The sequence below is a fragment of the Parvimonas sp. D2 genome (genome assembly GCF_035282635.1).
GTDB lineage: Bacteria > Bacillota > Clostridia > Tissierellales > Peptoniphilaceae > Parvimonas.
The window spans coordinates 288,357-346,027 of the sequence record NZ_JAYKBO010000001.1 but is presented as its reverse complement, the minus strand read 5'-3'; the positions used below and the strand labels follow the sequence as shown (position 1 = coordinate 346,027).

At 27.3% G+C, this 57,671-nt stretch carries 47 protein-coding genes and 1 other annotated feature (2 of these 48 cut by a window edge); of the genes, 41 read left to right on the top strand and 6 right to left on the bottom strand.

Features of this window, described 5'->3' with window-relative positions:
* The 5 genes from VJI77_RS01585 to VJI77_RS01565 all read left to right on the top strand — a co-directional run.
* Positions 1-779, top strand: the final stretch of a protein-coding gene (locus tag VJI77_RS01585) for a DUF262 domain-containing protein (protein WP_323987987.1). It extends 961 nt beyond the left edge of the window; only the last 779 of its 1,740 coding nucleotides appear in the window; its start codon lies off the left edge, out of view; it ends in the stop codon at positions 777-779.
* Between the two features lie 204 nt (positions 780-983).
* Positions 984-1,457, top strand: coding sequence for a GNAT family N-acetyltransferase (locus VJI77_RS01580; RefSeq protein WP_323987986.1), 474 nt, complete (start codon positions 984-986; stop codon positions 1,455-1,457).
* 232 nt (positions 1,458-1,689) lie between these two features.
* A complete protein-coding gene (locus tag VJI77_RS01575) occupies positions 1,690-4,065 on the top strand; it encodes a DNA internalization-related competence protein ComEC/Rec2 (RefSeq protein ID WP_323987985.1) in 2,376 nt (791 codons plus the stop codon).
* Positions 4,062-5,108: a DNA polymerase III subunit delta gene (gene holA, locus VJI77_RS01570; protein ID WP_323987984.1), complete on the top strand. Its 1,047-nt coding sequence runs from the start codon at positions 4,062-4,064 to the stop codon at positions 5,106-5,108. The genes VJI77_RS01575 and holA overlap by 4 nt, the downstream gene beginning before the upstream one ends.
* Entirely contained in the window at positions 5,098-7,425 is a 2,328-nt protein-coding gene (locus VJI77_RS01565; RefSeq protein WP_323987983.1) for a heavy metal translocating P-type ATPase, read from the top strand. Before holA ends, VJI77_RS01565 begins: the two co-directional genes overlap by 11 nt.
* Before the next feature lie 43 nt (positions 7,426-7,468).
* On the opposite strand, the gene VJI77_RS01560 is transcribed toward VJI77_RS01565, so the two are convergent.
* Entirely contained in the window at positions 7,469-8,911 is a 1,443-nt protein-coding gene (locus VJI77_RS01560) for a leucyl aminopeptidase (RefSeq protein WP_323987982.1), read from the bottom strand.
* A 100-nt stretch (positions 8,912-9,011) separates the two neighbouring features.
* Positions 9,012-9,467, bottom strand: a complete 456-nt coding sequence (locus VJI77_RS01555) for a COG2426 family protein (protein WP_323987981.1) — start codon at positions 9,465-9,467, stop codon at positions 9,012-9,014.
* Between the two features lie 118 nt (positions 9,468-9,585).
* Positions 9,586-9,702: a sequence feature (ribosomal protein L10 leader region), on the top strand.
* A gap of 21 nt (positions 9,703-9,723) precedes the next feature.
* Here VJI77_RS01555 and rplJ point away from each other — a divergent pair.
* The 8 genes from rplJ to VJI77_RS01515 all read left to right on the top strand — a co-directional run bounded on the left by rplJ (position 9,724) and on the right by VJI77_RS01515 (position 18,394).
* Positions 9,724-10,227: a 50S ribosomal protein L10 gene (gene rplJ / locus VJI77_RS01550; RefSeq protein WP_313960885.1), complete on the top strand. Its 504-nt coding sequence runs from the start codon at positions 9,724-9,726 to the stop codon at positions 10,225-10,227.
* A 29-nt stretch (positions 10,228-10,256) separates the two neighbouring features.
* Positions 10,257-10,634 carry a 50S ribosomal protein L7/L12 gene (rplL, locus tag VJI77_RS01545; protein WP_009732800.1) on the top strand — a complete coding sequence of 126 codons (378 nt, stop codon included), beginning with the start codon at positions 10,257-10,259 and terminating at the stop codon, positions 10,632-10,634.
* Between the two features lie 174 nt (positions 10,635-10,808).
* The gene (locus VJI77_RS01540) at positions 10,809-11,147 is read left to right on the top strand and encodes a type II toxin-antitoxin system PemK/MazF family toxin (protein WP_009372758.1); all 339 of its coding nucleotides are present in this window, start codon (positions 10,809-10,811) and stop codon (positions 11,145-11,147) included.
* Positions 11,148-11,163: 16 nt separating this feature from the next.
* A complete protein-coding gene (locus VJI77_RS01535; RefSeq protein WP_293438782.1) occupies positions 11,164-12,036 on the top strand; it encodes a hypothetical protein in 873 nt (290 codons plus the stop codon).
* A gap of 16 nt (positions 12,037-12,052) precedes the next feature.
* A complete protein-coding gene (locus tag VJI77_RS01530) occupies positions 12,053-13,162 on the top strand; it encodes an FAD:protein FMN transferase (RefSeq protein ID WP_323987980.1) in 1,110 nt (369 codons plus the stop codon).
* 231 nt (positions 13,163-13,393) lie between these two features.
* On the top strand, positions 13,394-13,993 hold the full coding sequence (locus VJI77_RS01525; RefSeq protein ID WP_323987979.1) for a TetR/AcrR family transcriptional regulator: 600 nt from the start codon (positions 13,394-13,396) through the stop codon (positions 13,991-13,993).
* 1 nt (position 13,994) lies between these two features.
* Positions 13,995-16,049, top strand: coding sequence for an efflux RND transporter permease subunit (locus tag VJI77_RS01520; protein ID WP_323987978.1), 2,055 nt, complete (start codon positions 13,995-13,997; stop codon positions 16,047-16,049).
* Between the two features lie 14 nt (positions 16,050-16,063).
* Positions 16,064-18,394 (top strand): hypothetical protein, encoded by a 2,331-nt coding sequence (locus VJI77_RS01515; protein ID WP_323987977.1) that lies wholly within the window; start codon positions 16,064-16,066, stop codon positions 18,392-18,394.
* A 76-nt stretch (positions 18,395-18,470) separates the two neighbouring features.
* On the opposite strand, the gene VJI77_RS01510 is transcribed toward VJI77_RS01515, so the two are convergent.
* On the bottom strand, positions 18,471-18,860 hold the full coding sequence (locus tag VJI77_RS01510; RefSeq protein ID WP_323987976.1) for a zinc ribbon domain-containing protein: 390 nt from the start codon (positions 18,858-18,860) through the stop codon (positions 18,471-18,473).
* 131 nt (positions 18,861-18,991) lie between these two features.
* Between VJI77_RS01510 and VJI77_RS01505 the strand changes: the two genes are divergently transcribed.
* The 6 genes from VJI77_RS01505 (at position 18,992) to VJI77_RS01480 (ending at position 25,706) form a co-directional block, all read left to right on the top strand.
* The gene (locus VJI77_RS01505; RefSeq protein ID WP_323987975.1) at positions 18,992-20,209 is read left to right on the top strand and encodes a hypothetical protein; all 1,218 of its coding nucleotides are present in this window, start codon (positions 18,992-18,994) and stop codon (positions 20,207-20,209) included.
* A gap of 9 nt (positions 20,210-20,218) precedes the next feature.
* Positions 20,219-20,860 (top strand): GntR family transcriptional regulator, encoded by a 642-nt coding sequence (locus VJI77_RS01500; protein WP_323987974.1) that lies wholly within the window; start codon positions 20,219-20,221, stop codon positions 20,858-20,860.
* A 429-nt stretch (positions 20,861-21,289) separates the two neighbouring features.
* Entirely contained in the window at positions 21,290-21,667 is a 378-nt protein-coding gene (locus VJI77_RS01495; protein WP_323987973.1) for a GrdX family protein, read from the top strand.
* A 14-nt stretch (positions 21,668-21,681) separates the two neighbouring features.
* Complete coding sequence (locus VJI77_RS01490; RefSeq protein ID WP_293438796.1) at positions 21,682-22,968, top strand: glycine/sarcosine/betaine reductase component B subunit; 1,287 nt, start codon at positions 21,682-21,684, stop codon at positions 22,966-22,968.
* Between the two features lie 14 nt (positions 22,969-22,982).
* Positions 22,983-24,278 (top strand): glycine/betaine/sarcosine/D-proline family reductase selenoprotein B, encoded by a 1,296-nt coding sequence (locus VJI77_RS01485; protein WP_323987972.1) that lies wholly within the window; start codon positions 22,983-22,985, stop codon positions 24,276-24,278.
* 84 nt (positions 24,279-24,362) lie between these two features.
* Positions 24,363-25,706 carry a sodium-dependent transporter gene (locus VJI77_RS01480; protein WP_293438800.1) on the top strand — a complete coding sequence of 448 codons (1,344 nt, stop codon included), beginning with the start codon at positions 24,363-24,365 and terminating at the stop codon, positions 25,704-25,706.
* A gap of 106 nt (positions 25,707-25,812) precedes the next feature.
* On the opposite strand, the gene VJI77_RS01475 is transcribed toward VJI77_RS01480, so the two are convergent.
* Both VJI77_RS01475 and VJI77_RS01470 read right to left on the bottom strand, forming a co-directional pair.
* Positions 25,813-26,814 (bottom strand): asparaginase, encoded by a 1,002-nt coding sequence (locus VJI77_RS01475; RefSeq protein WP_323987971.1) that lies wholly within the window; start codon positions 26,812-26,814, stop codon positions 25,813-25,815.
* An 80-nt stretch (positions 26,815-26,894) separates the two neighbouring features.
* On the bottom strand, positions 26,895-28,337 hold the full coding sequence (locus VJI77_RS01470) for an ABC transporter substrate-binding protein (protein ID WP_323987970.1): 1,443 nt from the start codon (positions 28,335-28,337) through the stop codon (positions 26,895-26,897).
* Positions 28,338-28,570: 233 nt separating this feature from the next.
* Here VJI77_RS01470 and VJI77_RS01465 point away from each other — a divergent pair, with 233 nt between their 5' ends.
* The 15 genes from VJI77_RS01465 (at position 28,571) to VJI77_RS01395 (ending at position 46,406) form a co-directional block, all read left to right on the top strand.
* Entirely contained in the window at positions 28,571-29,545 is a 975-nt protein-coding gene (locus tag VJI77_RS01465) for a thiamine pyrophosphate-dependent dehydrogenase E1 component subunit alpha (RefSeq protein WP_323987969.1), read from the top strand.
* A gap of 22 nt (positions 29,546-29,567) precedes the next feature.
* Positions 29,568-30,557 (top strand): alpha-ketoacid dehydrogenase subunit beta, encoded by a 990-nt coding sequence (locus VJI77_RS01460; RefSeq protein ID WP_323987968.1) that lies wholly within the window; start codon positions 29,568-29,570, stop codon positions 30,555-30,557.
* Positions 30,558-30,566: 9 nt separating this feature from the next.
* A complete protein-coding gene (locus tag VJI77_RS01455) occupies positions 30,567-31,604 on the top strand; it encodes a dihydrolipoamide acetyltransferase (protein WP_323987967.1) in 1,038 nt (345 codons plus the stop codon).
* Between the two features lie 15 nt (positions 31,605-31,619).
* Positions 31,620-33,335: a dihydrolipoyl dehydrogenase gene (lpdA, locus tag VJI77_RS01450; RefSeq protein WP_323987966.1), complete on the top strand. Its 1,716-nt coding sequence runs from the start codon at positions 31,620-31,622 to the stop codon at positions 33,333-33,335.
* A 97-nt stretch (positions 33,336-33,432) separates the two neighbouring features.
* Positions 33,433-34,359, top strand: a complete 927-nt coding sequence (locus VJI77_RS01445) for a lipoate--protein ligase family protein (RefSeq protein ID WP_323987965.1) — start codon at positions 33,433-33,435, stop codon at positions 34,357-34,359.
* A 9-nt stretch (positions 34,360-34,368) separates the two neighbouring features.
* Positions 34,369-34,872, top strand: coding sequence for a GNAT family N-acetyltransferase (locus tag VJI77_RS01440; RefSeq protein ID WP_323987964.1), 504 nt, complete (start codon positions 34,369-34,371; stop codon positions 34,870-34,872).
* A gap of 146 nt (positions 34,873-35,018) precedes the next feature.
* On the top strand, positions 35,019-36,848 hold the full coding sequence (gene typA, locus VJI77_RS01435; protein WP_314719879.1) for a translational GTPase TypA: 1,830 nt from the start codon (positions 35,019-35,021) through the stop codon (positions 36,846-36,848).
* Positions 36,849-36,989: 141 nt separating this feature from the next.
* On the top strand, positions 36,990-38,252 hold the full coding sequence (murA, locus tag VJI77_RS01430; protein WP_009372451.1) for a UDP-N-acetylglucosamine 1-carboxyvinyltransferase: 1,263 nt from the start codon (positions 36,990-36,992) through the stop codon (positions 38,250-38,252).
* Between the two features lie 50 nt (positions 38,253-38,302).
* The gene (gene recD2 / locus VJI77_RS01425; protein ID WP_323987963.1) at positions 38,303-40,522 is read left to right on the top strand and encodes an SF1B family DNA helicase RecD2; all 2,220 of its coding nucleotides are present in this window, start codon (positions 38,303-38,305) and stop codon (positions 40,520-40,522) included.
* A complete protein-coding gene (locus VJI77_RS01420; RefSeq protein WP_323987962.1) occupies positions 40,522-41,163 on the top strand; it encodes a ComF family protein in 642 nt (213 codons plus the stop codon). The genes recD2 and VJI77_RS01420 overlap by 1 nt, the downstream gene beginning before the upstream one ends.
* Before the next feature lie 211 nt (positions 41,164-41,374).
* Positions 41,375-42,427: a phosphate/phosphite/phosphonate ABC transporter substrate-binding protein gene (locus tag VJI77_RS01415; protein WP_323987961.1), complete on the top strand. Its 1,053-nt coding sequence runs from the start codon at positions 41,375-41,377 to the stop codon at positions 42,425-42,427.
* A gap of 77 nt (positions 42,428-42,504) precedes the next feature.
* Positions 42,505-43,260, top strand: coding sequence for a phosphonate ABC transporter ATP-binding protein (gene phnC, locus VJI77_RS01410; RefSeq protein ID WP_009372456.1), 756 nt, complete (start codon positions 42,505-42,507; stop codon positions 43,258-43,260).
* A gap of 1 nt (position 43,261) precedes the next feature.
* Complete coding sequence (gene phnE / locus VJI77_RS01405; RefSeq protein ID WP_009372583.1) at positions 43,262-44,083, top strand: phosphonate ABC transporter, permease protein PhnE; 822 nt, start codon at positions 43,262-43,264, stop codon at positions 44,081-44,083.
* The gene (gene phnE, locus VJI77_RS01400) at positions 44,083-44,904 is read left to right on the top strand and encodes a phosphonate ABC transporter, permease protein PhnE (protein ID WP_323987960.1); all 822 of its coding nucleotides are present in this window, start codon (positions 44,083-44,085) and stop codon (positions 44,902-44,904) included. Before phnE (VJI77_RS01405) ends, phnE (VJI77_RS01400) begins: the two co-directional genes overlap by 1 nt.
* A complete protein-coding gene (locus VJI77_RS01395; protein WP_323987959.1) occupies positions 44,904-46,406 on the top strand; it encodes a bifunctional metallophosphatase/5'-nucleotidase in 1,503 nt (500 codons plus the stop codon). The genes phnE (VJI77_RS01400) and VJI77_RS01395 overlap by 1 nt, the downstream gene beginning before the upstream one ends.
* Before the next feature lie 109 nt (positions 46,407-46,515).
* Here the strand turns inward: VJI77_RS01395 and VJI77_RS01390 are convergent, their stop codons facing one another.
* Positions 46,516-47,910 (bottom strand): MATE family efflux transporter, encoded by a 1,395-nt coding sequence (locus tag VJI77_RS01390; RefSeq protein ID WP_323987958.1) that lies wholly within the window; start codon positions 47,908-47,910, stop codon positions 46,516-46,518.
* Positions 47,911-48,298: 388 nt separating this feature from the next.
* Between VJI77_RS01390 and VJI77_RS01385 the strand changes: the two genes are divergently transcribed.
* From VJI77_RS01385 to ligA, 7 genes are all read left to right on the top strand, one after another.
* A complete protein-coding gene (locus tag VJI77_RS01385) occupies positions 48,299-49,345 on the top strand; it encodes an ABC transporter substrate-binding protein (RefSeq protein ID WP_009354268.1) in 1,047 nt (348 codons plus the stop codon).
* Positions 49,346-49,443: 98 nt separating this feature from the next.
* On the top strand, positions 49,444-51,090 hold the full coding sequence (locus tag VJI77_RS01380; protein ID WP_323987957.1) for an ABC transporter permease: 1,647 nt from the start codon (positions 49,444-49,446) through the stop codon (positions 51,088-51,090).
* Positions 51,062-52,009 carry an ABC transporter ATP-binding protein gene (locus VJI77_RS01375; RefSeq protein WP_323987956.1) on the top strand — a complete coding sequence of 316 codons (948 nt, stop codon included), beginning with the start codon at positions 51,062-51,064 and terminating at the stop codon, positions 52,007-52,009. Before VJI77_RS01380 ends, VJI77_RS01375 begins: the two co-directional genes overlap by 29 nt.
* Positions 52,010-52,105: 96 nt before the next feature.
* Positions 52,106-53,068: a diadenylate cyclase CdaA gene (cdaA, locus tag VJI77_RS01370; protein ID WP_323987955.1), complete on the top strand. Its 963-nt coding sequence runs from the start codon at positions 52,106-52,108 to the stop codon at positions 53,066-53,068.
* Complete coding sequence (locus tag VJI77_RS01365; RefSeq protein WP_323988145.1) at positions 53,043-54,287, top strand: CdaR family protein; 1,245 nt, start codon at positions 53,043-53,045, stop codon at positions 54,285-54,287. The genes cdaA and VJI77_RS01365 overlap by 26 nt, the downstream gene beginning before the upstream one ends.
* A 59-nt stretch (positions 54,288-54,346) precedes the next feature.
* Positions 54,347-56,599 (top strand): ATP-dependent helicase, encoded by a 2,253-nt coding sequence (locus tag VJI77_RS01360; RefSeq protein WP_323987954.1) that lies wholly within the window; start codon positions 54,347-54,349, stop codon positions 56,597-56,599.
* A gap of 2 nt (positions 56,600-56,601) precedes the next feature.
* Positions 56,602-57,671, top strand: the 5' portion of a protein-coding gene (gene ligA, locus VJI77_RS01355) for an NAD-dependent DNA ligase LigA (RefSeq protein WP_323987953.1). 913 nt of this gene lie beyond the right edge of the window; only the first 1,070 of its 1,983 coding nucleotides appear in the window; it begins with the start codon at positions 56,602-56,604; its stop codon lies off the right edge, out of view.

The window sequence follows — 57,671 nt, the reverse complement described above, 5'->3', positions numbered from 1 at the left end:
CAAACTTTTGGAATAATATTGAAAACCAAGATTCTGATAAATTTTCTGAGGATGTACTAAGAAAATTATTTGTTCTATACTATGCTCCTAATAGTATGTGGACATACTTTACTTCTGTATATTTTATGGAAAATAAAGATAATGATGGACTACTTAATCAGGAAGCATTTAATGATTTTCTAGGTAAATCTATTGGATTCATTTGGACATATGCAATTATGAATCCAGGAGTAAATGCCTTAAGAGGACCTATTTATAATGAAATGATTAACATAGTTAATGATAATTCAATAACTTTTGAGAACTACAAATTTGATAGAGTAAAATTAAAAGAGGTATTCGATTATTACAAATTTAATAATCAAAGACCAATTACAAAGTCTATGCTTGCTTGGTGGGCTTTTATGAATCCACAACAAAAGCTATTAAATACCGAAATAAAATTTGATATTGAGCATATTTTCCCTAAAAATAGACAAAATAAAGGTGAAGAGAATAAACTAGTTAATTTAGAAAACTTAGAAAGTCTTGGCAATAAATCATTATTAGAAAAAAAGATTAACATTAGAGCTTCTGATTATCGTTTTAAAGATAAAATAAAATACTACATAGGATATTCTAATAATCGTAATCAGAAGAAAGAAGGGACTGACATTGAGGACCTTTTAAAACTCTCACATAATTCAGATGATTTTGTTGAAGCTGATATTGAAGAAAGAAAGGAAACTATAATCAATAAGTTTCTCGATTATTTGGAAGCATATAAATTGCTTAAATAAATTTTACTTATACTAAATTGATACTAGTATTTGAAAAATTAGTGAATAAAAATAAATATTAAAAAAAAGAACTTTTAAAAAGCTATTTTTAACTTCTACTAAGAGAATGATAATCTTAACAATTCTAAATGATAGTTATGAAAAATCTGCAAGTGGAAATATAAAATACATTGATTAAAGAGTAAATTTAAAGGAGTTAGTAATTTGAAAGAATTGATTATTAAAGAAATTGTTGATATTAAAGAAAAGGAAAAAATATCGAGAGAAATATTAAATGATCTTCCTGAATGGTTTGGTATGCCAGAAAGTACGGAAGAATATATAACAGATTCACAAGACAAACCGTTTATTGCCTGTTTTATGGATAATGAGGCAGTAGGTTTTGTGGTATTGAATGCTACAAGTGAGGATTGTGCAGATATTTTTGTTATGGGAATTAAGAAAAACTATCATAGAATGGGAATAGGAACAAAGCTAAATGATGCTTATGAAAAATTGGTAAAAAAACTTGGTTACACTTATACTCAAGTTAAAACTGTTCAGACTGGACATTATAAAGAATATGATATAACAAATAATTTCTACAAATCTGTAGGATATAAGAAATTGGAAGTTTTTCCAACTCTATGGGATGAATGGAATCCATGTCAAATATATATTAAATATATTGGTGATTAGTTTTTTTGATTTTTAAATTAAATAATTGAATTTAAAATGAAAGGCAGTATATCAAAAATTATACTGCTTTTTTATTGCTCAAATTATGATATAATAATTATAGATTTATGTCAAATGATAAAGCTGTAATTATTTCATCATAATAACCTTAATTTAATTATTAAAAAGTGATTATTATATAATAATTATGGGTTTATGAAATACATTTTATGATTTTGTATTTGGAGGAAGTATGAAAAGAAATATTATTTTTTATCTGATTTCCTTAATATGTGGAATTTTATTTTGTTATTTTTTGAAAATTGAACATTTTACAAAACTCTATATTTTTTTAATTTTTACATTTGCTTGTATATTTTCATATATTTTTAGATTCAATAAATTAAAATTATTTCTTTTGATTTTCTCATTAGGCTTTTTAGTTAGCTTCTTTTCAGAGAAAGAAAGTAATTTAAAACAATTCTTTGATCAAGAAGTTTCTTTTACAGGAGAAGTTTTAAATTCAACTGCTCGTTCTGATGGAGAGGGATTCAAATATGAAGTCAGATTAAAAAATATTGAAAATATAGAAAAATCAGAGAAAATTTTACTTTTTACAAATCATAAAAAGTTTGAAATTGGAGATATTGTAAGTGTAACGGGAAAACTTCGAGAAATAAGGTCAAATGGTAATCCAAGACTTTTTAATTATAAGAGATTTAATTTAAAAAAGAATATATATTCAAATATTTATTCTGATGATGTGAAAAAAATTGAAGAGAATAAAAATTTAAAGAGAACTTTTCATAATTTTGTCGAAAATGTCTTTGATACTTCTCTTTCATCTGAAAATTCGGATATTATGAAGAGGATATTTCTTGCAAATAATTATGATACGGCTTTTGAAAATGATATTAGAGAAATTGGACTTTCACATATTTTAGCCGTTAGTGGTCTACATATTGGAATAATATATTTAATTTTAAGTAAAATTTTAATCATTTTACCAATAAAAAGAATTTTTAGAGAAGTTATAATTTTATTTTTTATATTTTTATATGCATATTTGATTGGCAATCCAGCAAGTGTTTTAAGGGCAGAAATATTTTTGTTTATTTCTATATTTTCGTCGCTTTATGGAAAAGTTAAAGATAGATTAAATGACCTTTTGTTGACTATTTTTGTCATTTTATTGATAAATCCATATATGATTTTTGATGTAGGATTGTATTTAAGTGCGTTTTCAGTACTTGGAATTACAAAGATTTTACCATATTTTTCAAATAAGAGAGATGGTTTTGTACTTAAATCTTTAAAACTTACTTTTTCGGTTATGTTTATAATTTTACCTATTATTTTATATACTTTTGGGAAGTTTTCAGTTATTACCTTCTTTAGTAATTTAGTATTAACACCAATTTTTGTAATTTGCATAGTTATTTCGTTTTTTATTTTGTTATTTGGTTTATTTAGTTTAAAAGTTTGTGTATTTTTGGGATTATTAGTTAATAATTTATTAAATCTTATAAGATTAAATGTTGATTTTTTAAAGGATATAAATATAAACGTTACTTTTTATGAATATAACATAGTACTTTTAATTTTTACATATTTTTTACTTTTAATTTATTTTAAGAGGAGAGATTTTAAGTATTTTACATTTGATAACTTTAAATTTTTTATACTTTCTGTTATGATTCTATTTGTTTCTACAAATATTTATAACATTTATAATAATGAAGTAAATATCAATTTCATAGATATAGGACAGGGAGATGCCTGTTTAATTAGAGGAAAACAGAATAATATTCTAATAGATACAGGTGGAATTACTTTTGGTAAAGGAGATAACGGAAAATCTGTTTTAATTCCATATTTACAGAAAAATGGGGTTAAAAAACTAGATTTTGTATTTATTTCACATTTGGATGCAGACCATTGTAAAAATTTGGGATCTTTATCTAAGGAAGTGGAAATTAAAAATTTATTTTTTAGAAAAGATGGGTATAGAGATTTTGTAAAAAAATATGGAGAAGTTAAGGCTGAAAATATTTATAATATTGAAAATAATTTAAAAATAAATTTAGAAGATGTGGATTTAGAAGTTTTAAAAGCAAAAGATTCTACAGAAGAAAATGAAAGATCCATAATAGTTAGAGTTACAGTAAATGGAAAGAAAATACTTTTTACCGGAGATATTGGAGCTTTTACAGAAAATCAGCTTATAAAAAACGATATAGACTGTGATTATCTGAAAGTTGCTCATCATGGGAGTAAGAATTCTAGTTCACCTGAATTTTTATCAGCTTCAAGTCCAAAAACTTCTATAATTTCCTGTGGTTATAAAAATAGATATAACCATCCACATAAAGATGCACTAGATAGAATAAAATCTACAGGAAGTGATGTTTTTAGGACTGATTTACAAGGAAATATAATGCTTAGAATTAATAAATTTGAAGAAAAAATTATAGGTTTTAGAGAAATTGATGGTAATTTATTAGGTTTATTAAATTTTTATTTTATGGATATTTTAAATATTATAATGTATTTATTAGGATTCTTTGTTTTAGTTAAAATTAGAAAAGATTCAGTTATAGATTTAGACTTTATTGAGGAGGAACTATGAATTATATACAAGCTATGAAGTTGCTATACAATGGGGAACTTAATGGTATATATGTTTTAAGTGGGGAAGAAATTTTTTTGATAGATAGATTTGTTGAGCTATTTAAAGAGAATATTGTTTCAAAAGATTTTTTTGATATGAATTATATCGAATATGATTTTTCAAAAATTGACTTGCAAAAGTTAAAGATTGATTGTGAAACAGCTCCATTTTTTAGTAATAAAAGGCTTATTATTGTAAATGATGTAAATCTTTCAAAAAATGGAATTTCTATATATAAAAATTTTTTTGAGGAAATGTATGATTATATAGATAAGATTCCAAATACAACAGTTCTTCTTTTTGTTATGAAAGGAAGTCTTGCTTTTCGTGGTAAATTTTATAAACAAATTTCGATTTTAGGACATAATATTGAACTTGTAAGGTTTAATGAAATTGAACTTTTTAAATTTATTAAGAAAAGATTTGTTTCAAAAAATATCGAAGTTAAAGATATTGTTTTAAAATATATTATCGATAGAATTGGGTATTTAGATAGTAGCAGAGAAAAAAATCTTTATGATGTAGAAAATGAAGTAAATAAACTTCTTAACTCATTTTCTAAAGATGTTTTAGATTTTAAAGATGTTGATGAAATTTTAATTGATAAATTTGAAAATAGTATTTTTAAATTACTTGATATGATTTCTAAAAAAGATTATAAAAATTCTATTAAGATTTTAGTTGAGCTTAAAAAATCGGGAGAGGACTCTTTTTCTACATTTTATATGATTGTAAGATATATTAGAAATCTTTTAGGAGTAAAAGTTTTGAAACTAAAACAAAAACACATAGACTATATTTCAAAAGAGTTAAAAATTTCAAACTACGAATGTAAAAAATTGTATTCAGTTTGTGATAGTTTTTCTATAAAAACTCTATGTGATTATATTGATTTAACATATTCTGTAGAATCAGATATTAAGACAAAAAATAGAGATATAGATTTATTGTTGGAGCTTTTGATTTCAAAAATGTCATTAGGAGGTGCTTTTGTTGAGTAAAAAGGTTAATATTTTTGTTGACGGAATGACTTGTCAAGCTTGTTCTATGAAAGTTGAAAAGGGACTATCAAAGCTTAAAATAGTTGAAGACGTCTCTGTAAATCTTATGAGCAAAACTGTCACAGTATCCGTTGAAGATGGAGCGAAAGTTGAAGGTCTTATTGGAGTTATAAAGAGACTTGGATATAAACCGAAAAGAGATGAATTAAAAATTGAAAAGAGCAGTATCAAAGTTGAAGATATTGAAAAAATAATTTCTGAGTTAAAAGAAAAAGATACTGTTTTAGTAAAAGATGAAGATGACATTTTAAAAGTAAAATACTTAAAAGATGTTGTTTCTTTAGATGAAATAAATTCAATTTTAGAAAAATATAAAATTTCGGTTAAAAAAGAAAAAAAGGAAAGACAAAATATATATGAAGATGAAATTAAGGACTTAAAGAAAGACTTAATCATTTCAATAGTATTTAGTGTACCACTTATGGTTTCAATGTTCTTCCATATGTTCAATTTGCACAAGTTTATGTTAAATGGTTATATTCAATGGGCATTGGCAAGTGTTGTTCAATTTTATGTAGGTAAAAGATATTATATAAATGCCTATAAAAACTTAAAAAATAAAAGTACAAATATGGATGTTTTAATAGCTTTTGGAACTTCTATGGCGTATTTTTATTCAGTTTATAAAGTTTTAATAGGAAGCGTTGATGTTTATTTTGACAGTTCTGCGATGATTATAACACTAATTTTACTTGGTAAATTTTTTGAAGCAAATGCAAAGTCAAATACTTTCGGGGCAATTATGAAATTGATGGATTTGAAAGCGGACTATGCAATTGTAATTGACGGTGATAAAGAAGTTAAAAAGAATATTGAAGATGTAAAAATTGGAGATATTGTTTTAGTTAAACCTTATGAAAAAATTCCAGTTGATGGAGTTATTATTTCAGGTAGCAGTTCTGTAAATCAAGCTATGATTACTGGAGAATCCGTTCCTGTCGAAAAGAATATTGGGGATACAGTAATTGGAGCAACTAATAATATAGAGGGAATTTTAAAAATTGAGGTAAAGAGTACAGTAGAAAATTCTGTATTATCTAAAATACTTGATTTAGTTCAAAATGCTCAGACAAAAAAAGCCCCTGTTCAAAGACTTGCAGATAAAATTTCAAGTTATTTTGTACCAGGTGTAATTTTGTCGTCTTTAGCTACTTTAGTAATTACTTATATTGTTACAAAAGATTTTACAACAAGCTTATTAAATAGCTGTGCAGTAATGGTTATAGCTTGTCCTTGTTCACTTGGTTTGGCAACACCAACAGCGATTATGTCAGGAACAGGAGTCGCTGCACAAAATGGAATTTTGATAAAGAGTGGAGAAGTCTTAGAAAAAATTCATAAAATGGATAGTATTATTTTTGATAAAACCGGAACTCTTACAACAGGAGAATTAAAAGTTGTTGAAATAAAGAATAATACTGATTTATCAGAAGGAGATTTCTTAAGTATAATTTATTCCTTAGAAAAAAATACAGATCATCCTATCGCAAAATCTATTGTAAATTTTTGTAAAGAAAAAAATGTAAAAGAATTGGACATTTTGGACTTGAAAGTAATTGCTGGAATGGGAGTTCAAGCTAATTACGATGGCAAAGAAATTTTGATTGGAAAGAGAAAATTTATTGAAGAAAAACTTGGAAAATTAGAACTAAATATAGAAAATGAATTATTGACAATCTTTATTTCTATAGGAAGTGAATTTGCAGGTTTTGTAGTTTTAGAAGATGAAATTTCAAAAAATGCTTTTGAAATAATTAAGAAATTAAAAGAAAAAAATATTGATGTTTATATGATAACTGGAGATAGTGAAGTAGTTGCTAGAAAAGTTGCAAATAAACTTGGAATAGATAATGTACTTTATGAAGTTATGCCAGATGAAAAATCTCAAAAAGTTATAGAATTGCAAAAACAAGGAAAAATTGTTGCAATGGTAGGGGATGGAATAAATGATGCTCCTGCTCTTGCAAGTGCAGATATAAGTTTTGCAATGGGAACTGGAACAGATATTGCAATGGAAACTTCAGATATTACTCTGATGAATGGTAATTTAAACACACTTTTAAATTCAATCAATATAAGTGAACAAACTCTTAAAATAATTAAACAAAATTTATTCTGGGCTTTTTTCTATAATATTATTGCAATTCCTTTTGCTGCATTCGGATACTTAAATCCTATGCTTGCAGGATTTACAATGAGTTTTAGTTCAGTAAGTGTTGTTTTAAACAGTTTAAGATTAAAAAGATATAAATTTTAAAAAATGGTATGCTTTTAAAAGCATACCATTTTTAAATTCTTAATTATTTTTTATTATATTTTTTTACAAAATTGTAAAGTGTTTTTACTGGAGTACCGCTTGCTCCTTCAGGATTTGTACCCCAAGCTGAACTTGAGTATGAAGGACCTGCAATGTCTAAATGAACCCAAGGAGTGTTTTCAACGAAGTGTTCTAAGAAAACTCCTGCAGTAATTGCTCCGCCGGTTCCGGGAGCAGTTACATTTAATAAATCTCCAACTTTTCCTTTTACACTTTCTCTATGTTCTTCATAAACAGGAAATCTCCATAAGTATTCACCCATAAAGTCTGCTGATTCTTTAATTTTTGCAAAGACTTCATCATTATTACTTACAGCTCCAATAACTCTTGAACCCAAGGCTTGAATACAAGCACCTGTTAAAGTTGCTACATCAATTATACATTCAGGGTTTAATTTTGATGCTCCATAGTAAATAGCATCTGCTAAAGTCAATCTTCCTTCAGCATCAGTATTAATTACTTCAATAGTTGAACCTTTCATTGAAGAAATTATATCTCCATTTCTGTAAGCATGTCCATTAATCATATTTTCACAAGATGCAACAAGTGCAATTACATTTCTTTGCACTTTCATTTTTCCTACTGCATGCATTGTTGAAATAACAGAGGCACTTCCACCCATATCAGTTTTCATAGTAACCATTCCTGTAGCTGGTTTGATTGCATATCCACCTGAATCATAAGTTAAACCTTTACCAACTAAAACAATAGGTTTTTCATCTTTGTTTGGTAAATGTTTCATAATTATAAATTTAGGGGGTAGGTCACTACCTTGTGCTACTGATAGAAAAGCATCCATTTTTAAAGATTCAATTTGTTTCTTTTCCAAAACTTCAACTTCTACACCAACTTTTTCAAGTTCTTCTTTTGCAAATTTCGCTAAAGTTTCAGGATAAATATCATTAGCAGGTCTATTTACAAGATCTCTACACATAAACACTGCTTCCATAATTGCTTCAATTTCTTTTATTCCACTTTCAACATGTTCTATTTTATTTTCTAAAACAGTAAAGAATACTTCACATTCATATTTTTCTTTCTTTTCTTTTAAGAAGTTGTCAAAATTGTAGTTAACATTTATAATTCCTTCAATCATAGCTTGAGCAGTTAATTTATAACAAATACCATCAAACTTTTTAATTTCTATATTGCAAGATTTTACTTTATTAGCTTTTAAGTGCTTTCCAAGAGAAAGAAAAGCTCTTCTAATATTTTCAAGAGAATTTTCTTCTTCTTTACCTAAACCTAATAAAATTACATTTTCAGAATTTGGGCCTAGATTTGAAAAAATTTCGCCTCTTTTTCCACTAAAAAGTTTATTTTCTTTTACATAAGCTTTTAATTCTTCACTTATTCCGCAAATATCTTTGCTATCAAATAAAGTAATAACTTTAACTATTCCGGAATTACCAATTTTAAATTTCATACACTACCTCCAAAATTAAATTAGATAAAAATTATCTTACTTATATAATAACTAAAAATTTAGTTTTTTGCAATAGAAAAGGACAACTGAGTTGTCCAATTTAAAAAATATTAAGACTAATTGTAGCCATAATTATTCCTGATAGAATTAATCCCATAATAGCTGCTAAAAAACTTGTTTTAAAATCTATATCTAAAATACTCGCAGCAAGTATTCCCGTATAGGCTCCAGTACCTGGAAATGGAATACCTATGAAAATCGCAAGAGCAAGTAAAATTCCACTTTTTCCTGATTTTTTTAAAATTTTTTCTCCTGCTTTGTGACCTTTTAATAAAAGCTTTTTACAAAACTTTCCAATGTACCTTTTATGTTCACCCCAAAGTAAAATCTTTTTAGCAAGAAAGTAGACAAATGGAACTGGAATTAAATTTCCTATTAGTGCAATTATATACGAACTTAAAATTGGAAGTCCCATTGCTTGCGAATAGGGAATAGCACCTCTTAGTTCTATAATAGGTACCATTGAAATTAATAAAACTAAAAAATATTTTATCATTATCTCTCCTTGAATTTTTCCTAATAATATATATTCTACCATAAAAACAAAATAAAAGAAATATAAAAAAATTTTTAAAAAAGTATTGCATTTATTTTAAATTATGGTATAATATATATGTTAATTTTACAGGCTACCCAAGACCGTAGGGACATTAGTTTAAAAATCCTACATAGGTGGAAATACTTATTTTGTATTTTATCTCTACTCTTGGTAGAGATTTTTTAATATGTAGCCTTTTGTGGAGGTGAAAAAGATGAAAGATTTTGTTTTAGAACAAAAGCAAGCTGTTATATCAGAAATTAGAGAAAAAATCGAAAATTCAGGTTCTTTAGTTTTAGTAGATTATAGAGGCTTAACTGTTGAACAAGTAACTGACTTAAGAAATAAGTACAGAGCAGCTGGTGTTCAATATAAAGTATATAAAAATACTATGATGAAATTAGCCTTCAAAGAATTAGGATATGAAGAATTCAATCAATACCTAGAAGGACCAAGTGCTGTTGCATTTGCTGGAGAAGATTTAACAGCGGCAGCAAGAATCACTAATGAATTTGCAAAGTCAAATGAAAAATTAGTTATTAAAGCAGGTATATTAGAAGGAAAAATTTTAGACACTAATGGTGTTAAAGCTGTAGCAAGCATCCCTTCAAGAGAAGTACTTGTTGCAAAGTTACTAGGAAGCTTAAAGGCTCCAGTATCAAATTTAGTTTATATGTTAGAAGCAGTAAGAAAAAAGAAAGAAGAAGAAGCAGCTTAATGGTTGCATAAAATTTTAGGAGGTATATTATGGATTTCGAACAAATATTAGAAGCAATTGAAAAATTATCAGTTCTTGAATTAAATGAATTAGTTAAAGCAGCAGAAGAAAAATTTGGAGTTTCTGCAGCAGCACCTGTAGTAGTAGGTGGAGGAGCTGTAGCTGGTGGAGAAGGCGCTGGAGCAGCTGAAGAAAAATCTGAATTTGATGTAATTTTAGCATCAGTTGGAGCAGAAAAAATGAAAGTTGTTAAAGCTGTTAAAGATTTAAGCGGATTAGGATTAAAAGAAGCTAAAGAAATAGTTGACAACGCTCCAAAAGCTATTAAAGAAGGAGTAGCTAAAGAAGAAGCTGAACAAATGAAAGCTAAATTAGAAGAAGTAGGAGCTACTGTAGAGTTAAAGTAAGAAATTACTTCTATTATAATTTGAAAATTAAAGGTGGATTTTATATCCACTTTTTTTGTAATATTTTTTAATAATGATTATTAAGTATTGATTTATTTTCTTTAAAAATATATAATAAATAGGTAATACTATTTAAGAGGGAGTACTTTTAGTTTTTACTAGAAGAAAATACATATGAAGGTAAAAAGAGGAGATATTTTTTATGCTGATTTAAGCCCTGTTGTAGGTTCTGAACAAGGAGGAGTAAGACCTGTACTTGTTGTTCAAAACGATGTTGGAAATAAATACAGCCCGACCGTCATTATTGCAGCTATAACTTCTCAGATGAATAAAGTGAAACTTCCAACTCATGTTGAAGTTTCAGCGGAATTTGGACTTCCAAAAAATTCTGTTGTATTGTTGGAGCAAATAAGAACTATAGATAAAAAAAGACTTAGAGAAAAAGTTGGCTTTACAGATGAGTTCTTTATGAAAAAGGTTAATGAGGCGCTTTTAAAATCTGTTGGAGTTTAGTACATAGAGGGAAAATATGCTTGAATTAGTAAAAAACATAGATTTTGTAAAAAAAAATAAATTAAAAGTAAATAAAATAAGTGAAAAAGAATTTATTTTGGAAAATAAAAAAGAAAAGTATATTTTAAATCTGTTTCCTTTTGGCAAGTTTTCTAAAATAAGTAAAATTTTCGATTGTTTAAATAAATTATCTGAAGAATTTTCTAATATTTCTTATGAAGATATTGGAATTTTAAATGATAAGTTCTGTTATAGAATTATTCCTTTTGTTATTGATGAAAAAAATAATTTAACTGATGAAGAAGCTTATAATATAGGCTTTAAAGTTGGTAGATTTATTTTTGAATATCACAAAAGCTTTCAAGGTTGTGATTGTGGTAGATGGAATAAGCATTACAATTATAGGATAAATAAATTCTTACATAAGTATGGACTAGGAAAGTATAGAGGGAATCTTGATTATGTTCTTTTTGATTTTTTAGAAAGAAATAGATATTGTTTAAATGATAGAACTTGCACTACTATAATTGGAATTAACGGACTTAATGATATTAAGATATTAAAAAATGGAAAGTTTCAAATAATAGAGGAGTATAAAATTTTAAGGTCTGACGCTTACTTTGAGTTTAGAAATTTGAATCTATATTATGATAATAATGCAAACTTACTGACAGGAATTGTAGATGGTTATTTTAATAATAGTGTTCCAAGGGCTTTTTTTAAATTACTAGGAGTATATACTATTATTGAAAATTTGTATGATATTTTTGTTGAAAGTAATGATGTGGAAGATGAAATAATAAATGAAAATATAAAAAAGATTAACGATATTTATGATGGATTTTCAAGTATATATCCTATTTGGTATTTAAGACAGAAAAAATTTTAGTTAAAGTTGGAGAAATATGAAGAAATTTAATAGAAGAATTATAGGATTATTGTTATGTTGTCTAGTTTTTGGAGCTTGTTCAAAGAAAGAAGAAAATGTTGAAACAAAAAAAGAGAATAAAAATAATGAAAGTGCAAGCTTTAAGAAATTTTCAAAATCTTTTTTTGGCGTTTTTGATACAGATATAGCTTTTAGTGCATATTGTGCAAATGAAGAGGAATTTAATAAATACTATAAAGTATTGGAAGAAGATATGAAAAGATATCACAATCTTTACAATTCTTTTGAAAATGCTAATGAAAATAATATAAAAACTATAAATGATAATGCGGGAAAAGAACCTGTTAAGGTTGATAAAGAAATTATAGAGCTTTTGGAATTTTCTATTGAGAGTTATAAAAAACTCTCTGATAAAAATAATATTGCAATAGGAAGCGTAACTTCTCTTTGGAAGGCTGAAAAGGATGCAGCTGTTGATCTTAAGGGAAAACTTCCAGATGATAATAAAATAAAAGAGGGATTAAAACATACTAATATTGACAATATTGTAATTGATAAGAAAAATAGTACGGTTTTTCTAAAGGATAAGGATATGAAACTTGATGTTGGAGCTATTGCAAAAGGCTATTCAGTAGAAAAAGTTATGAATAAGTTAAAGTCAATAGGTTTAAAATCTGCAATAATTTCAGCAGGTGGAAATGTAAAAGCTATAGGAAGTCCTTTAGAAAAAGATAAAAACAAATGGGGAATAGGAATTCAAGATCCTAAGTTTGATTCAGAAAAAGTTGATATAAAAGAAGTCATTTATACAGATGAAACTTGTGCTGTAACTAGTGGAGATTATCAAAGATTTTATTATGTAGGAGATAAAGTTTATAATCATATCATTGACCCTAAAACTGGTTATCCTAAAGATAAAATAAAAAGTGTAACAGTTTTATGTAATGACTCTGGTCTTGCAGACTTTCTTTCAACAAGTTTATTTTTAATGGATGTTGAAGAAGGTAAAAAACTTTTAGAAAAAATCGAAGGTGCAGAAGCTTATTGGATTCTTTCTGACGGAAGTGTACATTTTACAGAAAAAATGGAAAAAATGTTGAAAAGTAAGGGAGCTACAAATAAATAATAGATATTTAAAGCTAGGATATTATCCTAGCTTTTTGTGTATTTATAAGTATTTGTTAAGTATTTTTACAAAATAATAATTTTATTATTTAATAATTTTTTTGCATAAGAATAATGAATGTAAAAAAATTTTTTTATTTTTATTAAAAAAGGGTTGAACAACGTTCATAAAAGTGTTATAATATTCAATGTAAAAAATGAACATTGTTCAATTTATAAAAAGGAGAGAATTATGACTAATATTAAAGATAAAAAAATAAGTAAAGAATATAAAATTATTCAATCTGCACTTGATTTATTTCAGGAAAAAGGATATGAGAAAACTACGATTAGAGATATTATGTTAAAAACTGAGTTTGGATTGGGAACTTTTTATTTATATTTTAAAAGTAAGCAAGATTTAAAAGAAAAAATAATTTTGGATAAAGCTATTAATTTAGTTGTTCAAGCTGAAAATAAATGTACACAAACTGATACTATTGAAAGATATACTTGTTTTGTAAATTATATTATAGACTATTTTATACAGAATCCTTTTGATTTAGAGTTAATATCGCATAATATGAGTTGGACTCTATATGCAAAGATTGAGAATGACGAAAGATTTATAGAAGCTGATACAACGTTAAAATTTATACTTAGTAAATATGAAAAGTTATTTTCACATGAATATACTGATTCACAGAAGTTATATATTCTTTCATTGACTATTGAAATTGTAATTTCAACTTGTAAAAGTGCAATGATGAAAGATTCTATTTTATCTATTGATGAAATGAAAGCAGTTTTATTTGAAGTAATTAAAAAAATATTGTTAAATAATGGAGATTAATATGAGAAAATTTGCAAAATTTATTTCACATCATCCAAGACTTGTATTACTTGTTATGACTTTGTTATTGATTCCTTCAATAATTAGTTATAAAAATACTGGTGTAAATTATGATATACTTTCATATTTGCCAGCAGATTTAAATTCAACACAAGGTCAAGATATTCTAGACAAAGATTTTAAAAACGCTGCAACAGGAATGGTAATTTTGGATGGTAGTGATAAAGAAGCCGAAGATTTAAAAAAGGAAATATTGAAAATAGATGGTGTTGAAGATGTTATTTCTAGAACGTCAATAATAGGTGATTCTGTTCCCAGTGATTTTTTACCAGATAAAATTAAAAATATTTTTTATTCAAAAGATAGTACATTGATGATGGTAAAATTTAATGAATCATCATCTTCATTTAAAACCATGAATGCTATTGAAAGTATAAGAAATATTAAATCCAATAAAAAATATCTAAGTGGGGTAAGTTCAATAGTTAAAGATACAAAAGATTTGATAGACAAGGAAACTATAATATATGTAGGATTAGCAATTGTTTTAGGCTTAATTATATTGAGTATTACTAATGAATCTACAGTTATTCCTTTTGTATTTATGTTAACAATAGGATATGCTGTAATTTATAATTTTGGAACTAATATATTCTTAGGCCAGATTTCGTACCTAACTAAAGCAATAGCTGCTGTTCTTCAATTGGCTGTAACTATGGACTATTCTATTTTCCTATATCATAGATATGTTGAAGAAAAGAAAAGAAGAAATAGTAGAAATGAAGCTATGGAAAGAGCGATAGAAAACACATTTACTTCTTTGTGCTCGTCATCTCTTACTACTATTGCAGGATTTTTAGTTTTGATTTTAATGAGATTAACACTGGGAAAAGATATTGGTCTTGTAATGGCTAAGGGTGTTCTAATTGGATTGTTATGTACTGTGATTGTCCTTCCACCAATGCTATTAATTGCTGAAAAAGCAGTAAATAGATATAATCACAAAGTTTTATTGCCGTCATTTAATAAGTTGGCAGATTTTGATATTAACAAAAGAAAAATATTAGCAATAGTTTTTCTTTTACTTTTTATTCCAGCGATTATCGGATCAAATAATACTAAACTATATTATAATTTGGATAGATCTTTGCCAAAAGATTTAGATTCTATTGTTTCATTAAATAAAATGAAAAAAGACTATAATATGGCAAGTACTCATTTTATAATTGTTAAGGAAGATTTATCAAATTCTAGTTTAACTTCTATGATTGATGAATTAGAAAAAGTAGATGGAATTAATAGTGTATTGAGTACACATTCTGTAACGGGAGTTACTTTACCTGCTGAGTTTTTGCCTGATAAATTAAGAGATAATTTTGTGAAGAATGGCTATCAAATGATAATGATAAACTCAGAATATCAAACTGCATCACCTGAAGTTAATGAGCAAATTAAAGAAATTAGAAATATTATATCTAAATATGATGATAAGGGATACTTAACAGGAGAAGCTGTATTGACAGATGATTTAACAGAAGTTTCTGAAAAAGACTTTAAAATGGTTAATATTGCTTCAATAGTAATTGTTTTTATTATTATAGCTATTGCATTTAAGTCTATAGGAATACCAATTATTTTAATATTAGCAATTGAATTAGCTATTCAAATTAATATGGCAATCCCTTACTTTATAGGACAAACAATACCATTTATTACTTCAATAATAATTGGAGTAATTCAATTGGGATCAACTATAGATTATTCTATTTTAATGACTGATAGATTTTTACATGAGTATAGTAAGACAAAAGATATAAATAATTCATTAAGAATTTCTGTAAAAGAAACATCTAAATCAATAGTAACAAGTGCATTATCATTTATGGCAGCTACTATTGGAGTTGGAATTTATTCTAAAATGGAAATAGTGTCTACAATATGTATGTTTTTAGCAAGGGGAGCGATTATAAGTATGTTAGTAATTATAATTTTGTTACCTGCTTTGTTGAGTGTAACTTTTCCATTTATTAAGAAAACAACAAAAAATTTGGCGTAAAGGAGTGTAAGATTATGAATAAAAAATTTCAAAAAGCTATAGCATTAGGTATAGTTTTTTCAATGATTATTGTAAATATTTCATTTGCAGAAGAAAAAAATACTATAAAAAAAAGTGAAACAGTTTATGTAACAATAGACGGAAATGAAGTCAAAGATAAGACAGTATCAGTTTGGTTAAATTCTGATAAAAATATTAATGTTAAAGATAAATCTGATTTAAAAGAAGTTAAGAATTTAAAAAATGATAAAACAGTAACCGAAGAAAACGGGTATTTAAATTGGAATGAATCTGAAAAAGACATATATTATCAAGGAAAAACTGATAAAAATTTACCTGTAGAGTTGACAGTAAAGTATTATTTAGATGATAAAGAAGTAACAAATTCAGAATTGGACGGAAAAAGTGGACATTTAAAAATAGTTTTAAGCTCTAAAAATAATAGACATGAAACTAAAAGTGTAAATGGGAAAACTCAAGAAGTTTATTCACCTTATATTGTTGCTACTGCTATGGTTTTTGATGATGAAAAAGTGAGTGATATAAAATCTGATGACGTTAAGATTATTAAAGATGGCAAAAACCAAATTGTTACCTCAATTTTAACTCCTGGATTAAAGCAAAATTTTGATAGCATTAATAAAGATAAAGATTTAAAAATATTTAAAGATTCAATATCTTTAGAAATGGAAATAAAGGATTATAAGCCTATTGAAATTTATTCAGTTATAACAAATGAATTCTTTCAAGAAAAGAAAAATTTAGATTCTATTGATAATTTAAAAGATGGAATACAACAATTAGAAGATAATTCTCAAAAATTATTTGATGCTTCAGTAAAATTATCTGAAGGACAAGAAAAATTAAATAATGGTATAGGTCAATTGCAAGGAGGAGTAAAGCAAATATATTCAGGAACAGAAAAATTATCTAGCTCAATGGAAAAAATTAAAGGAAAATTTGATTCTTTAGCACCAAAAGTTGGAGTGATTCAAAATTATATTTCTGAAATGTATAATGGTAGTTTACAACTTTTTTATGGCGTTAACAATTATACGGGTGCAGTTAGTAAAATAAGTGAAAATGTTGAAAAAATTCAAAATGGAGCAACCTTAATTGACAAAGGTTCAAACGATTTGGATAATGGAGTAAAAAAATTAAAAAATGCTACCGGAAAAATGAAGGAAGGTAGTAAAAAAATTGACAATTTAATCTCTCAAAAAGATGAATTATTAAATAAATCAACTCAGTTATCTCAAGGAATGAGTAATTTAGGAGCTAGCTATGGAAAGATTGTTTCTGCTATAGAAGAAATGTCTAAAAAGTCTATACAATTAAAGAATTCAACTAAAGAATTTAATACAAAAATACATCAAGTTGAAAATTCAACTAAGAGTTTAAATTCTAATATTTCTTTAGAAAATGATATTAAAAATTTAGAAGTAAAAGCAAATAATATTCAAAAAGTCATTGATGATTTATCAAACAAAAATAAAGATGGAAGTTTGACATCTGAGATATCTATCCTAAATAAAACAAAAAATGACTTGTTAAATGAATCAAAAACTTTGAAAGCAAAACAAACTGGTTTATCTAAACTAAATACTTTAGCACAAGCTATGTCAGAACTTGCAAGTAATTCTGATAAACTTTTAAAAGCAAATTCTGATTTATCTGATGGTTTATCAACTGTTTATACTAAGATGAATGAATCAAAAGCTCAACTTGAAAAATCAACAACAGATTTAAATGCAGGTCTTTCTAAAATTGGAGAAAGTATGAAAGGTGATGATTTAAAAGTTCTGAAATCTTCAATAGAACAACTAGATGGGGCAACAGGAAAAATAAAAACAGGAACTGAAAGTTTAAAATCAGCTACTAATCAAAATAAAGTTGCAATGGGAATGTTACAATCAGCGATGAGTAAATTAGATGAAAATTCTAATTCTTTAAAGAATGGTTCTGGGCAATTAGCTAATGGGTTAGGTGAATTTAAAACACAATCTCAAATTTTAAACTCATTATCTCAAGTCAAAGAACAAGCTATTATTCCATTCTCAAATGCTATTAATTCACTTAATGATGGACTTAAAAAAATGGATTCAAGTACCGATCAATTAAAAGAAGGTAGTGATAAACTGACTTCATCACAAAAAGAATTTAGTTCAAAATTAGGAGAATTTAAACAAAAGGGAATTGATGAATTAGAAAATAAAACAAAAGAAGTAAATGAATTTAAAGATATTTTAGATATAATGCTTTCTATGTCAAAACAAGATGCTTCATTCAGTGGAACAGATGATAACTTTGACACAAAATCTAGAATTATAGAAAAAATAAAATAAAAGTTATAATAAAAAGATAAAAACCCCTAAATCCATTTTATATGAATTTAGGGGTTTTTTGTGTATCAAATTTACTCTAGCTTTTTTTTATTTCTTCATATTTACAATTTGGACAAATAACTTTAATCTTTCCTTTTCCTTTTGGAATTCTGAGTTCTTGTCCACAATTTTTACATTTAAAATATTTGTAATTTTTTCTATCCTTAGATGAAAATTTTAAAAGTCTGGAGTATATGGGAGAAATTAGATTAAAAAATTTTAGTTGCTCCATTGCTCTTTTCCTTTTATTTTTTGAGAACATTCTAAAAATAGCAACAGAAAGAAAAACTAATGAAGTTATTGCTAAAATATTACTTTTTTTAAAAAGACTTATAATGGAAAATCCTAGTGAAAAGTAAATTATAATATTATTTAAAATATCCCAACCATATCTATCTTTCATAAAATTTAAAAATCTCTGTTTCATAACAACATCTCCTTAAAAATTATTAAACTAATTTGGTTATACCACAAAAAATACTTATATTAACAGTTTGATATTGTTTGTAATTTATGATAAAATAAAAAAGATGATTTGATTGTTGATAGAGGTGTTTTATGGAAAATTTTGGATTAAGTGTTAAATTTCAATACGATATTGATGTTTTTTTAGAAAAAATCGACGAATTTGCCGAAAATGATAATTATGGTTTTTCACTAGAAGAAGTTGATGGTGAAATGATTTTAAATTTTGAAATTCTTCCTTATCTGTCTTTGAATTTTAAAATTGATGATTTTATTGAAATGAAAACAGAAACTTGTTACTATGGAGCAGGCTATCATACCCTAGTTGTAAATTTTGTTAATGAATTATTTACATTCTTAGGATGTAAATTTGAAATAAAAGATGATACAGGTTTCTATAAATATAATAATTTTGAAAAACTTAATGAACTATATAATAGGTGGTTTAAAAATAGAGTAGAATTAATTTTAAATAATAGAGATAGTATTAGAATTAGATCTGTATTTATGGATAATCAAAAAGCTTTTCCTATAACTACTGAAGATTATGTTTGTACATATATGGGAGTAATGACTTTGTCCGAGTTTGAAAACTTGTATATAAATGATATTGAAGGACTTAAAAAAAGAGTTTTACTTTTTAACGAACAATTAATAGACCCTTATTCTGATGAAAATTACCTACTTTATCATGTTTGGAATAATTTAAAAGATTTAACATTAGTAGATGATTTTGATGAAAGATTGTCTATGGCAATGTTTATGTTTGAAAACTTAATCGAAAAAAATGTACTGATCCATTTACCGCAAAAATATTCCAGAGAAATATATAAATACTTAGGGGTTAATAAATTTTCAACATCAAATTTTGCATACAGAAAAGTTAGATATGAAGTTGGATATCATTTTTATGATAAATTTTTAAAGGATTTGGATTTTTCATTAAGGATACCAAGCTGGTTTGAATATAACAATAAAATTAAGGGTTATTTAACAACAGATAATGCTATATTTTTGAGTGAATATAGCAGTTCAGATGGCTTTGTTTTAGATGAAAAGTATCTATCTGAAAAAAGTACAGAAGATTTTAAAATTTTAATTTCTGATACAATTAACGAAAAAAAATTCTTTTTAGGATTTGACGATTTAGATGATGAATATGGCTATGTTTCACGACAAAATCAAAATGATATGAATTGTGAGGAAACAACTTGTCAGATTGTTGATGTAAGAAGAAATAAAATGTATGAAATATGTGTTTTAGGAACTGAATCATTAGATGTAATTAATCAAATGATTGGGTTAATGTAGGAGTTTTTTATGGATAAAGTAGGGAGAACAAAAGAGGATATTTTTAATGTTTTAAAAGATAGAATTGTAACTTTAGAATATGAACCTGGAAAAATACTAAATGAAATTGAATTATCTGAAGAGTTTGGAGTAAGTAGAACACCAATAAGAGCTGTATTTCAACAATTAGAGGCTATAAAATTAGTTGATATTGTTCCAAGATATGGTGTTCAGGTTGCAACACTAAACTTTTTAAATATTAAATCTCTATTTGAAGTTACAAAAGTTTTAGATCCACTTGCTACGAAGCTTGCAGTTTCAAAATTAACTGATAAAGATAAAAAAAGACTTAGAGAAATAGTTTCAACTTTAGAAACATATGATACAACAAAAGATTACCAAGAAGCAATTTTGCTAGATGAAGAATTTCACAAAATTGTTACAAAATCGTGTGCGAATCCTTGGCTTATAGATATATTATCAGATTTACATTGTCAAACGGAAAGATTATGGCATTATTGTGATATATATTTTAGTGATATGGAGATTTTTACTAGAACATTTAAAAAGATTGTGGAAGCATTTGAAAAAAAAGATGAAGAAATGGCTGAAAAATATGCAAGAGAGCATATTGAGGATTTTGTAGAAAAAATAAAATCAGCGTTATTATAATAATTTGAAGTGATTAGATTTACTAATCACTTTTTTTATTGTGAAACAACAAGGTTCTCGGGGACCATTTGATGTGAGGTGTTGTGGAAGAGTAGAATTCTTGATTTAATTTATAGAATAATTTTAAAAATATTTAGGAGTTAATCAATTTTTAGTAAATTTAATTTTAAATAAATTTAATTGTTAAAAAATTAAATAAAAAATTTACCATTATATAAATTTTGTTATTTATTACATTTTTGCAATTTTTTTCTATAAAAAAGTAAACTTTCATAAATTTTTTTTATAGTAACAATAATAGCTAAAAATCAATATATAATGAATAAATATTAACTATTTAACATTTTCATTCATAAAAAAACATATAAAATACTTTTGAAATACTTAAAATAATATATTATAATACATCTAACAAAGGAAGTGATTTATTTGAGTTTAAAAATTGTATCAAATAATTCTTTAGTAAAAGAAAAGTTTGATTGTGTTGAATTTGTTGATGGAAATTATATTGATGTTTTAATTGCTACAAGAGATTTAATACATAAAGGATGCTCCTTGGTAAGTCATCCTTTGCCAGCTAGTATCAGAATGGTCTTTTCTTCAATTAGAAGTATTGTGATTGAAGACGGTAACGGTTTTGATGAAAATAGCATTTTAATCATTGAAGAAGCAATTGACAAATATAATTTAACAATGAAGAATAGAAATGTTGATTTCAAAAATGTTAAAGATTATGAAATTGTCGATTTAACACTAGTTGAGAGTGCATTGGAAGAATATAAAGCACTTAGCAAACTGGAAAAATAAGTGGAGGTGGTATTTTGAAACTTCAAATGAACAGAATCTTCATTAAGGATTTGGCATTTGGTGAAGAAACTAAAGTAGAAAATCATACTTTATTTATTAACAAAGAAGAAATAGTTAATGAATTAAAGAAAGAACCAGGAGTTAAAGATATTGATATTGACTTTGCAAAACCTGGCGAAAAGGCAAGAATTATCCCTGTAAAGGACGTTATTGAACCTAGAGTAAAAATTGAAGGGGCAAAAGGATTTGCAGGAGTTACAACAGATGTTGCTCAATTAGGAGAAGGTGTTGTAAATGTTCTTTATGGAGCAGCAGTTGTTACAATTGGAGACATTGTAGGTTTCCAAGAAGGTGTTATTGATATGTGGGGAGAAGGAGCAAAATGGACTCCATTTTCTAAGACATATAATATCGTTGTAGATATTAAAGTTGTTGATGGATTACATCCACATGAACATGAAGAAGTTGTTAGACTTGTTGGACTTAAAGCAAGTGAATTAATCGGTGAAGCAGGAAGAAATGCTAAGATTGATGAAACTGTTGAGTATGGCATAGGTGACAATGATGAAGAAACCAAAAAATATCCTAATTTACCAAAGGTAGTTTATGTTGAAATGTTAATTTCACAAGGATTACTTCATGATGGATATATTTATGGAACATGTACAAGACAAACTTTACCTACATTAATTCATCCAAATGAAGAATTAGATGGAGCTGTAATAAGCGGAAACTGTGTTGCTGCATGTGATAAGATTACTACTTACCAACATCAAAATAATGCTTGTATTTTAGATTTATACAATAGACATGGAAAAGATATTAATTTCGTTGGTGTTGTATTAACTCCAGAACTTACAACTTTAGCTGGAAAATTCAGATGTTGTGATTACACTGCAAAACTTTGTAAACTACTTGGAGCTAATGGTGTAATAGTAAGTGAAGAAGGTTACGGAAATCCTGATTCAGACTTAGTAATGATTTGTACAAGACTTGAAAAACAAGGTATTAAAACTGTTCTTGTTACAGACGAATGTTCAGGCTGGGATGGAATGAGCCAACCATTAACAGATACATCAAAAGAATCAGTTGCTGTTATTTCAACAGGTAATGTAAGTCATGTTGTTCATTTAGAAAAAGCTGATAAAGTATTAGGAGATTCAGAAGCTATTGCTAATTTAGCTGGTGGCTGGGATGGAGCTTATAATCCTGAAACTGGAACTCTTGAATGTGAATTGAATGCCGTTATAGGAGCTACTTCCGAAATAGGTTATCACAATGCAACTGTTGAATTATACTAAGAGGGGTGAGAGTTTTGAGTAAAAAAGTATTATATTATATCAACCAATTTTTTGGACAAATTGGTGGAGAAGAAATGGCTCATGTAGCTCCAACTTTTGATGAAAAAGCAGTTGGACCTGCAATGGGTTTTGAAAGAAGTTTAGGACAAGACACAAAAGTTGTTGGAACAATTATTTGTGGTGATAACTTCTTTAATGAAAATTTAGACGAATCTTTAAAATTTATAAAAGAAGTAATGGATAAAGTTAATCCTGACATTGTTGTAGCAGGACCTGCATTTAATGCTGGTAGATATGGTATGGCTTGTGCTGGAGTTGCAAAATTTGTAACAGAAAATTACAATATCCCAGTTGTTACAGGAATGTATGAAGAAAACCCAGGACTTGACGCTTGTAAGTCAATCGCTTATGTAGTTCCAACAGGAAATGTTGCTAGTTCAATGGGTAAAGCACTTCCAGTAATGGGAAAATTAACTTTAAAATTATTAAATGGTGAAGTTGTTAAACCTTTAGTAGATGGATATTTTGCTCAAGGTAAGAGACTAACTGTTTTATCTGAAAAAATTGGTGCTGCAAGAGCAACTGATATGTTGATGAAGAGATTAAGAGGAGAAGAATTTGAAACAGAACTTCCAATGCCAGTATTTGACAAAGTAGAACCTGCAAAAGCCATTGCAGACTTATCAAAAGCTGTTATTGCAGTTGTTACAAGTGGTGGTATTGTTCCATTAGGAAATCCTGACAAAATTCAATCAGCATCTGCACAAAAGTGGGGTAAATATGATATTTCTGCTTTAAACGAATTGGGAAAAGATTATTGTACAATACATGGTGGTTATGACCCTGTTTATGCAAATGAAAAGCCTGATAGAGTAGCTCCAGTTGATATTCTTAAAGAGATGGAAAAAGAAGGAAAAATTGGAGAAGTTTATAAATATTTCTATACTACTACTGGAACAGGCACAGCAGTTGGAAATTCTATTAAATTTGGTGTAGAAATTGGTAAAGAATTGAAAGAAGCCGGAGTTGACGGTGTTATACTAACTTCTACTTGAGGTACTTGTACACGTTGCGGTGCAACGATAGTAAAAGAAATCGAAAGATATGGTATTCCAATTGTTCATATGGCTACAATTGTTACTATTTCAAAATCTGTAGGAGCAAATAGAATCGTGCCTACAGTTGCAATTCCTTATCCTGTAGGGGATGCAAGTTTAGAAAAAGATAAAGAATATGCAGTTAGAAGAGATTTAGTTGAAAGAGCGGTTGACTCTTTAGCAACAACTATAGAAGAAGCAACATTTTTCTAAAGAAAAATTTGTTATAAAATACATTCCACTTACAGACTATTCTGTAAGTGGAGTGTTACTCTAAAATTATAGGAGGATAAATTTATGGAAGAAAACAGAAGTAATTGGAATAGTAGGTTTGGTTACATTATGGCTGCCGCCGGATTTTCAATAGGCCTTGGAAACGTTTGGAGATTTCCTTACTTAGTAGGAACAAATGGTGGTGGAGCATTCGTATTAATTTACTTAGCTATTTGTGTATTAATAGGTGTTCCTCTATTTTATATGGAAGTTGCCTTAGGTAGAAAAGCAATGTCAAGTCCGATCGTTGGTATGAGAAAACTAACTAAAAAAGGTAGCCCTTGGGTAAGTTTTGGTTGGCTTGGAGTTTTAAGTGCATTTTTCATTTTAACTTACTATATTAACATCATGGGTTGGATAATGGCTTATATTGTTAAGATGATTACAGGATCTATGAAAGGATTTACTGCAGAACAATTTACAGCTAACTTCAATGATTTGATGGCTAGCCCAACTCAGTTATTATTCTGGACATTTGTTTGTACAGTAATAATAGGAGTCATAGCTGCTAAAAACTTAAATTCAGGTCTTGAAAAAGCTTGTAAGTTTATGATGCCAGCATTATTTATTATGTTAATTATAGTAGTTATAAGATCCGTAACATTACCAGGAGCTGGAGAAGGTATTAAATGGTATTTAAATGTTGACTTCTCAAAAGTAACTCCTCAAACATTTCTTACTGCATTAGGACAATGTTTCTTCTCAGTTGGTATAGCTAGTGGTGGAGCTTTCGTATATGGTTCTTACCTAAAGAAAGATTCTAATATTCCTGAAGACGGATTAATGGTAGTTGGATTTGATACATTAGCAGCTTTAATTGCTGGTTTTGCAACATTCCCTGCAGTATTCGCATTAGGATTAAAACCAGATTCTGGTTCTAACTTATTATTCGTAACAATGTCAAATGTATTTATGAATATGCCATTTGGACAAGTATTTGGATTTATGTTCTTCTTATTAATGTTCTTTGCGGCATTATCAAGTGCTTTAGGATACTTAGAACCAATAAGTTCTTCATTCTCAGATATGTTAAAATTATCAAGAGCTAAAGGAACAATTTACGCTTTAGTATCAATATTTATAGTTGGACTTTTTACAATATTTGGATTAAATATAATGAGTGGAGTTAAAGTTCTAGGAAAGAATTTATTTGACTTTGCAGATTATCTATCTGGAAATATAATGATGCCACTTGGTGCGATAGCATTAATACTTTATGTATTATTCGTTTGGAAATTTGATAACTTCAAAGAAGAAGTTAACGTAGGAGCTAAAGGACTTAGAGTTCCATCTTTCTTCAAACCAATAGCTTATTTATTACCAATAGCATTAATAATTATATTTGTTGCAGGTTTAGGTATATTTTAAATAAGAACTGGAGATATGTTAATTTAATACACAACTCACCTATAAAATTTATTAAAAAACTCAGGCATGTTGATTGCCTGAGTTTTTTGTGTAATATTATAATTTTTTAATTTTCATTAAATATCATATCATTATTAATTTTTGTATAGAATAATTTTTTTACTGTTTCAAAATCATTATTGAAATTTCCTAGAATCCACATTATTTTTGTAACTGTTGCTTCTGTAGTCATATTGTGAGATTCTAAATAAGATATTGAGCTTATTCTCTTTCCAACTTCGTAAACTCCAACATCAGAACCTTCTTGTGGTACTTGAGTTGTCATTATTATTGTCTTTTGATTATTGTATTCTAAAATTAGTTTCTTTAGTTCTGTTTCTATTGTTTTTGGAATTCCGCCAACACCAAAACTTTCTATTATTATTGCATCGTAGTTTTTGAAAATTTCAGGTAGAATTTTAGCAGTCATTGAAGGAATTAGTTTTAATACAAAAACATTAGTATTTAATGAGTCATAAAACTTAACTTCTTTATTTTCATCTTCATTGTTTATATATCTATAAATTTTTTCATCTTGCATAATTGCTAGGAATGGAAAGTTTACAGATGAGAAAGCGTCAAAGCTTTTAGTTCTTTCTTTTCTTGCTCTTGTTCCAGCAATTACTTTTCCGTCAAAGACAATACTTACACCCTTTGAACTACTTTTTGACGCATATAAAAGGCTATTTAACAAATTATTTTTTGCGTCCGTTATATGCATATCTATTGACTTTTGAGAACCAGTTAAAACAATAGGTTTTTGACTATTTTGTATTAAATATGATAAGGCTGAAGCAGTATATGCCATGGTATCTGTTCCATGAGTTATAACAAAACCGTCATATTTTTTATAATTATTTTTTATTTCATCTTTTATTCTTAACCAGTGTTCAGGTTGCATATCTGTCGAATCTACATTTAAAAGATTTATTGTATCTATTTCGAAATCTAGTTTTGTAAAATTTAAATATTCAAGTAATTTTTTTGAATTGATTTTTGGTGTCAAACCTTCATCAGTTGGCATTGATGCTATTGTTCCGCCTGTTGAAATTAATAAAATTTTTTTCATAACCTAAAACCCCTAAATAATAATTTTTTTAATCAGATATATTATATCACAAAATATAAATATTAAAATATAAATTACGATTATTGTTTTAATAAATTTTTTATCAACAATAGACCATTTGGACTTACATGTAATCCTTGAATATTGTTGTGTACAAGTACTGAAAATGAACGTTTATATAACGGGAAAATAAGATTATCTTTTTTAATATCTTCAATTGAAGTATACATTTTCGAAAAGTCATCATTTTGTAAATAATGATTTATATAGTATTTAATATCCATTTCATCAGTTGTACCTATATTAAATGTTGAATGTGTAATTGATGCATTGCTATCACCTGTAATACTTACTTTTATTCTGTATTTATCAATCCATTCCTTAGACAATGAAGCCAAAATTCTTTCTGATAACTTTGTTCCATTATGTTTTAAAGTGAGAATTTCATTTTGTAAATTTGAAGATTTTAAAATTTCATCAAATTCATTTTTCAACTTAGAAATTTGATCTGAAACTAAATTTTCTTTTTTAAATATAGGTTCAGAATTGTTGTACAAAATGAATTCTGCTAAAAATTTAGAATCTATTAGAGATTCCAAATTTTTTCTCAAAGTGTTATTTTGTAACATTTTATTTTCTGTATCTAGTTTTAGAAATTCAAAAATATTAGTTTTGAAATTTAAAAGTTCAGGTTTTTTACTTGAGTCAAGACGTCTTTCATAAGGGATTTCATAAAATGGAAGGCCGAAAAAGTCAATTTGTTTTAAGTCGAAAAGTTGATAAGCTAATATCTCATTTTCTACTAATTTCAAAGTTACTTTTTTAATCTTTGTATTTACATTATCCCAATAATTTTCATTTTGTTCTAAAATTATTTCTTCATCTGTGTAGCTTTTTAATTTAAAAGCACTATTAGTAATAAGATTTTCTTTGTCAATCTTACTATCTTTTTTAGTAGGGAACATAAATACATTTGAAAGAATTTCATCAAAGTTTTTAACAGGATATTCCATATTGACTTCTATGGTATTTTTATCTGTAATCGTAATTCCTTTAAATTCATTTGATTTTATTTTTCCATCATATAATTTTTTTGCATCTTTAATAAAAAATAGTTTAAAAGCATTAGGATTATTATTTTCTTTATTTAGAATACTAATCCAAGATTGTACATAATCTTCAGCTGTAATATTTGATCCGTCTGACCATTTTAAATTTTCTCTAAGAGTAATTGTCCATTTTTTAAAATCTTGACTTTTTTCAATACTCTCAGCTTGATTTAAAGCAACTTTTCCATGTGATGAATATTCAGTAAGTCCTTCAAAAAGTTGAGATACGACTGAGTCATTATTTAAACTATTTGATAATTTGGGATTAAAATTATAATCTTGTTTTTTAATAGCAGTTACTATTTCTGTATTTGAAGTTTTAGAATTATCATTTTGTTTTTCTTTTTTGTTATTTGAGCAGGACACTAGAATAAATGCTATTAATATTAAAAATATTTTTGAAAATTTCTTCATAATATTCTCCTTAAAATTTTTCTAATAGATATATTTTATCATAATTATATAAAAAATAAAATAATTACAAAAAAGTAATAAAAAAATAAAAGTTATAGTGATTTAAATCACAATTATTAAATTTCTAAAAATTTATTGTTAAAAAATTAAATAAGTTTTGATATATCTTATTAATATGAGGTAAATACATAATACAAAATAATAATTTTGATATTTAATTTTGGAGGTTTATTGTGAGTAGTTCAAAAAAATTAACAAAAAAAGAACTTTTGGAAATGTATGACAAAATGTTACTTATAAGACATTTTGATATGGAACTTAGTAAATTATATTCAAGAGGTTTTATTCATGGAATGACACATTATTCTGTTGGAGAAGAAGCTGCGAATGTAGGTGCTATTTATCCCATGAGAAAAGAAGATTTAATGTATTCAAATCATAGAGGACATGGTCAAACAATTACAAAAGGTATTGATATAAATAAAATGATGGCAGAAATTTTGGGGAAATCTACTGGTCAATGTAAAGGTCGTGGGGGCAGTATGCATCTTTACAATTTGGAAGTAAACAATATGGGATGTAATGGTATTGTTGGCGGTGGACATGGTTTAAGTACAGGTGCTGCTCTTGCTCAAAAGATGAAAAAGACAGGAAATGTTGTTGTTTGTTGTATGGGTGAAAGTGCTACAAATGAAGGAAGTTTTCATGAATGTTTAAATATGGCATCAATATGGAAATTACCTTTAATATTTTATGTAATAAATAATAAATATGGTATTTCAATGTCTCAACAAAGATCAATGACTGTTGAAAGAGTTGTTGATAGAGCAGAGGCTTATAAAGTGAAATCAATTTATGTTGAAGATGGTAATAATGTTTTAGATGTTTATGATGCTATGAGTGAAGCACTTGATTACGCTAGGAAAGGTAATGGACCTGTTTTGGTTGAAGCGAAAAGCTATAGATGGTTTGGTCACTCTGCTTCAGATGCAGGAAAATATAGAGATAAAAAAGAAGTTGACGAATGGAAAGAAAAAGATCCTAATGTTGCATTTAAAAAATATTTGGTTGAAAATAAAATTGCGACTGAAAGTGAACTTGATGAAATGGAAGAAAGTGTAAAGAAAGTAATCGCTGATGCAATAACTTTTGCTAAGGAGTCACCTTTAGCAGATGAAAAAGATGCTTGTACTGACAATTATGCTTAATATTATTTAATAGGAGAAGATTATGACTAGTGAAATAAAGATTATGACTTTGCGTGAAGCAATAAAAGAAGCAATGTCCGAAGAAATGCGTAGAGATGAAAATGTATTTTTAATGGGAGAAGATGTTGGTATTTTCGGAGGAGATTTCGGAACTACTGTCGGAATGCTTGAAGAATTTGGAGAAGAAAGAGTTAGAGATTGTCCTATAAGTGAAGCTGCTATAGCAGGAGCTGCCGCAGGTGCAGCGTCTGTTGGAATGCGCCCTATCGTTGATTTAACTTTTATGGATTTTGTTACAATAGCAATGGATGCTATAGTAAATGAAGCTGCTCCAATGAGATATATGTTAGGTGGAGAAGTAAGTGTTCCAGTTGTTTATCGTTGTGCATCTGGATCTGGTACTGGAGCCGCTGCTCAACACTGCAAGGCTCTTGAATCATGGTTCTGTCATATTCCGGGATTAAAAGTTGTTGCTCCTGGAACAGTGAACGATGCTTATGGAATATTAAAAGCATCAATAAGAGATAATAATCCAGTAATTTTCATTGAATCTAAAGCCCTTTTTGGAAGAAAAGGCGAAGTAAAGGTTGGAGAAATCGTTGAAATTGGAAAAGGAGAAGTTAAAGTTGAAGGCAAAGATGTAACTTTAGTTTCTTGGGGAAGAATGTTAGAAAGAGCATTACAAGCTGCCGAAGAATTGAAAGCTGAAGGAATCAGTGTAGAGGTTGTTGACCCAATAACATTAGTACCTTTAGATGAAGACTTGATAGTTGAATCTGTTAAGAAAACAGGAAGACTTGTTCTTTGCCATGATTCATTTAAAACAGGTGGATTTGGTGGAGAAATTTCAGCTAGAATTGCTGAAAGCGATGCTTTTGATTATTTAGATGCACCAATTTATAGACTTGCTGGAGCCGACACAAATATACCTTCTGCTAAAAACTTAGAAGCAGTAATTGTACCAAGTGTTGAAGATATCAAAAATACAATTAGAAAAGCAGTTAATAGATAGGAGGAAATTATGTCTGATATAAAATTAAGAGCAACACCTGCTGCAAGATTTTTATCTAAGCAAAGTAATATCGACTTATCATTGCTAAAAGGAACAGGTCCAAAGGGAAGAATTCAAAAAGAAGATGTTTTAAATTTTAAAAATTTTGGAATTATTAAAGTTTCTTCTCTTGCGAAAAAAATTGCAGAAGTTGAAGGTATTGATTTAAATAATGTAATTGGAACAGGAGTTAATGGTAAGATTTTAAAGGAAGATGTTTTAGAATTTCTAACAAATAAAGATGTAATTTCCACAGAAAAAGCAGTTGAAGAACAACAAGTTGAAACTCAAGAAGTTAAAAAATCATATGGTGAAGTTGAAGAAGTTCCAATGTCAATGATGAGAAGAACTGTTGCCAAGAGAATGAGTGAAAGTTATTTCACAGCACCAGTTTTTGTAGCAAATATAGAAGTTGATATGACTGAAGTTAAAAACTTAAGAGCTAATATTATGCAACAATTAATTGATGAAACAGGATATAAACTTACTATTACAGATATAATTTCTTTAGCAACTGTTAAGAGTTTAATGAAACATCCATATGTAAATTGTAGTTTATCAGCAGATGGAACTAAAATTTTACTTCATAAATATGTAAATCTTGCTATGGCTGTGGGTCTTGAAAGTGGACTTTTAACTCCTGTTGTTAAAAATGCTGAGAAAATGAATTTAAGAGAACTTATGATTTCATTAAAAGATTTAACTAAAAAAGCTGTTGAAATGAAATTAGAGTCAGAAGAATTAGAAGACAGTACATTTACAATTAGTAATTTAGGAATGTTTGGAATTGATTCTTTTGCTCCTATTATAAATCAACCTAATAGTGCTATTTTAGGTGTAAGTGCAACTGTTGATAAGCCAGTTGTTGTAAATGGAGAAATAACTGTAAAACCTATTATGAAATTATCAATTACTGTTGATCATAGGGTTGTTGATGGAATGGAAGCAGCGAAGTTTTTAAATACTTTGAAAAATTATTTAGAAAATCCTATTTCGATTTTAGTTTAATGTGAGGAGAAAATTATGTTAACAGAAGTAATAATGCCAAAAGCTGGTAGTGAAATGGAAGAAGGCCAAATTGTAAAATGGCTTAAAAAAGAAGGCGACAAAGTTGAAGCTGGAGAAATAATTTTAGAAATTATGACTGATAAGGTTAATATGGAAATTGAAGCCGAGGCTTCAGGAACCTTGCTTAAAATATTAAAACATGATGGAGAAATTGTTCCAGTAATAACAACTATTGCTTATATTGGAGATGAAGGAGATGTTATTCCTGAAACTGCTTCAGCACCTGTTAAAGAAGAAGTTAAGGAAGAAGTAAAAGAAAAGACTGAAGAAAAAGTAGTTGAAGTTAAAGCTGAAACTAAAAAAGATTTAAAAGACGGCGAATATGATGTTGTTGTAATTGGTGCTGGTCCTGCAGGTTATTATTCAGCAATTAAAGCTGCTCAAAAAGGAGCAAAAGTTGCAATAGCTGAAAATAATAAATTTGGTGGTACTTGCTTGAATAGAGGATGTATTCCAACAAAAACATATTTACAAAATGTTGAAGATATAGAAAGAATTAAAGCATCAAGCAAGAGAGGAATCATTTTAGAAAATGATAATGCTACTGTTGATGTTGCAAAGGCTTTAAAATTCAAAAATTCAATAGTAAAGAAACTTACAGCTGGAGTAGAATTCTTATTAAAGAGCAATTCAGTAGAAATATTTAAAGAAACAGCTTATATTAATTCAAATGGAAATGTTACTTTAGAAAGCGGAAAAGAGCTTGTATGTGGTTCTGTAATTTTTGCTGGTGGATCTAAATGTGTTAAAAATATTAAAGGTTCAGATAATTCAAATGTTATAGATACTGATGAAGCTTTGGATTTAAAAGAAGCACCTGAATCATTAGTAATAATCGGAGCAGATTATATTGGAGTTGAAATGGCTCAAATATTCAGTTCTTTCGGAAGTAAAGTAACTGTTGTTGAAAGAAAAGAAACAGCAATTGAAGTTGTAGATTCAGAAGTTTCTTCAATTTTAATCAAGTCTTTAGAAAAATCAGGAATTAAATTTATCTTTGGTAAAGAAATTACTGAAATTTCTGGAGAAAAAGTATTAGCAGGTTCAGAAGAAGTTGCTAGTGCAAAAGTAATTTTACTTACAACTAGAGAAGCTGATTTAACCGCATTAAAAGATGTGAAACTTGAAGTTTCAAATGGAAATGTAGTTGCTAATGAAAAAATGCAATCAAGTTTAAAGAATATTTATGTTCCTGGAGATGTTAATGGTAAAAATCTTCTTGCACATGCTGCATTTAAAATGGGATATGTTGCTGCTTCAGAAATAATTGAAGGCAAATCAGACAAATACAATAACAATGTTATTCCAAGAGCAATTTACACATATCCTGAAATAGGAAGTGTAGGGATAACTGAAGAAGAAGCAAAGAAATCTTATGATGTAAAAGTTGGTAAATTTAACTATGGTGCAAACGGAAGGGCTTTAGCTCACGGGGATTCATCAGGAATGGTTAAGATTATTTCTGATGCAAGATATGGCGAAATTTTAGGAGCTCATATTGTTGGACCTAGAGCATCCGAGTTGATTAATGAAGTTTCAATTTTAATGCAATCAGAAGTTATTGTTGAAGAAGCAATTAAAATGGTATTTGGACATCCAACTTTCTCAGAAGCAATTTATGAAGCAATTGCTGATGTAGAAGGAGTTAGTGTACATTTACCTAAAAAGTAAAAATAATAAAATTTGTTTAAAAAAAGGATAGAATTCTATCCTTTTTTTAATGAATATGATAAAATAGTTCTAATACTTTTGGAATTGAGGAGAAATTATGATTTTTATTAAAAATAAAATTACTGATGTATATTTTAATTTGGCTATGGAAGAATATATTTTTGAAAAATTTAAAGAAGATGAAGTTTTTATGCTTTGGATTAATGAACCTTCTGTAGTTATTGGAAAACACCAAAATTTAATTGAAGAATTAAATATGAAATACTGTTTTGAAAATAATATCAAGATTGCAAGAAGACTTTCTGGTGGTGGTACAGTTGTTCATGATTTTGGAAATCTAAATTATACTTACATAACAAATACAACAGGAGATACTGCACTTGATTTTAAGGAATTTTTAAAACCTATGTATAATGCTCTTTTGAATTTGAAAATAGATGCTAATATTTCTCCAAGAAATGACTTTAGAGTTGAGGAAAAGAAAATTTGTGGACATTCTCAATTTATGAGAAAGAAAAGAGTTCTACATCATGGTTGCATTTTGTTTGATAGTAATTTAGATAATTTAAGAAATGCATTGAATGTAGAAAACAAAAAAATTATTTCAAAATCTGCAAAATCCGTTAAGAGTAGTGTTGCAAATTTAAAAGAAATTTCAAAGCTAGATTACGAAATTTCAGATTTTTTAGAAAAATTAAAAAATGAAATTTTAAAAACTCAAGAGAATTTTGAAATATATGAATTAACAAAAGAGGATATTTTCAAAATAGATAAAATAAAATCTGAAAAATATGAAACAAAAGACTGGATATATGGACAATCTCCTAAATGTACTTTTATCTTAGATGAGGAAAGAGATTACACTGTTGAAATTGATAATGGAAGAATTGAAAAAATAAATATGGTAGCTAAAAGTAAACTTGACAGTTTAATTGGACTGTATTTTGAATATGAAGAAATAAAAAATAAAATAGATGAGTTGAATATAAAAGACGATTATGCTCAGAAATTTATAGAAATTTAAGGTGATTATATGCTATTTTTAAAAGAGATGAATATTGAAGATGCAAAGAAAGAATATATTGCAATAACTTCGATTCCTAAAGATGAGAATGGATTTGAGAATAAATTTTATAATGTTTCATTTGAAGAATTTGTAAATGAGATAATTCCAACTTGTGAAAAACAATCTAAGGGAATAGATTTAAAACCTAATAGAGTTCCTCAAAATTATTATTTCCTATGGGACGATGATGAAATTGTGGGTCTTTTTAAAGTGCGAAAAAAACTTAATGACTCTTTAAGAAAGGGAGCAGGGCATATCGGTTATGGAATTATAAAAAAATATAGAAAAAGAGGCTATGCAACGAGAGGCCTTAAATTAGTAATCGAGCTTATAAAAGATGAAATAAAAGAGGATGAAATTTATATGAGTGTAAATAAGGATAATCCTTACTCTTTAAAAACTCAGCTAAACTGTAGGGCTTATATATTTAATGAAAATGAAGACCACTATTTTACTAGAATTAAAATTTAAGATTTATATTTAAAAATGACAATTCAAAATGGGATTGTCTTTTTTGATAAATAGGCATAAAATCAATAAAACTATTTTACTTTTTTACGTATATATGCTATAATTAATTGTTATGCGTTGTATATATAATATAGAAAGGAAAGTATATGAGAAATATTGAAAATATAAGAAATGTTGCAATTATAGCACATGTTGACCATGGTAAAACTACTTTGGTAGATTGTTTATTAAAAAGTAGCGGTGTTTTTAGAGAAAATCAAGACGTAAAAGAAAGAGTAATGGACTCAAATGATATAGAAAGAGAAAGAGGAATTACAATTCTTTCAAAAAATACTGCCATTGATTATAATGGAATAAAAATTAATGTAATTGATACACCAGGACATGCCGATTTTGGTGGAGAAGTTGAACGTGTTTTAAAAATGGCAAATGGAGTTATACTAGTAGTTGATGCTTTTGAAGGACCTATGCCTCAAACTAAATTTGTTTTGAGAAAAGCTTTTGAACTTAAATTGCCAACCATTATTTGCATAAATAAAATTGATAGACCTGAAGCTAGATGTGAAGAAGTTGTTGATGAAGTTTTAGATTTATTTATCCAACTTGATGCATCTGAAGATTATTTAGAAAGTCCTTTTGTTTTTGCGTCTGCAAGATCTGGATATGCAACTATGGACTTTAACAAAAAGACTGAAGATATGAAAACTCTTTTGGATGTTATTGTTGACTATATTCCTGCACCAAAAGGAGATGAAAATGCGCCTTTTAAATTACTTATTTCTACTACTGATTATAATGAGTATGTAGGAAGAATAGGTATTGGTAAAATAGAAAGCGGTAGTGTTAAGCTTGGAGATGATGCTGTAATTGTAAATTATAATGACAGCAGTATAAATAAGAAAATAAAAATTACTAAAATATATGAATTTGAAAATTTATCTAGAAAAGAAGTTGAGAGCTCTTCTGTAGGAAATATTATTGCGGTAACAGGGGTTGAAGGGATTAGTATTGGAGATACTCTTTGCTCTTTGGAAGATGTAACACCTCTTCCATTTGTAAAGATTTCTGAACCTACTCTTGCTATGAATTTTATAGTTAATAATTCTCCTTTTGCTGGGAAAGAGGGGAAATTTGTTACAAGTAGACAAATTCGTGCAAGACTTTATAAAGAATTAGAAACGGATGTAAGTTTAAGAGTTGAAGACACAGATTCAACCGATAGTTTTAGAGTTTCTGGAAGAGGAGAACTTCATCTTTCAGTTTTAATTGAAAATATGAGAAGAGAAGGTTATGAATTTCAAGTTTCAAAACCTGAAGTTCTATACAAAAAAGATGAAAATGGTAAATTATTAGAACCAATAGAAACTGTAACAATAGATGTAGATCAAGAATTTGTTGGTTCTGTTATAGAAAAGTTAGGACAAAGAAAAGCTGATTTAGTTAATATGAATCCTTCACAAGCAGGATATACAAGACTTATATTTAATATTCCTGCAAGAGGACTTATTGGATATCGTTCAGAGTTTTTAACTGATACTAGAGGAAGTGGAACTTTAAATACTGAATTTAAAGGTTATGAACCTTTCAAAGGCGAAATTCCAAAGAGAAATGTTGGCTCATTAATTTGTTTTGAAACTGGTGTGGCAACAGCTTATGGATTAAATTCAGCACAAGAAAGAGGAATATTATTTATTTCTCCTCAAGCGGAAGTTTATGAAGGAATGGTTGTTGGTTCTAATGCTAAGGGACTTGATATTGAAGTTAATGTTTGTAAAAAGAAACAACAAACAAATATTAGATCATCAGCATCTGATGATGCTTTAAAACTTAGTCCGCCAAAGATTATGAGTTTGGAAGAAATGTTGGAATTTATTGAAAGTGATGAATATATTGAAGTAACTCCAAAGAGTTTAAGAATGAGAAAGAAGATATTGGATTCACAATTAAGATATAAATCTAAGAAAAATAATAAATAGTTTAATAATATGTCATAAATGTGGTATAATAATTGTAAGTTTATATGTTATAAGGATAGATGTATTTTTAGCATAATGAAATAAATATATTAATTGAGAAAAAATTTATATTTAAATAAAAAATATTTTGGAGGGATTTGTTTGCCTAAGATATTAGTAAGAAAAAGTGCTCCTTTAGAAGGTTCTGTAAAGATTGATGGAGCAAAGAATGCAGCACTACCTATTATAGCTGCTTCGCTTTTAGGAACTGAACCAATAGTGCTAGAAGATGTTCCTAATTTAGTAGATGTTAAGATAATTTTAAAAGTTTTAGAAAGTTTAGGTGCAAAAGTTGAATTTTTGTCTGAAAATAGAGTTTCTATTGATTCAAGTAAGATTAATTCTTTTGTAACTGATAGAAGTTTGATGGAAAAGATGAGAGCATCATTCTTGGTAATGGGTCCATTACTTGCAAGATTTGGAAGAGCAGATGCATTTTTACCTGGTGGTTGTGCTATAGGTTCTAGACCAATTGATTTGCATTTAAAGGGATTTAAAATTTTAGGGGCTTTAATTGAAGAAGAACCTGATAAAGTTTCAGCAAGATGCGAAAAACTTTATGGAGATACAATTTATTTGGATTTTCCATCAGTAGGTGCAACACAAAATATAATGATGGCTGCAACTCTAGCTAAAGGTGAAACTATAATTGAAAATGCTGCAAAAGAGCCTGAAATTGTAGATTTAGGAAATTTTTTAAATAAAATGGGAGCGAAAGTCTCAGGAGCAGGAACTTCTACTATTAGAATTATAGGTGTAGAAAAATTAGGTGGTACAGTTCATACTATTATTCCTGACAGGATAGAAGCTGCTACATTTATGATAGCTGCTGCAATTACTGGTGGAAAAGTTGTAGTTCAAAATTGTATTTCAAATCATATAAAACCTGTTATTGCTAAATTGAAAGAAACAGGTGCTTATGTTGTTGTAAATGAAGATGAGGATTCAATTTTTGTAAAGGGTGGCGATAAGATTAAAGGTACAGATATTAAGACTTTACCTTATCCTGGTTTTCCAACAGATGTTCAAGCTCAATTTATGGCTTATTTATGTGTATGTGAAGACCAAGCAAAAGTTACAGAAACAGTTTTTGAAAATAGATTTATGCATGTTGAAGAGCTTAATAAAATGGGAGCTATAATTGCTACAAGTGGGAAAGAAGCTAGAATTGCCGGAGTTAGACAACTTGTTGGAGCAGAAGTTAACGCTACAGATTTAAGAGCGGGAGCTGCGCTTGTTTTAGCGGGCCTTGTTGCTGAAGGTACTACAACCATTGGAAATATATATCATATAGATAGAGGATATAATGATTTTGTTGGTAAAATGAGATCATTGGGTGCTAATATTGAAAGAATAGAAGATTAATTTTTTAGGAAACTAGTTATAGTTTCCTAAATTTATATACAGGAGAATTTATGAAATTAACAGGAGAAGTTATAAAGGTCAGATATGTAAATGAAGAAAATGGATATTCTGTTTTTGACTTGAATACAAGTGATGGTGAAATCAAAATTGTAGGAATTTTTGATTCTGTTAATGTTGGAGAAAGTTTAGAAGTTGAAGGGGAGTTCACATATGATAACAAATATGGAGAACAGCTTAATGTAACTTCTTATCAAAAAAAATTACCTAGTTCTATTACTGAAATTCAAAAATATTTAGCTAGCGGAATTATTTCTACTATTGGTACTAAGAATGCTATCTATATAGTTGAACAATTTGGTAAAGAAAGTTTAAATATAGTTTTTGATGAGACCGATAGATTGATTGAAGTTAGAGGTATTGGAAAGAAGAGTATTGAGAAAATAAAAAAATCAGTTGAAGAATTGAAATTTAGCAAAAATATTTTATTTCACCTTAGTGGGCTTGGTATAAGTTTAAGTTTATCTAAAAAGATTTATAATATTTTTCGTGAAAATACTTTAGAAGTTATTAATGAAAACCCATACAAACTGATTAAAAATGTAAAAGGGATTGGCTTTTTAAAAGCTGATGAGATAGCTCTAAAGAATAATTTAGATAAAAATAGTCCTTATAGAATTGAATCAGCTATTATTTACGTTTTAAATCAAAAAGCTATAAATTTTGGACATGTATACTATCCTAAGAGAAAACTTACTGATGAAGTTTCTAAACTTATAGGAGTTGAAACAGAACTTATAGAACCTGTATATATGAATTTACTTTTATCTTCCGAAGTAGTTATAGATAATTCATTTGAAGAATCAAATGTTTATTTAGATTATTTATATATTTCTGAAAGCTATATTGCGAGTAAACTTGCAAAAATGGCTTTAAATGAAGATTTCAAAATTTTATTTGATATTGATAAGGAAATTAAAACTGCAATCAAAAGTTTGTCCATAAAACTGTCAGATATTCAGATAAATGCTATAAGCTCTTGTTTTAAAGAAAATATTTCTATTATAACTGGTGGTCCGGGCACAGGGAAAACCACAATAATAAATACAATATCAAAGATATATTTAGATAATGGATATAATATTTCTCTTTGTGCTCCAACAGGTAGAGCTGCAAAAAGAATCGAAGAAACTACAGGGATAGAAGCTAAGACTATTCATAGAATGTTAGGATATATTCCAAGCAGTTATGATGATATTGGACATTTCGAATATAATGAAGATAATCCTTTGGATACTGATGTAATTATTATTGATGAGATGAGTATGGTTGATGTGGTACTTTTTGAAAAACTTTTAAGAGGAATAAAGGATAATACCAGATTAATCATAGTTGGAGATGTTGATCAGTTACCAAGTGTTGGATCAGGAAATGTTTTAAGAGATTTAATTAATTCTGAAAAGATAAAATATACAAAACTTGTTGATATTTTTAGACAATCTGAAAGTAGTAATATAATTGTTAATGCTCACAAAATAAATAATGGACAAGAGCCAATTTTAAATGAAAAAAATAGTGATTTTTTCTTTTTAAAAACTGAAACACCAGCAATTACTAGAAATGTTGTAGTTGATTTGATTAGTAAAAGGCTTCCGAATGCTTATGGCTATGATTTTTCTAAAGATATTCAAATTCTTACTCAAAGTAGAAAAGGAATCTGTGGAGTTTTTGAATTAAATAGATTGTTACAGGATATTTTAAATCCGAAAACTGAAACAACTGATGAACTATTAGTTGGTAATAAACTTTTTCGTGTAAATGATAAAGTTATGCAAACTAAAAATAATTATAATCTTTCTTTTTTTGATTCTGACGGAGAAGAAAATTTTGGTGTATATAATGGAGATATGGGACATATTATTTTCATTGATAAATCAAGTAAGAAGTTGACAGTTGAAATGGATGATAATAGGGTTATAGATTATACCTTAGAAGATTTAGATAATTTAGAATTAGCTTATGCAATAACTATACATAAGTCTCAAGGTTCTGAATTTAAATCTGTAATTATTCCTATGTTTGATGGATATAGACTACTTCAAACCAGAAATTTATTATATACTGCTATTACAAGAGCTAAGGAAAATATTGTACTAGTTGGAGATAAGAATGTTATGAATAATATGATTAGAAATAATACAATAAATAGCAGATATTCTAATTTGGAAAATAGAATAAAACATTTTTATGGTCTTGTTGAGGAATTGTTGTAATGATAAAAAAATTTTTAAAAAGTTTCTTTTTTAATGAAGATTATTGTTTTTTCTGTAAAGATAATATTGTAAAAGATTTTTATTTGTGTGAGGATTGTATATCCAAAATAAGAAAATATGACAAGGAAATTTTTAATGATTATGGAGAAGAATATTTTAAAAAAGATATTTTATTCTATTATTCTGGAATACTAAAGATAAAAATTAAGGAATTTAAGTTTGAAAATGGAGTGTATTTAAAAAATCCTTTCGGAAAGTTGATATATGAAAATTTGGATAAATCTTTGATTGAAAAGATTGATTACATAGCTTATGTTCCTTCAAGTAAAAAGAAGATGAAACTCAGAGGATATAATCATTCAAAACTTCTTGCAGAGGAAATTTCAAAGTATTCTAATATACCATTATTTGATAATCTTCGTAAGATAAAAAATACAAAATCACAACATTTTTTATCCCTTGAAGAAAGAAGTGTAAATTTACAAAATTCCTTTTTAGTTGATTGTGATTTAAGTGGAAAAAATATTTTGCTATTAGATGATATACACACAAGTGGAGCTACGATTGATGAGTGTTATAAAGAATTAAAAAAGGCAAATTGTAACTTTGTTTGGGCTGTGTGCTTATGTGGAGTTTTTTAATATTGTAATTTAAGCGAGTTGAAATTACTCGCTTTTTGATTATAAATTTTAGTAAAGGTAATACTACGATTTTTAGATTGAAAATTTTTAAATTTTTATTATTAAAAAAGTTGAAAAAAAGTCATAATTTTAATTGTAAACGCTTATTTAAAATGATATAATATAAGAGCAAATCATACAATTTATTTTTAACTAATATACAGGGGGAATTATGAAAATATTTAAAAGAATTTTAATCTCATCTTTGGCACTTGTTTTAAGTGCAGGACTTCTTGTGGGTTGTGGATCTAAGAAAGAAGCTAAAAAATCTGCTGATGGGAAAATTACTATTGAAAAACTTTCAATCGGTTTTGTGCCTTCAAGAGAACCGTCAGAAATAGTTACCGCAACAGAACCTTTGAAAAATTTACTAAAGGAACAATTAGCAAAAGAAGGCTATGATGTTAAAAATGTTGATATAACAGTTGGAACGAGTTTTGAAGCAGTAGGTGAAGGACTTAATGCAGGAACTTTAGATATCGGATTTATTCCTGCAGGAACTTATGTTCTATATAGAGACGGAGCAGAAGTTCTTTTGACTGCTACCAGAAAAGGTCTTTCTATAAATGATGATTCTGCTAAGGTTTGGAATGAACAAAAACCTACAAAGAAAACTAATGACCAAGCTACTTCTTATAGAGCATTGATGATTGCCGGACCGTCTGAAAAAGGGAAAGCTATCGCTAAAAAAGTAAATGCCGGAGAAAAATTAACATGGGATGATGTTAAAGACTTAAAATGGAGTGTTATGAATCCAACTTCACCAGCAGGATATATTTATCCAACTCTTTGGCTAAATGAAACTTTTGGAAAAACTATTAAAGATTTAGGAAATAATGCAATTTTGAGTGATTCTTACGGTTCTGCATTTGCAAGACTTGCTTCAGGTCAAGTAGATGTACTTTGTACATATGCTGATGCTAGACTTGACCAAGAAAAGAAATGGACTGAAAATTATGGAAGAAAAACATCAATTTGGGAAGAAACAAATCTAATTGGTGTTACAACTCCTATATATAATGATACTGTAAGTGTTTCTAAAAAATCTAAGAATATAACACCCGAATTCAAAAAAGCTCTTGAAAAATCACTTATTGAAATAGCTAAAACTGAAGAAGGAAAAAAAGTTATATCTGTTTATAGTCATGAAGGTTATCAACCAGCAAAGGATAGTGACTACGATAATGAAGCAAAAGCTCAAGATATTGTAAAAAAATTAAAATAATGATGAATTAATTAAATTGTGTGAGTATTAGGGAGAGAGAAATCTCTCCTTTTTTAACAAAATATATGGAGAAAAAAATGATAGAATTTAAAAAAGTTAGTAAAGTTTATCCTAATGGTACAAAGGGATTAATAGATGTCGATTTAAAAATAGATCAGGGAGAGTTTGTAGCGATTATAGGACTTTCTGGATCAGGTAAATCTACATTAATTAGATGTGTCAATAAGATGCATGAAATTACTTCAGGAGAATTAATTGTAAATGATGTTGATGTAAAAAAATTAAGTGGATCAGATATTAGAAAGTTTCGAAGAAAAATTGGAATGATTTTTCAATCTTTCAACTTAGTTACAAGAACTACAGTTATAAAAAATGTTTTAACTGCATTTGTTCCGGATTTAACAGGTTTTAGAAAATTTTTTGGGATATTTCCTAAGGAATGCAAGATAAAATCTTTAGAAGCTTTAGATAAAGTAGATATGTTGGAAAAAGCTTATGTAAGAGTTGACCAACTTTCGGGAGGTCAACAACAAAGAGTAGCTTTAGCAAGAGCCTTAGGTCAAAACCCTCAAATTATTTTAGCCGATGAACCAGTTGCCGCTCTGGATCCTGTAACTTCAAATCAAGTTATGGAAGATTTTAGAAAAATTAATAAAGAAAATAATATTACAATTTTAATTAATATTCATGACGTAGATTTAGCTTTAAAATATTGTGATAGAGTTGTTGGAATAAACAAAGGTAGAATTGTTTATGATGGATCAGCAAGTGATATTACAAAGGAAATCTTAGATAAAATTTACCAAAAAGATTTATTTGAAACTGGAGAATAATATGAAAAATATATTTGATACTATATTTCCAAAAGAAAAGATAACTTTAGATAATGGAAAAGTTGCTTTCAGGCCACGTTCAAAAACTCCTTTAATTACAGTTATCGTAATTTTTTTAATGTATATTTCAGTAAAGGTTACTGGTTTTAATTTTGAAGTATTTAAAAATTTTGGAAACTTTTTTAATATTTTAAAAGGGATGATTCCACCTGATTTTAGTTATTCTAAAGAAGTTTTAACTCCACTTTTTGATACTATAAAAATGTCTTTGATGGGGTCGTTTTTAGGAGCATTAGTTTCATTACCTATTGCAATTTTAGCTTCCAGCAATATAACTAAAAATAAATTTGTAAATGGATTTTTTAAATTATTTTTAAGTATTTTAAGAACTCTACCTTCTCTTGTTTGTGCTTTAATAGCAACTTATATATGGGGTCTTGGTACTTTTGCAGGAACAGTTGCAATCTTTATTTTTTCATTATCTTATGTTGGAAAATTATTGTATGAATCAATTGAAACTGTTGATATGGGAGCTTTTGAATGTATGGAATCTATGGGATTTACTAAATTCTACGCTTTTAGATATGCTATACTACCGGTTGTTTTACCTTCATATATTTCAACAGCACTATTCAACTTTGAAGGTAATGTTAGATATGCAGCAATTCTAGGTTATGTTGGAGCAGGTGGTATTGGTATGATTTTGAATGAAAAACTCGGTTGGAGAGAATATTCAAAAGTTGGTACCATAGTATTTTTATTACTTTTAACTGTTTTTGTAATAGAAATTATAAGTGAACATTTTAGAGGAAGGTTGGAGTAATGGAAATGATGAATTCAAAAGTAGAAGAAAAATTAAAAAAAGAGCCAAAATCTTATACTTATATCATTGCAGTTATTGTAATAGTTTTAGGACTTTTAGTTTGGTCAGCAATGTCTATTAAAAAAGGCGATGATGTTAAAGATTCAATGACTATTGCTAAAAACATTATAAGTGGAATATTACATCCTGATGTAGAATTTCTTTTTAGACTTGATAATAAAGGTGTAATTTATTTACTTTTTGAAACAATGTGTATTGCGTTTTTAGGAACCATAATTGGAGCAATTATTTCTATTCCTTTTGCATTTATTTCTGCAAAGAAAATTGTCTCAAAATATGTAGCTGTAATCGGAAGATTTTTCACGATGTGTGTTAGAACTGTTCCAGCTTTTATTTATGGACTTATGTTTATAGGTGTTACAGGACCTGGAGCGCTGGCTGGGGTATTTACAATGTCAGTTGTTTCAATAGGAATGGTTACTAAATTATATATAGATGTTATAGAAGATTTAGATTTTGGAATAATTGAATCACTTTCTGCGATTGGTTGTACTAAAATTGAGCAAATAAGATATGGAATTTTACCACAAATTTATTCAAAGTTAATTTCTATCGTTATTTACAGATTTGATATGAATTTAAGAGATGCATCAGTTCTAGGACTTGTAGGAGCGGGTGGAATTGGAGCTCCACTTATTTTTGCAATGAACAATTATCGTTGGAACGAAGTTGGATCAATTTTAGTTGGAATAATTATTTTAGTTTTAATTATAGAAGTATTTTCTAATAATGTAAGAAGAAAATTGGCGAGGGGATATTAATGGCTTTTAAAATTTTATCTACCACTGATGTTCATGGTAATTTACTAGCATATAATTTTGTAAACTCTGCTATAGCTAGTAAAGGACTTTCAAGATTTTCAACTTTTTTAAAAGAGGAAAGAAAAAAGGGAAAAGTAATTTATGTTGATAATGGAGATATAAATCAGGGAACACCTTTGGTAACCTATGCTAATGCTAATTTAAAAGAAAATATAGTTGCTAAAGCTCTTAATCATATACATTGTGATTATATTAATATAGGAAATCATGATTTTAACTATGGTAGTGGGTTTTTATATAATTATGTTAAAGAAAATAATGCAAAATGTATTACTGGTAATGTAAAGTATAAAGATGAAAAACTTGGAAATACAGATATTATTTGCATAGATAATAAAAAAATTGCATTAATTGGAGTTGTAACTGATTATATTGACAATTGGGAAAATCCTAAAAATTTAGAAAATTTGGAAATCTTAAGCGTTTTTGAAACTGTTAAAAACTCAGTTGAAGCTGTTAGAGATAAGGTTGACTATGTGGTAGTTTTTTATCATGGCGGTTTTGAAAGAGATTTAGAAAGTGGAGAACCAACTGAAAACTTAACAGGGGAAAATGTTGGATATGAGATTTGTGATAAAATTTCTGGAATAGATGTTTTAGTTACAGGTCATCAACATAGAACTTTAACAGGAAAGATAAAAGACACTCTTGTAATACAATGTGCCGATGGCTGTGCAACTTGTATGGAAATTTTATTTGATGAAAATATTTCAGTTAATCTTAAAGGTATTTCAGAATATGAAATTGATGTTGAAATGGAAGAAAAATTTAAAGAAGTTTTAAATGAAACTGAAAAATGGTTGGATGTAGAAATTGGTAGTTGTAATAAAGAAATGTATATTTCTGATACAAAGACTGCTCAATTGGAAAAATATCCAATTACAAGTTTTATAAACAAAATTCAAAAAGAAATAATGGGAGCGGATATATCTTCTTGTTGTCTTTTTGAAGTTATGCCTGGTTTTGGTAAAAAGTTAAGATATAGAGATATAATTTTAAATTATCCATTTCCAAATACATTAGTTTTAAAAGAAATGAGTGGGCAAAATATTTTAGATTATTTAACACAGCTTTCAACTTATTGGATAGTTAAGGATAATAAAATTGATATTAATCCAAAGTTTTTATATCCAAAAAGAGAGATGTATAATTATGATATGCTTGATGGAATAGAATATACAATGAACATTTCCAAAAGTGGTAAAAATTATATAACAGATGTAAAAGTTGATGGAGAAGAGTTGATTTTAGATAAAAAATATAAACTTGTATTAAATAATTATAGAGCGACTGGTGGAGGAAATTTTTCGCTTTTCCCAGAACTTAAAACTCTTAAAGAAGATACGAGAGATATCGCCGAAGTTTTGATTGATTATGTAAAAGATAATAATTATGTTGAAATTGAGGACAAGAATAATATAAAATTAAAAATAGTAGATTAGGTAAAAAGACTATTGCAATAGATGCAATAGTCTTTTATATATAAAGATAAAATACAAAAAGGTTGGAAATTATTCCAACCTAAACTTTTAAAAATTCTATATCTTAATTTTATCTGTAAAATGATCCTTGTTGCCATCCGCCTTTTAAATATATTGCATGAGCAATCATACTTACTAATACATTTGAAATTGCCATTGCAAGCCATATACCTGTTGCACCATAACTTGTAAAATTCTTGAAAAAAAGTATTAATGGAAGCCTTATTATCCAAAGTCTTATCATATCTATAGCCATTGAATACTTACTATTTCCAGAACCTTGGAAAAGTCCTTGATATACAAAAAACATATTTAACATTACAAGAGTTATTAATGTATAGAACATATAACTATTTGCTTGTACCATAAGTACTGAATCTTTTGGTGCACTTATAAAGAAAGATAAAATTTCATATCTAAATATAAAACTAATTATTGCAATTATAATTGACATAATAATTATAATAATAGAAGCTTTTTTAAATGTTTCTTTAACTCTCTTTATATTATTATTTCCTATATTTTGTCCAATAATTGAAGTTATTGCAGAGCCTACTCCGCCTGGAGGAATATTTAAAAGTCCACTTATTCTATTTACCATACCGTAAGCTGCAACAGTTTCTGTTCCATAGCTTTGAATAAATGAGTTCATTATTATAAATCCTAAGGCAGAACCAACTTGTCCTATTACTGATGGTAAAGTAATTCTATAAATTCTTTTTAGAATATGTTTTTCCCATTTAATATATACTAAACTATTTAGATTTAATTTAATAATATCTTTGTTTATTCTTAAATGAATAAATCCAACAATACACATTATTCCTTGTGTTAATACTGTTGCAACAGCCGCTCCCTTTACTCCAAGTCCAAGTCCTGAAATTGATGTAAAAGGAATTATATCAAAAATAAAAATCGGATTTAAAATCATATTTAATATAACACAAATTGTACTTATCATTGTAGGAATTGTGTTTTTGCCCTGAGCAGATAATATTGATGAATATATGTAGTAAAGAAATATAAATGGAATTCCAAGATAGCTATATTTTAAATAGATTATACTATATTTTGCCAAATCTCCAGTTGCACCCATCATTTTTACTATCAAATCAGCACTAAAATATCCTAACAACATAAATACTATAGAAAATAGTAAAGAAATATTAATTAAAGTATCCGCATATTTTTGTGCATGTAAATAATCCTTTCGACCTAATAATTGAGAAATTAAAGATATAGCAGCTATTGACAGTCCAATCCCAATAGAATTAAATAAAAAAATAACAGGCCAAGTAAAACTTGTTGATGCAAATTCTGCTGTTCCTAATTTTCCTAGCCAAAAGGCATCTGCAAGAGAGTATAACTGTTGAATAAAATTGTTTAAAATAATTGGAATGGATATTATTGCTATTATTTTGTAAATATTACCATGTAGAATCATTTCGCTTCGTTCTTTTTTCATACAACACCTCCCATAAAAATTTATACCTTTATTATATTCCACAAATATAGTGGAATAAAACATATTTAAATAAAAATCTTTTAAAAATATTATAATAATAGTAAAAATGTACTTTTATATTATTTAGTTCAACTAATTTTTTGAAAATATTTATCATTAATTATAGAAATTTATTATAACTTCTTATAAATTTGTTAGTTTATTAAAATATGTACTATAAGCGTAATATCAATAATAAAAAATAATATTTTTATTTTATAATAAATTATGATAAATTATAAAAATATGATATAATAATTATATCTTTATCCTTTGTGATAAAGTTGCATTTATTTTATTTCCATAATTATATTAAAATAATATGGATTAGATAATTTAGGAGGAAAATATGAAAAAATCAAGAATTTTATCTTTAATGCTTGCTGGCTTAATGTTAGTTGGTTGTCAATCTAAAAAAGCAGAAGATAAAAAAGAAGAAAAACAGGTAGAAACTACTAAAAACTTTGAAGGAAAAACTTTAAATGTTGTAGCTACGTCTGAAAAATATAAAAAACTTTTTGATAAGTTTTCAGATGAAACTAAGGCCAAAGTTGAATTTCTTTCAATGTCAAGTGGAGAAGTAATTGCTAAAATTAAAGCTGAAGGTGGAAAACCAAGTGCTGATGTTTGGTTTGGTGGCGGAATTGATGCCTTTATGAAAGCTAAATCAGATGGTCTTTTAGAAATGTATAAACCTGAAGGATTTGATAAAATTAAAGAAGGATTTAAAGATAATGAAGGTTACTGGATTTCAAAAGGAGTTACAGTTGTAGGATTTTTAGTAAATAATAAAATTTTAGAAGAAAAAGGACTTAAAGTACCTAAAACTTGGGAAGAAATTGTAGATCCTAAGTATAAAGATGAAATTATTATGGCAAATCCTGCTGTTTCAGGAACTAGTTTTGCAAATGTTAAAGGCCTTATAGATAAGTATGGAGAAGAAAAGGCCTGGGAATATTTTAAAAAGTTAAATGATAATGTTAAGTTCTATGGAAAAAGAGGAAAAGATCCACAAGAAAAAACAGTAGCAGGAGAATTTGGAATAGGAATTATTCCAATTGATAAATCAGCTTTTGATGTAGCTGAAAAAAATAATTTAACTGCAATTTATCCAGAAGATGGTTTATGCTGGGTACCAGAAGGTGTAGCAATTTTTAAGAACAGTCCAAACCTTGAAGTTGCAAAAGCATTTGAAGATTTTATTTTAAGACCTGAAAATCAACAATTGATTGCTGAACTTGATGGAAAAGATGGTGGTCAAATGGTAATTGAAGGAACTAAAGGGTATGATCTTGGCTTACCTAAAGATAAATTTATAAAAGAGGATATAGAAAGTTTTGGTTCACAAAGAGAAGCTATTCTTAAAAAATGGGCAGAATTAACACAAGGAAAATAAAATTTCACGATAATTTTTATCAAGAATATTTTTAGAAATCTTGTTGTTTTACAATAGAAAATAGGGAGAACAATCTCCCTTTTTAATTAATTAAAGTTATGAAAAGATATTTTAAATTTTTAGATGCAATTATTATATTAACTCTTGTTTTTTGTTTATTTACTTTTATTTTATTTCCTTTCTTAAAAGTTTTTACTTCCACATTTTTTAATGAAGGAAAATTTACTTTAGAAGGATTCTCTTTTTTAAAAACACAGAGTAAACTTTTATATAATTCAATTTTTGTAGCAATTTTTGCTACCATAATTACAACAATTGTTTCAGTTTCTATTGGAATTTTTTGTTTTAGTATTAAAAAGAGTATAAAGAGATTAATTTCATTTGTTTTAATGATTACAATGATATCTCCACCTTTTGTTTCATCATTAGCATATATAAAACTTTTTGGAAGAAGAGGTTTCATAACACATGATATTTTTAAGCTATCATTTAATGCTTATGGTTCTTTTGGTGTTATTTTAATGCAAAGTATAGGGCTTATATCTTTGAGTGCTCTTATGATTATATCTACACTAGATAATATTGATAAGGAGCAAATAAATAGTGCAAGATCTTTAGGGGCAAAAACAAATAATATTATTTTAGATATTATTTTACCTCAATTATTACCTAGCATAAAAGTTGTTGCAATTTTAAGTTTTATAAGAAGTATTGCTGATTTTTCTACACCTTTAATAATAGGTGGTTCTTTTGAAACTTTAGCTTCAAAATCATATAATGTTTTTATTTCTGATGGAAATATTATTCAGGCTGGAGCTATGAATATAATACTTTGTATTCCAGTTATTTTTACTTTTATATTTTATATAAAGAATTCAAGAATAATTTCAAATACAAATTTTGGATCTAATGTGTCAGAAGTTAATATTGAAAAGAAAGGTATTGTTTTTTCCTTTGCAATTTTTTTATCAACAATATTTTTGATTTTATTAATTTTACAATATAGTTCTATAATTTTATCTGCTTTTACAGATTATTCAAAAGGAAAATTATATTTTACATTTGAACACTTTATAGGAATTAAGAACCATATAGATAAAACTATTTTTAGAAGTATTAATTATTCTTTGATTTCTGCTTTCTTTGGTAGTCTAATAGGACTTTTACTACAATATTATATTCATATAAGAAATGTAAAATTTTTAAAAATATTTGATTTTATTGCTACTATGCCATATATGTTACCAGGTACTTTCTTTGGAATTGGATATATATTAGCTTTTAATAATTATCCAATTTACATTACAGGAACTGCTTTAATAGTTATTTTGAATGTTACTTTTAAGCAACTTCCTTTTTCAACTAAAGTCTTTAGTTCTAGTTTAGAAACAATAGATAAGAATCAAATTTTAAGTGCAAAAGACCTAGGAGCAAATGAATTCTTTATTTTTAAAGATGTTATTTTATCACATACAAGAAATCATTTTGTTATAAGCATGATAAATGGATTTAATAGTACTATGACTACAGTTGGATCTATAATTTTCATTGTATATCCAGCACAAAAGGTTTTGACTCTTGTAATGTTTGATGTCATAAATAGTGGTAAATACAACACTGCTTCAGTATTAGCTATATTGATAATTCTGATTTGCTTAATTTTTAGTTTATTATTTATGTTTATTAATTATATTTTAAATAAATTAGGAGATACTTATGTTCTTAGAAGTAAAAAATTTATGTAAGAAATATGGTGAAAAGGAAGTTTTAAAAGATATTAACTTCTCTCTTGAAGAAGGTAATATTCTATGTATATTGGGACCTTCCGGTTGTGGAAAAACAACCATTTTAAATTCAATTGGAGGTTTTATTAAAAACGATTCAGGACAAATTATTTTAAATGGAGAAGATATAAGTTCTTTAAATCCAGAAGATAGAAATATTTCAACAGTTTTTCAATCTTATGGACTTTTTAGTAATAAAAATGTTTTAGAAAATGTTGCTTATGGATTGAAATTTAGAAATGTAAAAAAGCAAGATAGAATAAAACAATCTATGGAAATGCTAAAAATTGTTGGACTTGAAGGATATGAAAAAAGAAAAATTCATGAGTTATCTGGTGGCCAAAGGCAAAGAGTGGCACTTGCAAGAAGTCTAGTTATAAGTCCAAGACTTATTTTGCTTGATGAACCTTTTTCAAATTTAGATAAAAATTTAAGAATTACAATGAGAAATGAAATTAAGAAACTTGTAAAATATTTTAAAATGACAACAATACTAGTAACACATGACCAAGAAGATGCTTTTACAATGGCTGATAGAGTTATTTTAATGAATGAAGGAAAAATAATTCAAAATTCTACAGTTACTGAGCTATATAATTCTCCAAATAGTGAGTTCTCACTATCATTTATTGGAAATTCAAATAAATTAGATAATGATAATTTTATTAGACCGGAAAAAATCAAAATAGTTGATTATAAAACTGAAGAACCTGCTGAAATTTTATCAAAACAATTTAGAGGAGCTTTTATAGAGTATCAGTTAAAGTTAAAGAAAAGCGATGAGAAGATATTAAAAGTAGTAGAATTAAATACTGGAAAAGAAAAAAATATCGGAGAAGATGTTTTTATTGAGTACAAATTACAAAAACTTTCAATTTAATTGAAAGTTTTTTTCTATATTAACAATTGTTGAATTTTAGTTGATATTGTATTATAATTAATATGAAAAATATAAAAATTAGAAAGATGTGATTTTATGGGTTTAGATAAATTATTTTTTTTGTTATCAACTATAAGAATAACAGATATTATAGATATATTTATAGTTAGTTTTATGTTTTATAAGTTATTTGCATTGATTAGAGGAACAAGAGCAACTCAACTTATAAAAGGGATACTATTCATTTTTATAGCTTCAAAACTAAGTGAGTTTTTTAAACTTTATACTATAAGTTGGATTTTAAATAATGCAGTCACAGTTGGTTTTATAGCTATTTTGATAGTATTTCAACCAGAACTTAGAAGGATATTGGAACATATTGGAAATAATAAACTTTTAAAACCTGTTAATTTTGAAGTATCAAGTAGTAATGCTAATGTCATTGAAGAAATTGTTAAGGCTACATATTCATTAGCTGACAAAAAAATTGGTGCTTTAATGGTTTTAGAAAGAAAGACAGGCCTTAGGGATATTATTGAAACAGGTATTTCTTTGAATTCTGACGTTTCCTATGAATTGTTAATGAATATTTTCATTCCTAATACTCCATTGCATGATGGGGCAGTTGTTATAAGTCATGATCGTATTATAGCAGCGTCTTGTTTTTTACCTCTAACTGATAGTAAACAAATATCAATGGAACTAGGAACAAGACATAGAGCTGGTATTGGTATTTCAGAAAAATCAGATGCTATAGTAATCGTTGTTAGTGAAGAAACAGGATATGTTTCTATTTGTGAAAAGTCAAGAATAAATAGAAATGTTTCAAAAGAATACTTATTAAATTATTTAGTTGAAAATTTTGTTGTCGAAGAAAAAAATACTAATTCATTAAAAGAAATTTTCCAAAATTTATTTGAAAATAAAGAAGTTTCAGATGATGTTGTAAATAAGAAAGAATTTAAAGAAGAAGTTAAGAAAGAAATTATTGAAGATATAAAAGAAGAAGTTAGTGAAATTGTTGAAAATCAAGGTGATAAAATTGTTAAAAAAGATTAATATAAAGAGTATAATTGAATTAATTAAGAAAGATTTTAAATTAAAAGTAATTTCATTGGCTGTTGGAATAGTTATGTGGTTTCTTGTTATTGGTGGAGTTAATCCAGTTGTTACAAGGCAATTTAATGATGTTCCTGTAAGTTTTAAGAATCAATCTGTTTTAGAATCTAGAAAACTTATAAGAATAAGTCCTGAAAATCCAACAGTAACAGTTACTATAACAGGAAAAAGAAGTGATGTTTATTCTGTAAATAAAAGTGATATAGTTGCAGAGGTGAATTTACAAAATGGGATAACATCTGGGGCACATAGATTATCTATTAATTATAAAGTTCCATATAATGTTCAGTTTAAATCAGCTTCAGAAACTGATTTACTAGTTACTTTAGATGAAGAAATAAGTAAAACTTATAAAGTTGAAGTTGAAACAGTTGGACAAATAAAGAACAAAAACCAAGTTGTAGCAAAAAAAGAACCTGCTGATTCTGAAATTGTAGTAAGTGGACCGGTTAGTTATGTAAATAAAGTTAAGAAAGTTCTTTGTGTTGTAGATGTTACTAATAAAGATAGTGATGAAGTAGTTCAATCTAAAATAGTACCTGTTGATGAACTTAATCAAGAAGTTAAAAAAGTGACTCTTAGTAAAACAGACACTAATGTTTCTATCGGATTTAAGAACTTTAAAGAAGTTCCAATAAAATTAGTAGAAATAAATACACCACCTAGTGATGTAAGAATTATAAAGAAAAACATTGTTCCTAATATAGTTTCATTGGTTGGAAATTTGACAAGTTTGGAACAAATTTCGGAAATAAGCACTAAACCTTTTGATTTGTCTCAAATAAAGGAATCAGGTTCATATAATCTTAATTTGGAATTACCATCTGATGTAGCTCTTGTTAATAATGATCTAAAGGTTGTTATTAATATTGATGTTGACGAAAAGATTGAAAAGAATTTTGAAATTGATACTTCTAATATTTCAATAGAGAATGAGTCTGATAAAGAAATACTATTGAAAGGTTTACAAAATAAGGTTCAGGTTACTGTGAGAGGCTATGAATCTGACTTGTCTAAGCTAACTGAAGACGACATAAAACTTTATGTTTCAGTTAAGAAAGAAGATGTCGGTAAAAATGTGCAAATAAAAGCTAAAAATATTGAAAATATTGAAATTGTAAAAATTTCAAACGATATTGTTCAAGCTATTGGAAAATAAATTTTAAAAAAGCAATGGTAAATCCATTGCTTTTTTATAAATAAGTAATGAGGTTATGTATGGATTTATTGAAGGGATTAAATAATAGACAATTAGAAGCTGTGGAGCATTTTGGTTCTCCATTATTGGTTCTTGCTGGAGCAGGAAGTGGAAAGACTAAGGTATTAACCACAAAGATTGCTTATGCAGTTTTAGAAAAAAATGTAAGTGAATATGAAATTTTAGCTATTACTTTTACAAATAAAGCCGGAAAGGAAATGAAAGAGAGAATAGAGAATATCTTTAAAAGAGATATTTCTAGTATGTGGATAGGAACTTTTCACTCAATTTGCTCTAAAATTTTAAGATTCAATATAGAAAAAATAGGATATTCAAATAATTTTACGATTTATGATAGAGACGATCAAAAGTTAGTTTTAAAAGAGATTTTTAAACAAAATCCTACTTGGGAAAGTGTACTTGGAGAGTTCAAAAATGCTATTATTGGAATTATAAGTGATGCTAAAGGCAAAAATGTTAAATCAAGTGAATTTTCAAAATATTTTTCCTTTGGAAATAATACTGATGTAGTAGAAAAAATTTATAAAAAATATGAGGAGATCTTAATAAAGAATAATGCTTTAGATTTTGACGACCTTATCTTTAAAACTATTGAACTTTTTAAAAAATGTCCTGAAGTTTTGGACTATTATTCTGAAAAATTTAAATATATTTATGTTGATGAATATCAAGATACTAACAATTCCCAATATGAGATTATAAAACTTTTAGCATCTAAATATAAAAATGTATGTGCCGTTGGAGATATCGACCAATCAATTTATGGGTGGAGAGGTGCAAACATTTCAAATATTTTGAATTTCGAAAATGACTTTCCCAATTCAAAAATAATTTTACTTGAAGAAAATTATCGTTCAACACAAAAGATTTTGGATTGTGCTAATGAACTTATAAAAAATAATGTAAATAGAAAAGAAAAAAATCTCTGGACAAAAAAAGAGGGCGGAGATGAAATAATTTATAAAAGCTATCAAAATGAAAATTATGAGGCTATAGAAGTTGCACAAAATATTTCAAATTTGATTTTTGAAGGTTATAATTTATCAGATATCGCAGTTTTATATCGTGCAAATTTTCAATCATTTGCAATTGAAAATGCACTAAGAAAAAATTCTATTGCGTATAGAATGGTCGGTGGTCTAAAGTTTTACGATAGAAAAGAAATTAAAGATATTTTGGCATATTTAAAATTAATTGCAAATCCGAAAGATGATAATGCTTTTAGAAGGATAATAAATTATCCTAAGCGTTCAATTGGAAATGTAAGTTTGCAAAAACTAGAGGAATATTGCTATGCTGAAAATATCAGTCTTTTTGATGGACTATTTAGAAATGAATTTTTGGACTCTGTAAGTAAAAAATTAAGAACTGAATTTGAAAATTTTAGAGATATGATTTTCGGTTTTATCACTTGTGTTGAAGATACTGAAGTTGAAATTTTGATTAAAGAACTTTTAGATTCAATCAAATTTGTAGATTATTTAAGAGAAAATGAAAAGAAAGAGTTTGAAAAAAAGGCAGAAAATATAAATTTATTTTTGGAAGAAATTTCTAATAACTATAAAGGAGCTAAATTGCTAGAATATCTTGAAACAAATAGCCTTTTATCAGATATAGATAAGACTGAAGATTCGGATGATACTGTTACTTTAACTACTATTCATTCTGCAAAAGGACTTGAATATAAAGTTGTATTTATTATAGGAATGAATGAAGGTATATTTCCGAGTGAAAGGTCAATTAAAGAGAGAGATGATGGACTTGAAGAAGAAAGACGACTTTTCTATGTAGCTATTACTAGAGCAAAAGAAAAACTCTTTATTTCTTCAACAAAGAGTATGACTATGTATGGGAAATTAAATCTTTATAGAGTTTCAAGTTTTGTAGATGAAATAATTAATTATGTTGACGATAAAAGCATTAATCTTGAATTTAATTTTGATGAAGAAAGAGTTAATACTTCGAAAATTAGAAATGATGCTTATACAGATTATTCCAGAACTTATGTATCTAATGCAGATCTTGGAAGAACGAAATTAGATAAACCATTAAATCATTATCAAAAACCAAATAAGACTTCATCTAAAGATGTTTATAAAGTTGGAGAAAAGATTATACATGAAAAATATGGTGAAGGTACTGTAATTAAATGTGAAAAAGCAGGAACAAAGATTATGCTTATGGTTGCATTTGATGGAGAAGGTATTAAATTATTTGATTTAAAGAAAGACAAGCGTATAAAGAGGGCTTAATAATGGATAAAATGAAAGAAATTGTAGAAAAATTAAATCTTTGGGCATATAAGTATTACACTTTAGACGAACCTATTGTAAGTGATGCTGAGTATGATAGACTCTATGATGAACTTCTTAAATTAGAAAAAGAAACAGGCGTAATTTTACCAAATTCTCCAACTCAAAGAGTAGGTGGAGAAGTTTTAGAAAAATTTGAAAAACATACACATTTAAAAGAGCTTTACAGTTTACAAAAGGCGCAAAGTTTTGAAGAACTTGAAGAGTTTCATAATAGATGTTTAAAACTTTTAAATGAATATAATTCTATAAACAATACTAAAAAGACTTTGGAATATTATGTTGAGTATAAATTTGATGGACTTACAATTAATCTAACTTATGATAAAGGAATTTTAGTTTCTGCATCTACTAGAGGAAATGGAGTATATGGAGAAGAAGTTTTTGAACAAGTGAAGACAATAAAAAGTATTCCGCTTGAAATTGATTATAAAGGTTTAGTTGAAATTCAAGGAGAAGCTATTATGCCTCTCTCTGCTCTTGCAAAATATAACGAGACGGCAGAAGTACCTTTAAAAAATGCCAGAAATGCTGCAGCAGGAGCGATTAGAAATCTTGACCCCAAAAAGACAGCTAGTAGAAATTTAGATGCTTTTATTTACAATGTTGGCTTTAAGTCTGATGAGCAATTTAAAACTCAAGAAGAGATGATTTCGTTTTTAAAAGAAAATAAATTTAAAGTAAATGGATATGAGAAAAAATGTCTTAATCTAAAAGAGATAAAAGATAAAATAAGAGAAATAGATGTTTTAAGAAAAAAAGTTGATTATTTGACAGATGGTGTTGTAATTAAAGTTAATGACTTTGAACTTAGAGAATTTTTTGGATATACTAATAAATTTCCTAGATTTGCAATAGCTTATAAATTTGAGGCAGAAGAATATAGTACAATTTTAAAAGAAGTTGTTTGGAATGTAGGTAGGACAGGAAAAGTTACTCCTACAGCTATTTTAGAACCAGTTGAAATAGGTGATGTAACTGTTCAAAGGGCAACTTTAAATAATTATGATGA

Coding starts and splice junctions, on each gene's coding strand:
- VJI77_RS01535 (WP_293438782.1), top strand. CDS start 11,164: ATGCTTGAATTAGTAAAAAACATAGATTTTGTAAAAAAAAATAAATTA.
- VJI77_RS01440 (WP_323987964.1), top strand. CDS start 34,369: ATGCTATTTTTAAAAGAGATGAATATTGAAGATGCAAAGAAAGAATAT.
- phnE (WP_323987960.1), top strand. CDS start 44,083: ATGGAAATGATGAATTCAAAAGTAGAAGAAAAATTAAAAAAAGAGCCA.
- VJI77_RS01515 (WP_323987977.1), top strand. CDS start 16,064: ATGAATAAAAAATTTCAAAAAGCTATAGCATTAGGTATAGTTTTTTCA.
- VJI77_RS01460 (WP_323987968.1), top strand. CDS start 29,568: ATGACTAGTGAAATAAAGATTATGACTTTGCGTGAAGCAATAAAAGAA.
- VJI77_RS01415 (WP_323987961.1), top strand. CDS start 41,375: ATGAAAATATTTAAAAGAATTTTAATCTCATCTTTGGCACTTGTTTTA.
- cdaA (WP_323987955.1), top strand. CDS start 52,106: ATGGGTTTAGATAAATTATTTTTTTTGTTATCAACTATAAGAATAACA.
- recD2 (WP_323987963.1), top strand. CDS start 38,303: ATGAAATTAACAGGAGAAGTTATAAAGGTCAGATATGTAAATGAAGAA.
- VJI77_RS01420 (WP_323987962.1), top strand. CDS start 40,522: ATGATAAAAAAATTTTTAAAAAGTTTCTTTTTTAATGAAGATTATTGT.
- VJI77_RS01390 (WP_323987958.1), bottom strand. CDS start 47,910: ATGAAAAAAGAACGAAGCGAAATGATTCTACATGGTAATATTTACAAA.
- VJI77_RS01510 (WP_323987976.1), bottom strand. CDS start 18,860: ATGAAACAGAGATTTTTAAATTTTATGAAAGATAGATATGGTTGGGAT.
- VJI77_RS01375 (WP_323987956.1), top strand. CDS start 51,062: ATGTTCTTAGAAGTAAAAAATTTATGTAAGAAATATGGTGAAAAGGAA.
- VJI77_RS01475 (WP_323987971.1), bottom strand. CDS start 26,814: ATGAAAAAAATTTTATTAATTTCAACAGGCGGAACAATAGCATCAATG.
- VJI77_RS01560 (WP_323987982.1), bottom strand. CDS start 8,911: ATGAAATTTAAAATTGGTAATTCCGGAATAGTTAAAGTTATTACTTTA.
- VJI77_RS01505 (WP_323987975.1), top strand. CDS start 18,992: ATGGAAAATTTTGGATTAAGTGTTAAATTTCAATACGATATTGATGTT.
- typA (WP_314719879.1), top strand. CDS start 35,019: ATGAGAAATATTGAAAATATAAGAAATGTTGCAATTATAGCACATGTT.
- rplJ (WP_313960885.1), top strand. CDS start 9,724: ATGAAAGATTTTGTTTTAGAACAAAAGCAAGCTGTTATATCAGAAATT.
- VJI77_RS01530 (WP_323987980.1), top strand. CDS start 12,053: ATGAAGAAATTTAATAGAAGAATTATAGGATTATTGTTATGTTGTCTA.
- VJI77_RS01525 (WP_323987979.1), top strand. CDS start 13,394: ATGACTAATATTAAAGATAAAAAAATAAGTAAAGAATATAAAATTATT.
- VJI77_RS01480 (WP_293438800.1), top strand. CDS start 24,363: ATGGAAGAAAACAGAAGTAATTGGAATAGTAGGTTTGGTTACATTATG.
- VJI77_RS01455 (WP_323987967.1), top strand. CDS start 30,567: ATGTCTGATATAAAATTAAGAGCAACACCTGCTGCAAGATTTTTATCT.
- VJI77_RS01385 (WP_009354268.1), top strand. CDS start 48,299: ATGAAAAAATCAAGAATTTTATCTTTAATGCTTGCTGGCTTAATGTTA.
- VJI77_RS01575 (WP_323987985.1), top strand. CDS start 1,690: ATGAAAAGAAATATTATTTTTTATCTGATTTCCTTAATATGTGGAATT.
- VJI77_RS01500 (WP_323987974.1), top strand. CDS start 20,219: ATGGATAAAGTAGGGAGAACAAAAGAGGATATTTTTAATGTTTTAAAA.
- VJI77_RS01555 (WP_323987981.1), bottom strand. CDS start 9,467: ATGATAAAATATTTTTTAGTTTTATTAATTTCAATGGTACCTATTATA.
- VJI77_RS01380 (WP_323987957.1), top strand. CDS start 49,444: ATGAAAAGATATTTTAAATTTTTAGATGCAATTATTATATTAACTCTT.
- VJI77_RS01445 (WP_323987965.1), top strand. CDS start 33,433: ATGATTTTTATTAAAAATAAAATTACTGATGTATATTTTAATTTGGCT.
- phnE (WP_009372583.1), top strand. CDS start 43,262: ATGAAAAATATATTTGATACTATATTTCCAAAAGAAAAGATAACTTTA.
- VJI77_RS01470 (WP_323987970.1), bottom strand. CDS start 28,337: ATGAAGAAATTTTCAAAAATATTTTTAATATTAATAGCATTTATTCTA.
- rplL (WP_009732800.1), top strand. CDS start 10,257: ATGGATTTCGAACAAATATTAGAAGCAATTGAAAAATTATCAGTTCTT.
- phnC (WP_009372456.1), top strand. CDS start 42,505: ATGATAGAATTTAAAAAAGTTAGTAAAGTTTATCCTAATGGTACAAAG.
- VJI77_RS01395 (WP_323987959.1), top strand. CDS start 44,904: ATGGCTTTTAAAATTTTATCTACCACTGATGTTCATGGTAATTTACTA.
- VJI77_RS01520 (WP_323987978.1), top strand. CDS start 13,995: ATGAGAAAATTTGCAAAATTTATTTCACATCATCCAAGACTTGTATTA.
- VJI77_RS01360 (WP_323987954.1), top strand. CDS start 54,347: ATGGATTTATTGAAGGGATTAAATAATAGACAATTAGAAGCTGTGGAG.
- lpdA (WP_323987966.1), top strand. CDS start 31,620: ATGTTAACAGAAGTAATAATGCCAAAAGCTGGTAGTGAAATGGAAGAA.
- VJI77_RS01540 (WP_009372758.1), top strand. CDS start 10,809: ATGAAGGTAAAAAGAGGAGATATTTTTTATGCTGATTTAAGCCCTGTT.
- holA (WP_323987984.1), top strand. CDS start 4,062: ATGAATTATATACAAGCTATGAAGTTGCTATACAATGGGGAACTTAAT.